Annotated in this window: 44 protein-coding genes and 1 pseudogene (1 of these 45 running past the window's edge); 16 read left to right on the top strand and 29 right to left on the bottom strand. The window is 61.5% G+C overall.

Features of this window, described 5'->3' with window-relative positions:
• Positions 1–139: 139 nt before the first annotated feature.
• Positions 140–1,516 (bottom strand): 2-oxoadipate dioxygenase/decarboxylase HglS, encoded by a 1,377-nt coding sequence (hglS, locus tag AC07S6_RS07340; RefSeq protein ID WP_495111985.1) that lies wholly within the window; start codon positions 1,514–1,516, stop codon positions 140–142.
• A 198-nt stretch (positions 1,517–1,714) separates the two neighbouring features.
• Between hglS and AC07S6_RS07345 the strand changes: the two genes are divergently transcribed.
• Positions 1,715–4,351: an MGH1-like glycoside hydrolase domain-containing protein gene (locus AC07S6_RS07345; protein WP_495111986.1), complete on the top strand. Its 2,637-nt coding sequence runs from the start codon at positions 1,715–1,717 to the stop codon at positions 4,349–4,351.
• A 192-nt stretch (positions 4,352–4,543) separates the two neighbouring features.
• On the opposite strand, the gene AC07S6_RS07350 is transcribed toward AC07S6_RS07345, so the two are convergent.
• Together AC07S6_RS07350 and AC07S6_RS07355 are read right to left on the bottom strand one after the other, a co-directional pair.
• Positions 4,544–4,858, bottom strand: coding sequence for an SCP2 sterol-binding domain-containing protein (locus AC07S6_RS07350; protein ID WP_034125754.1), 315 nt, complete (start codon positions 4,856–4,858; stop codon positions 4,544–4,546).
• Positions 4,859–4,914: 56 nt separating this feature from the next.
• The gene (locus tag AC07S6_RS07355) at positions 4,915–5,625 is read right to left on the bottom strand and encodes a histidine phosphatase family protein (RefSeq protein ID WP_495111987.1); all 711 of its coding nucleotides are present in this window, start codon (positions 5,623–5,625) and stop codon (positions 4,915–4,917) included.
• Between the two features lie 194 nt (positions 5,626–5,819).
• Between AC07S6_RS07355 and sohB the strand changes: the two genes are divergently transcribed.
• Positions 5,820–6,845 carry a protease SohB gene (gene sohB, locus AC07S6_RS07360; protein ID WP_014718187.1) on the top strand — a complete coding sequence of 342 codons (1,026 nt, stop codon included), beginning with the start codon at positions 5,820–5,822 and terminating at the stop codon, positions 6,843–6,845.
• Between the two features lie 148 nt (positions 6,846–6,993).
• Here the strand turns inward: sohB and dhaL are convergent, their stop codons facing one another.
• The 7 genes from dhaL to AC07S6_RS07395 form a co-directional block, all read right to left on the bottom strand.
• The gene (gene dhaL / locus AC07S6_RS07365) at positions 6,994–7,638 is read right to left on the bottom strand and encodes a dihydroxyacetone kinase subunit DhaL (RefSeq protein ID WP_495111988.1); all 645 of its coding nucleotides are present in this window, start codon (positions 7,636–7,638) and stop codon (positions 6,994–6,996) included.
• 3 nt (positions 7,639–7,641) lie between these two features.
• Positions 7,642–8,643 (bottom strand): dihydroxyacetone kinase subunit DhaK, encoded by a 1,002-nt coding sequence (locus tag AC07S6_RS07370; RefSeq protein ID WP_072434463.1) that lies wholly within the window; start codon positions 8,641–8,643, stop codon positions 7,642–7,644.
• 96 nt (positions 8,644–8,739) lie between these two features.
• Positions 8,740–9,855: an MDR/zinc-dependent alcohol dehydrogenase-like family protein gene (locus AC07S6_RS07375; RefSeq protein ID WP_495111989.1), complete on the bottom strand. Its 1,116-nt coding sequence runs from the start codon at positions 9,853–9,855 to the stop codon at positions 8,740–8,742.
• Positions 9,856–9,882: 27 nt separating this feature from the next.
• Positions 9,883–10,638: an SDR family oxidoreductase gene (locus AC07S6_RS07380; RefSeq protein ID WP_495111990.1), complete on the bottom strand. Its 756-nt coding sequence runs from the start codon at positions 10,636–10,638 to the stop codon at positions 9,883–9,885.
• 121 nt (positions 10,639–10,759) lie between these two features.
• Entirely contained in the window at positions 10,760–11,767 is a 1,008-nt protein-coding gene (locus tag AC07S6_RS07385) for a substrate-binding domain-containing protein (protein ID WP_014718192.1), read from the bottom strand.
• A 34-nt stretch (positions 11,768–11,801) separates the two neighbouring features.
• On the bottom strand, positions 11,802–12,779 hold the full coding sequence (locus tag AC07S6_RS07390; RefSeq protein WP_014718193.1) for an ABC transporter permease: 978 nt from the start codon (positions 12,777–12,779) through the stop codon (positions 11,802–11,804).
• Entirely contained in the window at positions 12,776–14,263 is a 1,488-nt protein-coding gene (locus AC07S6_RS07395) for a sugar ABC transporter ATP-binding protein (RefSeq protein WP_054918574.1), read from the bottom strand. The genes AC07S6_RS07390 and AC07S6_RS07395 overlap by 4 nt, the downstream gene beginning before the upstream one ends.
• Positions 14,264–14,525: 262 nt before the next feature.
• Here AC07S6_RS07395 and rpiB point away from each other — a divergent pair, with 262 nt between their 5' ends.
• From rpiB to AC07S6_RS07410, 3 genes are all read left to right on the top strand, one after another.
• Positions 14,526–14,987 (top strand): ribose 5-phosphate isomerase B, encoded by a 462-nt coding sequence (gene rpiB / locus AC07S6_RS07400; protein ID WP_019817614.1) that lies wholly within the window; start codon positions 14,526–14,528, stop codon positions 14,985–14,987.
• 63 nt (positions 14,988–15,050) lie between these two features.
• Positions 15,051–16,031 (top strand): sugar-binding transcriptional regulator, encoded by a 981-nt coding sequence (locus tag AC07S6_RS07405; protein ID WP_054918572.1) that lies wholly within the window; start codon positions 15,051–15,053, stop codon positions 16,029–16,031.
• 435 nt (positions 16,032–16,466) lie between these two features.
• Positions 16,467–18,035 (top strand): TerC family protein, encoded by a 1,569-nt coding sequence (locus tag AC07S6_RS07410; protein ID WP_495111991.1) that lies wholly within the window; start codon positions 16,467–16,469, stop codon positions 18,033–18,035.
• A gap of 22 nt (positions 18,036–18,057) precedes the next feature.
• On the opposite strand, the pseudogene AC07S6_RS07415 reads toward AC07S6_RS07410, so the two are convergent.
• A pseudogene (locus AC07S6_RS07415) lies at positions 18,058–18,345 on the bottom strand (thioredoxin family protein); the annotation flags it as partial.
• 74 nt (positions 18,346–18,419) lie between these two features.
• Positions 18,420–18,668 carry a hypothetical protein gene (locus tag AC07S6_RS07420; RefSeq protein WP_490615584.1) on the bottom strand — a complete coding sequence of 83 codons (249 nt, stop codon included), beginning with the start codon at positions 18,666–18,668 and terminating at the stop codon, positions 18,420–18,422.
• A gap of 281 nt (positions 18,669–18,949) precedes the next feature.
• Here AC07S6_RS07420 and AC07S6_RS07425 point away from each other — a divergent pair, with 281 nt between their 5' ends.
• From AC07S6_RS07425 to AC07S6_RS07460, 8 genes are all read left to right on the top strand, one after another.
• On the top strand, positions 18,950–19,798 hold the full coding sequence (locus AC07S6_RS07425; RefSeq protein WP_034125742.1) for a transporter substrate-binding protein: 849 nt from the start codon (positions 18,950–18,952) through the stop codon (positions 19,796–19,798).
• A 52-nt stretch (positions 19,799–19,850) separates the two neighbouring features.
• Positions 19,851–20,513 (top strand): amino acid ABC transporter permease, encoded by a 663-nt coding sequence (locus AC07S6_RS07430; RefSeq protein ID WP_495111992.1) that lies wholly within the window; start codon positions 19,851–19,853, stop codon positions 20,511–20,513.
• 11 nt (positions 20,514–20,524) lie between these two features.
• On the top strand, positions 20,525–21,187 hold the full coding sequence (locus AC07S6_RS07435) for an amino acid ABC transporter permease (protein ID WP_314544182.1): 663 nt from the start codon (positions 20,525–20,527) through the stop codon (positions 21,185–21,187).
• Complete coding sequence (locus AC07S6_RS07440; RefSeq protein WP_198862791.1) at positions 21,184–21,966, top strand: amino acid ABC transporter ATP-binding protein; 783 nt, start codon at positions 21,184–21,186, stop codon at positions 21,964–21,966. The genes AC07S6_RS07435 and AC07S6_RS07440 overlap by 4 nt, the downstream gene beginning before the upstream one ends.
• Positions 21,967–21,980: 14 nt before the next feature.
• The gene (locus AC07S6_RS07445) at positions 21,981–22,370 is read left to right on the top strand and encodes a RidA family protein (protein WP_003191822.1); all 390 of its coding nucleotides are present in this window, start codon (positions 21,981–21,983) and stop codon (positions 22,368–22,370) included.
• 134 nt (positions 22,371–22,504) lie between these two features.
• The gene (locus tag AC07S6_RS07450) at positions 22,505–23,269 is read left to right on the top strand and encodes an IclR family transcriptional regulator (protein ID WP_495111993.1); all 765 of its coding nucleotides are present in this window, start codon (positions 22,505–22,507) and stop codon (positions 23,267–23,269) included.
• 9 nt (positions 23,270–23,278) lie between these two features.
• Entirely contained in the window at positions 23,279–24,487 is a 1,209-nt protein-coding gene (locus AC07S6_RS07455; RefSeq protein WP_495111994.1) for an amino acid deaminase, read from the top strand.
• Between the two features lie 128 nt (positions 24,488–24,615).
• Positions 24,616–25,521 (top strand): sugar kinase, encoded by a 906-nt coding sequence (locus AC07S6_RS07460; protein ID WP_495111995.1) that lies wholly within the window; start codon positions 24,616–24,618, stop codon positions 25,519–25,521.
• A 159-nt stretch (positions 25,522–25,680) separates the two neighbouring features.
• On the opposite strand, the gene AC07S6_RS07465 is transcribed toward AC07S6_RS07460, so the two are convergent.
• The 14 genes from AC07S6_RS07465 to AC07S6_RS07530 form a co-directional block, all read right to left on the bottom strand.
• The gene (locus AC07S6_RS07465; protein WP_003174397.1) at positions 25,681–25,956 is read right to left on the bottom strand and encodes a peptidylprolyl isomerase; all 276 of its coding nucleotides are present in this window, start codon (positions 25,954–25,956) and stop codon (positions 25,681–25,683) included.
• A 43-nt stretch (positions 25,957–25,999) separates the two neighbouring features.
• Positions 26,000–28,537 carry a PAS domain-containing hybrid sensor histidine kinase/response regulator gene (locus AC07S6_RS07470; protein ID WP_197882014.1) on the bottom strand — a complete coding sequence of 846 codons (2,538 nt, stop codon included), beginning with the start codon at positions 28,535–28,537 and terminating at the stop codon, positions 26,000–26,002.
• Between the two features lie 138 nt (positions 28,538–28,675).
• Positions 28,676–30,631 (bottom strand): acetoacetate--CoA ligase, encoded by a 1,956-nt coding sequence (locus AC07S6_RS07475; protein ID WP_495111996.1) that lies wholly within the window; start codon positions 30,629–30,631, stop codon positions 28,676–28,678.
• 127 nt (positions 30,632–30,758) lie between these two features.
• Entirely contained in the window at positions 30,759–31,532 is a 774-nt protein-coding gene (locus AC07S6_RS07480; protein WP_073454318.1) for a 3-hydroxybutyrate dehydrogenase, read from the bottom strand.
• A 7-nt stretch (positions 31,533–31,539) separates the two neighbouring features.
• Positions 31,540–32,931 carry a GntP family permease gene (locus AC07S6_RS07485; protein WP_197882008.1) on the bottom strand — a complete coding sequence of 464 codons (1,392 nt, stop codon included), beginning with the start codon at positions 32,929–32,931 and terminating at the stop codon, positions 31,540–31,542.
• A 293-nt stretch (positions 32,932–33,224) separates the two neighbouring features.
• On the bottom strand, positions 33,225–34,616 hold the full coding sequence (locus tag AC07S6_RS07490) for a sigma-54 interaction domain-containing protein (protein ID WP_014718208.1): 1,392 nt from the start codon (positions 34,614–34,616) through the stop codon (positions 33,225–33,227).
• Between the two features lie 145 nt (positions 34,617–34,761).
• Entirely contained in the window at positions 34,762–36,333 is a 1,572-nt protein-coding gene (locus AC07S6_RS07495; RefSeq protein ID WP_495111997.1) for an ABC transporter ATP-binding protein, read from the bottom strand.
• A 10-nt stretch (positions 36,334–36,343) separates the two neighbouring features.
• Positions 36,344–37,366 (bottom strand): ABC transporter permease, encoded by a 1,023-nt coding sequence (locus AC07S6_RS07500; RefSeq protein WP_014718210.1) that lies wholly within the window; start codon positions 37,364–37,366, stop codon positions 36,344–36,346.
• Complete coding sequence (locus tag AC07S6_RS07505) at positions 37,366–38,424, bottom strand: microcin C ABC transporter permease YejB (RefSeq protein WP_005788805.1); 1,059 nt, start codon at positions 38,422–38,424, stop codon at positions 37,366–37,368. Before AC07S6_RS07505 ends, AC07S6_RS07500 begins: the two co-directional genes overlap by 1 nt.
• Positions 38,424–40,283, bottom strand: a complete 1,860-nt coding sequence (locus AC07S6_RS07510; RefSeq protein ID WP_495111998.1) for an extracellular solute-binding protein — start codon at positions 40,281–40,283, stop codon at positions 38,424–38,426. Before AC07S6_RS07510 ends, AC07S6_RS07505 begins: the two co-directional genes overlap by 1 nt.
• Positions 40,284–40,413: 130 nt before the next feature.
• Positions 40,414–40,695 carry a peptidylprolyl isomerase gene (locus AC07S6_RS07515; protein WP_034125729.1) on the bottom strand — a complete coding sequence of 94 codons (282 nt, stop codon included), beginning with the start codon at positions 40,693–40,695 and terminating at the stop codon, positions 40,414–40,416.
• A 106-nt stretch (positions 40,696–40,801) separates the two neighbouring features.
• Positions 40,802–41,296 (bottom strand): DUF1543 domain-containing protein, encoded by a 495-nt coding sequence (locus tag AC07S6_RS07520; RefSeq protein ID WP_197882000.1) that lies wholly within the window; start codon positions 41,294–41,296, stop codon positions 40,802–40,804.
• A 144-nt stretch (positions 41,297–41,440) separates the two neighbouring features.
• Positions 41,441–41,923, bottom strand: a complete 483-nt coding sequence (locus AC07S6_RS07525) for a copper chaperone PCu(A)C (RefSeq protein WP_495111999.1) — start codon at positions 41,921–41,923, stop codon at positions 41,441–41,443.
• Positions 41,923–42,531: an SCO family protein gene (locus tag AC07S6_RS07530; protein ID WP_003191741.1), complete on the bottom strand. Its 609-nt coding sequence runs from the start codon at positions 42,529–42,531 to the stop codon at positions 41,923–41,925. Before AC07S6_RS07530 ends, AC07S6_RS07525 begins: the two co-directional genes overlap by 1 nt.
• 181 nt (positions 42,532–42,712) lie before the next feature.
• Here AC07S6_RS07530 and AC07S6_RS07535 point away from each other — a divergent pair, with 181 nt between their 5' ends.
• The 3 genes from AC07S6_RS07535 to AC07S6_RS07545 all read left to right on the top strand — a co-directional run bounded on the left by AC07S6_RS07535 (position 42,713) and on the right by AC07S6_RS07545 (position 46,728).
• Positions 42,713–43,096: a DUF2946 domain-containing protein gene (locus AC07S6_RS07535; protein ID WP_003191740.1), complete on the top strand. Its 384-nt coding sequence runs from the start codon at positions 42,713–42,715 to the stop codon at positions 43,094–43,096.
• A gap of 62 nt (positions 43,097–43,158) precedes the next feature.
• Positions 43,159–43,704, top strand: coding sequence for a putative natural product biosynthesis protein (locus AC07S6_RS07540; RefSeq protein WP_495112000.1), 546 nt, complete (start codon positions 43,159–43,161; stop codon positions 43,702–43,704).
• 129 nt (positions 43,705–43,833) lie between these two features.
• Positions 43,834–46,728: an RHS repeat-associated core domain-containing protein gene (locus tag AC07S6_RS07545; RefSeq protein WP_495112001.1), complete on the top strand. Its 2,895-nt coding sequence runs from the start codon at positions 43,834–43,836 to the stop codon at positions 46,726–46,728.
• A 54-nt stretch (positions 46,729–46,782) separates the two neighbouring features.
• Here AC07S6_RS07545 and AC07S6_RS07550 read toward each other — a convergent pair whose 3' ends face one another.
• The 3 genes in view from AC07S6_RS07550 to AC07S6_RS07560 are tightly spaced (at most 34 nt apart) and all read right to left on the bottom strand, a layout consistent with a single transcriptional unit that may run on beyond the window.
• On the bottom strand, positions 46,783–51,213 hold the full coding sequence (locus AC07S6_RS07550) for a SpvB/TcaC N-terminal domain-containing protein (protein ID WP_495112002.1): 4,431 nt from the start codon (positions 51,211–51,213) through the stop codon (positions 46,783–46,785).
• Positions 51,210–55,889, bottom strand: coding sequence for a Tc toxin subunit A-related protein (locus tag AC07S6_RS07555; RefSeq protein WP_495112003.1), 4,680 nt, complete (start codon positions 55,887–55,889; stop codon positions 51,210–51,212). Before AC07S6_RS07555 ends, AC07S6_RS07550 begins: the two co-directional genes overlap by 4 nt.
• 34 nt (positions 55,890–55,923) lie before the next feature.
• Positions 55,924–57,671 carry the 3' portion of a Tc toxin subunit A gene (locus AC07S6_RS07560; RefSeq protein WP_495112004.1) on the bottom strand. The gene runs 889 nt beyond the window's last position, so the window shows 1,748 of its 2,637 coding nt (coding positions 890–2,637); its start codon lies beyond the right edge, outside the window — the gene reads right to left on this strand; the stop codon is at positions 55,924–55,926.

Raw genomic sequence — 57,671 nt, forward strand, 5'->3', positions numbered from 1 at the left:
CCCAAATCCCTGTCGAATTCCGGCCAGCGTGGTTTAACGGGGCGCCTAAGATCAAAAGCAGATCAAGATCAAGAGCGACTCGCTTCGCATCGTGGTTACCGTCAAGGCCGTGACGCTTGGCGTTCGGTCTTGCATCCAGTCATTTCAACAGCGTTTCAACACATATATCCATGGAACGCTGCTGCGTCTGCTCATACAACTGCAGCTCATCAATCGTGCTGCGCCCCAGCGCCTGCTCGAAGGCTGCCCGGTTGGAGTTGCCCGCGTAGTGACTCTGCGCCCCATCCCCCAGGTTTGATTGGAAGATCCCCGCCGCACTGACCGGCAGAAAATCCTCGTACACCAACGGCTCCACCGCCACATGACCGGCACCGGCCAGCGCCTCCAATGTGCGCGGCTGGTCGGCCTGGCCGCGTGCCGCCAGGCCTTTATCGGTGACGAAGTAGCGAAAATACGCCAAGCCTTGCTCGCGCATCTGCGAGTAGTTATCGGGGAAGGCGTGGAAGTGCTGTTCCATCAATTGCACATAGCGCTCGGCGTTGGCTTCATTGGGGAATGTGCCGAGTTCGTCGCGGGCGGCGTTCAGCAGTTGGTCGTACAGGGCGCGGCCTTTAGGCGTAAGTGCGACGCCGCGTTGTTCGATTTCGCCGAAGCGCGCGCTGTGGCTGCCGTGGGCATCGGTGAAGGCGATGGGTTCGTCCAGGGCCTTGAAGCTGGTCTGGCGCAGCAGGATCGGGCACTGGCGCCGGGGTGGGCCTTCGATCACGGCTTTGGGAGTGATGCCTTTGCCGGGCATCGCCGCCTGCACCTGGTCGATGTCCAGGGTGCGTGGGGTCAGGTGGTTGATGTGCGGGCCTTTGAACGCGACGACGTCGGCGATCAGGCGGTGCTGGTCGCTCAGTTGCTGATATTGGGCGCCGGTGACCGTGGCAGTGTGGTGCCAGCGGAACGTCTCCAGGGCCTGGCGGATAAAGGCCTCGGCATCGCTGGCATTCAAGCCGCCTTGGGTCTCTGCCTGGTCGATCAATGCCAAGGCCTCGCCGGTGAAGATCGAGCGCTTGGCCAGGGCGCTTTCGGCGAAGGCGCGCAGGTCGGGGTTTTCGATCAGTTCCAGGCGCAGCAATGAAGTGAACACGCGAAACGGGCTGGTTTGCAGCGCGTGTTCATGCACGGCGCGAAAGGCGGTGGAGTGAACAGGTACGCCAGCGGGGGTGAGGTCGTAGTACCCCACCGGTTGCATGCCCATCACCGCGAACAAACGGCTGATAGTCGCCAGTTCCGCAGCGGTGCCCAAGCGGATGGCGCCGTGGCGTTCCATGCCCAGGCGCTGGATTTCGCCGGTACGTTTGAGCTGGTGCGCCAGGCCCGGTTCGCTGTCGAGCACATGTGCATTGGTCTCGGCCACCAACTCCAGCAACGCCCCATATAACGGAACTTCATCTCGATACATGTCGGACATGGCCTTTGAAAAGCCCTTGCGGATCTCGTCGGCGCTGACATGTGCAGTGGTGTGCATAGAAAAATTCCTGATGACTGGAACGATGAAAGTGGCCTTTGCCTGATTTTGTTGAGCGGCCGGCCGGCTTGCAAACGAAGATTCCTCTGGACTTCATTCTGCAAATGAATGAGTTGACCCTGCGTCCAAGTCTTCATGTGCAAGCGGGCGTCATTGGGCTCTACACTGCGCTCCACTGTGTAGGTGAAGGAGGACCCAATGACGGCCAAACCCGCAACCAACCTGCTGGATACCCTCGAAGGCCAGCGCCTGGCAACGCCAGGCGCCGAGCAGTGGCGCGACTGGGGCCCGTACCTGAGTGAACGCCAATGGGGCACGGTGCGCGAAGACTACAGCGCCGACGGTGACGCCTGGGCCTACTTCCCTCATGAGCATGCACGCAGCCGCGCCTATCGATGGGGCGAGGATGGATTGGCCGGTTTCAGTGACAAGGCTCAACGCTGGTGCCTGGGCCTGGCGCTGTGGAACGAGCGTGACGCAATCCTCAAGGAACGTCTGTTCGGCCTCGACAACGCCGAAGGCAACCACGGTGAAGACGTCAAGGAACTGTACTTTTTCGTCGATGGCGTGCCGAGCCATGCCTACATGCGCATGCTCTACAAATATCCCCATGCGGCCTTTCCCTACGCTGACCTGATCGCCGAAAACGCCCGTCGTGGGCTGGCGGATGCCGAGTATGAAATCCTTGATACCGGTGTGTTCGCAGACAACCACTACTGCGACGTCAGTGTCGAATACGCTAAGCATCAGCCCGACGATATTTTCATGCGCGTCACCGTGCATAACCGTTCGGACCAACCCACACGCCTGCAGGTGCTGCCCCAGCTCTGGGCGCGCAATGATTGGAGCTGGACCTTCGATGCACCCAAGCCCAGCTTGAGGTTGGACGGCGAGCGGGTTCTGGCGCGTCATCATGAACTCGATGATCGCCACCTCAGTGCCTGGGGCCAGGACGGGTTGCAGTGGCTGTTCTGCGAAAACCAAACCAATCGGCCCAAACTGGACGGGCAACCGGCGCCGGGGCCATTCAAGGATGGCATTAATGATTACGTGGTGGGCGGGGTTGAGTCGGCCGTTCGCCGGGACGCCGGCACCAAGGTGGCCGCGCATTTCACCCTTGAACTGGCGGGCCAGGAAAGCAAAACCCTTTACCTGCGTTTTGCGCCTTTGGACGCGCCCGATGTCAATGCGCGCAAGCTATTCGAACAGCGCCGCCAGGAGGCCGATGACTTCTACGCGGTCTTGCAACAGGGCCTTGCCGATGACGATGCGCGCAATGTGCAACGCCAGGCGCTGGCCGGCCTGCTGTGGTCCAAGCAGCTGTACTATTTCGACGTGAACCAGTGGCTTGACGGCGACCCGGCCCAGCCCGCGCCACCCCCCGAGCGTCTGCTTATCCGCAATACTCATTGGCGGCACCTGAGCAACTTCGACATCTTGTCTATGCCCGACACTTGGGAATACCCCTGGTATGCCTCCTGGGATCAAGGCTTCCAGGCGGTGGCCATCGCGCTGATCGACCCCGGTTACGCCAAGCAACAGCTGTTGCTGCTGGTAAAGGACCGCTTCATGCACCCCAACGGCCAATTGCCGGCCTACGAATGGCGTTTTGACGACGCCAACCCGCCCGTGCATGCCTGGGCCAGCTGGCGCGTATATCAGCAGGACAAGGTGTTGACCGGCGTGGGCGACATGGATTTCCTGGAGCGCATCTTTCACAAGCTGCTGTTGAATTTCTCCTGGTGGGTCAACCGCAAGGACGCCGAGGGCCGCAACCTGTTCCAGGGCGGTTTTCTGGGCCTGGACAATATCGCCTTGTTCGACCGCTCGGCCACGTTGCCGCCGGGTTACCAGTTGGACCAGGCCGATGGCACCGCCTGGGTGGCGGCCTATGCCCTGGACCTGATGCGCATCGGCCTGGAGTTGGCCAAGCGCAATGCGGTGTATGTGGACATTGCGGTGAAGTTTTTCGAGCATTTCCTCTACATCGCCGGCGCTATCAACCGCGTCGATGACAGCGCCGAAGGCTTGTGGGATGAGCAGGACCAGTTTTTCTATGACGTGCTGCACCGCCCTGATGGCCAGAGCGAGCCGGTGCGCCTGCGCTCCATCGTCGGGTTAATGCCGCTGTTCGCGGTGCTGGTGCTGGAGCAGCGCGAGCATGAAGGCTTGGAGGGCTTGCGCGAGCGCCTGCTGGGCTTTATGCATCATCGGCCGGACCTGGCCAGGTTGGTTTCGCGCTGGACCGAACCGGGGCAGGGCAACCGCCTGTTGCTGGCGCTGCTGCGCGGTGAACGCACCAAGGATTTGCTGCGGCGCATGCTGGATGACCAGGAGTTCTTGTCGGCCTTTGGCGTGCGCGCCCTGTCCAAGGCGTTCGCCGAGCAGCCCCTGGCGTTGAAGATGAATGGCGACACCTTGTGTGCCAGTTACCAGCCCGGTGAGTCCGACTCTCGCTTGTACGGCGGCAACTCCAATTGGCGCGGGCCGCTGTGGATGCCGGTCAATTACATGCTGATTGAATCGTTGCGCGAATTTCATCGCTATTACGCGGAGCATTTTTCCGTGGAGTACCCGACGGGCAGTGGGTATCTGGCGTCTCTCGAGGAAGTGGCTGACAGCCTCAGCGAGCGGCTTACGCGGCTGTTTCTCAAAGATGAAAACGGTGTGCGGCCCTCGATGGCGGGGTATGCGCAGTTGCAGGAAGACCCGGCCAGTCGTGACCTGGTGTTGTTCCATGAGTATTTTCATGGTGAGACAGGGCGAGGGCTGGGGGCTTCACACCAGACCGGGTGGAGCGCGTTGGTGGCGTTACTGCTGCAACCCAAAAACTGAGCAACCTTGTGGATTTGCTTTTCTGTGGGAGCTGGCTTGCCTGCGATACAGGCACCGCGTTGCGTCCGGCAAATGGAGTAGATGCCATCGCAGGCAAGCCAGCTCCCACAAGGGATCTTCATTCTTCGCGAGAATGCCGGCAAAAAAATCCCGCCTGGGGAGGCGGGATCAGGATTCAGGGTTACCCGTGAATCAGGAAGGGAACAGCTCGCTCAGCTTCATCGCCAGCATCATGTCGCCTTCGGTGCGCAGCTTGCCGCCCATGAACGCCTGCATGCCGTCGGTGGAACCGTCGACGATGCCTTCCAGGGTCTCGCTGTCCATCACCAGGGTGACCTGAGCGTCAGGGTTTTCGCCTTCTTTGAGTTCGCAGGTCTTGTCCTTGACCACCAGCGAGAAATTCTTGCTGTCGTCGATACGGAAACCGAACACCAGGTCCAAGCCTTCGGCAGCGCTTGGGTTGAATTTGGCTTTCATTGCTTCTACTGCTTTAGCTACGTCAGTCATGGTTTCGATCCTTAAGGGTAGAGTCCAGTGACCTTGGGGTCACGGTTGGCCGCAGTTCATCGGAAAGTGATGAGCTGCGGCGCCTTCAACAGTTGCAAGTGGGCGTGACTGTTGAAGGAAGCCAGTGCCACCTCGCGACCACGGAACTTGAGTTGGTTGAGCGAGGTGTTAACAATTTGCCAGTTCATTTCGAAGGCCTGGGCGGCAGGCATTCGGGTAATCAGGTGGAGCAGGGCGGTGATGGTGCCGCCGGAGGTGAATACGGCGATTTTGTCGGTGTGGTTGGCGGCTTCCAGGATGCGCTGCAAACCACCCTTGACCCGCTCGACAAACCCCAGCCAGCTTTCCAGCCCGGGCGGATCATAGGTGCCGGCCAGCCAGCGTTCGATGATCAGGGCGAAAATGCGTTGGAACTCGCTGCGGTTCTGCGGGCCATTGCGCAGGATGTGCACGGCATCCGGCTCACTGCTGAGCAGGTCGGGTAACAGGCCGCGAATGATTGCCTCGCCGTCGAACTCGTTGAACGCGCTGTCTGTTTCCAATGCCGGAACCGGCAAGCCCAGGGCGCTGTACTGGTCGAACGTGGCGCTGGCAGTGTGCTGCTGGCGACGCAGGTCGCCGGCGATGCAGCGGTCAAACGCAATGCCCAGGTCTGCCAGGTGGCGACCGAGCACTTGCGCTTGTTCCACGCCAATGGGCGAGAGGACGTCATAGTCGTCTGCACCGAAGGAAGCCTGGCCATGTCGAATCAGATAAATGCTGCCCACGTCCGTTTTCCCGGTACGTTGAAAGTCTGGCGAGGTTATGAGGATGCCTGCGAGCTGTCAATGAAAAAACATACGCTTGTTTTAAAAGCGCGTTGGAGCCCGCCTGCTGGCGGTTTGATCACTGGCTCCTTCGCAGTGGCGTCGGTATGCTGGGGCCATCCGCGCCTGGCGCAGTGCATTTTTTAAGGAGACATATGGATTTTTTGGCCGAATACGCGAGCTTTCTGGCGAAGACCGTCACCCTGGTGGTCGCTATTCTGGTGGTACTGATCAGCTTTGCAGCACTGCGCAGCAAAGGTCGTCGTAAATCCGCCGGCCAATTGCAAGTCAGCAAGCTGAATGATTTCTACAAGGGCTTGCGTGAGCGCCTGGAGTCCAGCCTGCTCGACAAGGACCAGCTCAAGGCCCTGCGCAAGTCCGAAAGCAAAGCTGAAAAGAAGAAAGACAAGAAGAAGCCCGAGCCCAAGCCACGGGTATTCGTGCTGGATTTCGACGGTGACATCAAGGCCTCGGCCACCGAAAGCCTGCGCCATGAAATCACCGCACTACTGAGCCTGGCTACGCCCAAGGACGAAGTGGTGCTACGCCTGGAAAGCGGCGGCGGCATGGTGCACAGCTATGGCCTGGCCTCTTCGCAACTGGCGCGTATCCGCCAGGCCGGCGTGCCGTTGACCGTGTGCATCGACAAAGTCGCGGCGAGCGGCGGCTACATGATGGCGTGCATCGGCGAGAAGATCATCAGCGCTCCCTTCGCCATTCTCGGTTCCATTGGCGTGGTGGCGCAGTTGCCCAACGTCAATCGCCTGCTTAAAAAGCACGACATCGACTTTGAAGTGCTGACCGCCGGTGAATACAAGCGCACGCTCACTGTGTTCGGCGAAAACACCGAGAAGGGCCGGGAGAAGTTCCAGGAAGACCTGGACATCACGCATCAGCTGTTCAAGAACTTCGTCTCGCGTTACCGCCCGCAGTTGGCGATTGACGAGGTGGCCACTGGCGAAGTGTGGTTGGGGGTTGCCGCTCTCGACAAACAACTGGTTGATGAGCTGCAAACCAGCGATGAATACCTGGCCACCAAGGCCAAGACCGCCGAAGTGTTCCACCTGCACTATGCCGAGCGTAAGAGCCTGCAGGAGCGCGTGGGCTTGGCGGCCAGCGGTTCGGTGGACCGGGTGCTTTTGACCTGGTGGAGCCGCTTGACCCAGCAGCGGTTCTGGTAAGCCAGTACTGAAAACCAGGTAATCCCTTGTCGATCGTTCCTTCGCTCCGCGTGGGAATGCCACCAGTGACGCTCTGCGTCACCCTGGCGTAGGTGGGACGCGGAGCGTCCAAGGCTGCATTCCCGCGCGGAGCGTGGGAACGATCATGTCAGGTCAAACGGGGTTTAATCGAGTCCGCCAACTGCGTAAGGATCAGGCAGCACGATACGGCCCCGGCATCCAGAACGCCGAGGGAGCGCTCACCCAAACGACTCGCTCGGCCAATCTTGGCCACCAGGTCCTTGGTCGAATCCCGCCCCTGAGAAGCAGCGCTTTTCATCGCGTCGAGTGCATCGCTGAAAGAGCGCGCCGCTGCATGCGCCCGTTCAAAGGCTTCCACCGCCGGGATCAACGTGTCCATCAAGCACTTGTCGCCCACGCCCGCTTCGGTGATGTCCTGCAACGAGGTCAAGCCGCCGCGCAGCAGGTGGGCGAAGGTGGCGGCGTCGATGTCTTCACTGGCGCGCACTTCGTCGGCCATGCCGATAAACAGGCTGCCATACAAGGGGCCCATGGAGCCGCCGATGCCTTCCATCAGGCTCAGGGTCAGTTCATCCAGGGCTTCGGCCAGGGTCAGTTGGCGTCCTTCGATCGTGCGGCCGCAATGGGCAAAGCCCTTGGCCATGTTGATGCCATGATCGCCATCGCCGATGGCGCCGTCGACTTCGCTAAGGTACTCACGGTTTGCCACGATCACGCTGACCAGGTCGGCGACGATGGCGCTACCCTCATGGGTGGAAAAATGCTGGCTCATGGTTCACTCCGCCTGGGTCATGCCGATGGAGCGGCAGGGTTGGTCGATCAGGGTTTTCAGCTCGGCGTCGAGGCCGAGCAGGGTCAAGGTCACGCCCATCATCTCCAGGGAAGTGAAGTAGTTGCCCACGTAGCAACGGTGAATCTTCAAACCTTTGGCCTTGAGCTGTTTTTCCACCTCGGCGTAGAAAATATACAACTCCATCACCGGGGTGGCGCCCAGGCCTGAGACCAGCACCACCACGCTGTCGTCCTGGCTGAAATCGCGGTCGGCGAGGATCGGCGCCAGCATGCGCTTGGCCATGGCGGCGGCCGGTTCAATCGGGATGACTTCGATGCCCGGCTCGCCATGATGGCCAATACCTAATTCCATCTGCCCGTCGGGAATCTGGAAGTTCGGCTTGCCCACCGCGGCGATGGTGCAGGGCGTAAGGCCGATACCAATCGAGCGGCAGTGGTCGACGGTTTTCTGCGCCACCCGAATCACGCCGTCCAGGTCGTAATGCTGGGCAGCGGCGGCACCGCCGATCTTCCACATGAAGATCTCCCCGGCTACACCGCGACGCTTGGCGATGTCGGCCTTGGGCGCGGACGCCACGTCGTCGTTGGCGACCACCGTGCGGATGCGCATGTCTTTGCTGGCGGCCATTTTCATCGCCAGCTTCACGTTCATGTTGTCGCCCGCGTAGTTGCCATACAGGCATGCCACGCCTGCGCCATGGTCGGCGGCGCGGAAGGCGTCGAAAAAGCTTTTGGCGGTGGGCGAGGAAAAAATCTCGCCAACGGCCACCGCATCCACCAGGCCTGGGCCAACATAACCGAGGAACGCCGGCTCATGCCCGGAGCCGCCGCCGGTGACAATGCCGACGCGGCCCTGGGCGGAGGGTTTGGCCTTGACGATGACCCGTGGGTTGCTTTCGTACTGGCGCAGCTCGGGGTGCGCGACCAGGATGCCGCGCAGCATGTCTTCGACCACTTGGTCGGGATCGTTGATGACTCGATTCATAACGCGGGTTCCTGTGTTCTTGTTCTAAGGGGCGACACCCTTCCATTGTGGGAGCAGGCAAGCCAGCTCCCACAGGGTTTTGTGTTGTTACTGAGATCAGGGTTCGAGCACAACCTTCAGCGATTTATCGCCGCGTTCCATCACTGTAAAGGCTTCCTTGAAGTCCGCCAGCGCAAACTTGTGGGTCACCACGTCGCGCATATCGATCTTGCGGTTGCCGATAAAGTCTATGGCCCTTGGGTACATATACGGCCCCAGGTGCGAGCCGAGGATATCCAGCTCCTTGCGGTCACCGATGATCGACCAATCCACCGTGGCCTCGTCATTGAACACGCTGAATTCCACAAAGCGTCCCAGCTTGCGCAGCATCGCCAGGCCTTGGTTCACCGCCTTGTGATGCCCGGTCGCCTCGATATAAATGTCGCAGCCGTAGCCATCGGTGATTTCGCGGATCTTCGCCAACACATCCACCTCGGCCGGGTTCCACACTTCATCGGCGCCCAGGCGCAGGGCGAGGGCGGCGCGTTCGGGTTTCATGTCCAGCACGATGAGTTTTTTCGGGTTGCGCAACCGCACCGCGCCGATGATGCCCAGGCCCAGGGTGCCGGCGCCGGCGACCACCACGATGTCGTCATGGTCGACGTTGGCGCGTTCCGCCGCGTGTAGCGAGCAGGCCAGGGGTTCGATCAGGATCGCTTCATCGGGGGCGATGGATTCCGGTACTTTGTGGATGATGCCTTCCTTGGTGAAGATCATGTATTGGGCCATGGCGCCCTGCACATTGTTCTGGAAGCCATACAGGTCGTGCTTCTGGCACATCCAGTACTGGCCGTGGTTGCAAAAGCGGCAGCCCCAGCACGGCACGATCTGCTCGGAGATCACCCGGTCGCCCACGGCCACGCCGCGCTTCTCGGCGCCTGGGCCAAGGGCGACCACGCGGCACACGAACTCATGCCCGGGGATCATCGGTGGCTTCACGTAGCGCGGTTGTTCGGCATCGCCCCAGAACGACGGCGCGCCGCGATAGGTCTTGATATCGCCCATGCAAATGCCGCACAGCTCGACTTTGGTCAGGATCTCGTCGGGGCCGGGGGTGGGCACGTCGACGGTTTCCAGGCGGTAGTCTTCCGGGCCGTGGCAGACCACAGCCTGCATGGTTTTCGGGATGCTCGGGGCGAGTTGTTCAGGTGTGCGTTCGGTGACAGTGGACATGACAAAACCTCACGACATAACGATGAATTACTGAATGCTGTAACCGCCGTCGATCACCATGTTGGCACCGGTGATCATCTGCGCGGCATCACTGAGCAGGTACAACGCCAGCCCGGCGATTTCTTCCGGCTGGGCAAAGCGACCTGCCGGAATCTGCAATTTGGCCCGCTCACCCACCTCGCCCGCCCAGGCTTTTTTGCCCAGGGCGGTTTCGACGATGGTCGGGGAGATGGCGTTGACGTTGATCTGCGGCGCCCACTCCATGGCCAATACTTTGGTCATGCCGACGATGGCGGCTTTGCTGGCGCAGTAGGCGACGTGACGGTCCAGGCCAATCACGGCGGCCTGGGACGCCAGGTTGACGATGCGCCCGCTGCCCTGGGCGATCATGTGCCTGGCGCAGGCCTGAGCCATGAAAAAACTGGCCTTGAGGTTGATGTCCAAGGTGGTGTCCCAGGCGCTTTCGCTGACGTCGATGGCCTTGTCCAGCAGCACCACGCCTGCGCTGTTGATCAGGTAATCCAGGCGCTGGAAATGTGCGAACACCTTGTCGACGGTCGGTTGTATCTGGTCGATCTTCCTGAGGTCGACGGCAATGCCCAGGTGCCCGGCACCCAGGCTGGCGGCCACCTCGACCACGGCCGGATCGCGGTCCAGCAGCGCCACCCTTGCGCCGCGTTCCGCCAGCAAGGTAGCGCAGGCCAGGCCGATGCCGGCGGCGCCACCGGTGATCACCGCGCAACGGCCGCTGAGGTCGAAGGCTTGGTTCCAGAAACCAGACATGAATGACTCCTCGTTCCCACGCTCTGCGTGGGAATGCCGCGTGGAACGCTCTGCGTCCCGATGTTAGGTGACGCGGAGCGTCACGGGATGCGTTCCCACGCGGAGCGTGGGAACGATCAAACTACTTACCGCCGCTGACTTGCTTGTACAGCGCATCCGCATTGGCATTGGTCACCGGCACCCAGGGCAGGATGTAGTTCTTGGCTGTGCCGTCGGCCCATTTCACGTCCTTGGCGTAGCGCTCCCAGATCACCGATTGCGGCTTGTAGTCCTCGCCTGCCAGGGCGCGCAGGGCCACGTCCAGTGCGCCTTGGGATTGGGCCTGGGCATCCTGGAGGAAGGTGGTGACTTCGTCCTTTTTCGCCGCCTGGATCGCATCCGGCATGCCGTCGATAGAGGTAACGGGCACATCCTTGGCGGTGAGGCCATGGGACTTCAAGGCCTGCACGGCGCCCAGGGCCATGTCGTCGTTCTGGGCGATCACGCCATTGATGCCCTTGGGGTGGGCGTTGAGCCAGTCTTCGGTGAGGGTCATGGCCTGGGCGCGGTCCCAGTTGGCGGTTTTCTTTTCGATGATCTTGATGTCCGGGTGTTTGCCCAGCACTTCCAGCTCGCCTTTTTCCCGGTCGATCTGCGCCGACTGGCCAATCGGGCCCTGGATGATCACCACGTTGCCCTTGCCGTTGAGCTTGTCGACCATGGCCTGGGCCTGCAGGCGGCCGCCTTCCACGTCGTCGTTACCCACATACGGCACGCTGGCATCGGCTACTTTCGTATTGGAGGCGATGACCACCACGTCGTTGCTCATGGCGGCCTTGACGGTGCCGACGCCGGCCTTGGTATCAATCGGCACGAACAGAATCGCGTCGTAGCGTTGGGTCACCATGTTTTCGATCTGGTTGTTCTGGGTCAGAGCGTCGTAGTTGCCGTCGAACACGGTCAACTGCACGGTGCCATCCTTGACGGCCGGATGCTCCTTGAGCTCACGAACCCAGTTCTGCATGAACTGCCCCTTGAGGCCATAGACGGCTGCGCCGATCTTGTAGGTCTTGCCGTCGGCGGCCAGGGCGATACTGCTGGCGAGCAGGGAGAGGGCCGCCGCGGCGGCCAGGGTAGTACCCAGTTTCATAAGTAGAACTCCGGTTATTGTTATGGGTCGTTCTTCAGCGTTTCTTCTTGCGCCACACGTCGATCAGTACTGCGAACACAATGATCAGGCCCTTGGCGACCTGCTGGTAATAGGAGGACACGCCGAGCAGGTTCAGGCCGTTGTTGATCACGCCGATCAACAGGGCCCCGAACAAGGTGCCGACAATGCTGCCGGTACCGCCCGACAGGCTGGTGCCGCCGATCACCACCGCGGCAATCGCGTCCAGCTCATAGGAAACCCCGGCCTGGGGCAGGGCAGAGGTAGTGCGTGCCGACAGCACCACGCCGGCCAACCCGGCGAGCAGGCCCGAGACCACGTACACCGAGAACATCACCTTGCGCACGCCAATGCCCGATGTGCGCGCGCTTTTTTCATTGCCGCCCACCGCGTACACATAACGGCCGTAGGTGGTGTAGCGCAGCACCATCCAGAAAATAAGCGCGACCACGGCGAAGATGATGATCGGCACGCCCACCGGGCCGACCTTGCCGATGCCCAAGGCCAGGTAGGCGTCGGGCAGGTCGGTGATCGGGCTGCCGTCGTTGAGAATAAAGGTCATGCCCCGGGCGATGCTGAGCATGCCAAGGGTGGCCACGAACGGCGGGATCGACAGGTTGGCAATCATGAAACCATTGACCACCCCGAGCATCGCGCCGGCAAACATCCCCGCGCTGACCGCCGCCAACAGGCCATAACCCTGGGTGGCGACCATGGCGCTGCACAACCCGGCGAACGCCAGGATCGACCCCACCGACAGGTCGATGCCCTTGGTCAGGATCACATAGGTCATGCCCACGGCGAGAATGCCGTTGATGGAGGTCTGGCGCAGGATGTCCATCCAGTTGCGCCAGGTCATGAAGTACTCACTGGAAAACGCCATCACCACGCACAGCAGGATAAACACCAGCGGCAGGCCGAAGCGGTCGAGGGACAGGCGCAGGCGGTTGCGCGGCGCGGCGGTAACGGGGGCAACGATGGTTTTGGCATTCATGAGGCAAGACTCAACAAGGCTTCCTGGGAAAGGGCGGTGTCGGTGCTGATAGTGACCAGCCGGCCACCTTTGAAGACGGCGATGCGGTCGCTCAAGTGCAGCAGTTCCGGTGCTTCTGACGACACCACAATGGCTGCGCCACCGGCCCGCACAAACTGGTCGAGCAGGTGGTAGATCTCCTGTTTGGCGCCTTCGTCGATGCCGCGGGTGGGTTCATCGCAGAGCAGGCACACCGGTTCCGTGGACAGGCATTTGGCGAGCACCACCTTTTGCTGGTTTCCGCCGCTCATGGACGCCACCGGCAGCTCCAGGGAGCTGGTCTTGATTTGCAGGCGCTTGACCATGTCTTCGGCCAGTTGCGCTTCTTTGCGTGCGTTGATCAGCGACCAACTCGACAAGCGCTTATAGGCCGACAGTGCAATGTTCGACAGGATGCTGCCGGTCAGCACCAGGCCGCTGTCCTTGCGGTCTTCGGTGACCAGCGACATGCCGGCGTCGATGGTCGCCTTGGGCTGCCCGATGGGCATGGGCTTGCCTTGCAAGGTAACGCTGCCGGCATCCGCCACGGTCAGGCCGTAGATGCAATTGAGGAATTCACTGCGCCCGGAGCCCATCAACCCATAAATGCCGAGGATCTCGCCACGGCGCAGTTGCAGGCTGATGTCGTGGAACTCACCGTTGCGGCTCAGGTTGTCGACCTGCAGGCAGGTGCTGGCCGCGCATTCGCGGCCCACCTTGTGATCGATGCGCGTCAGTTCCTGGCCGACAATGCCGCGCACCAGGTGGTCGCGGTCGATATCGGCCATGCGCCCGCTTTCGACAAAGGCGCCATCACGGAAGATGCTGTAGTCATCGGCGATCTGCGCCAGTTCGCTCAGTCGATGGGACACGTACACGATGCCGGCACCGCGTGCGGTAAGGCGGCGAATCGCCTTGAACAGGGTTTCGGCCTCCCGCTCGCCGATGGCCGAGGTGGGCTCGTCCATGATCATCACCTGGCAGTCATGGCTGAACGCCTTGGCGATTTCCACCAATTGCATCTGCGCCACGCTCAAGCGGTGCATGGGGCTGGTGGCGTCGACGTCGAACTCCAGGCTTTCGAGCAGTTCGCGGGTGCGGCGGTTGAGGGCCTTGCTGTCGACGATGCAACCGGCGCGGCGCGGTTCGCGGCCCAGCCAGATGTTTTCGGCGACGGTCATGTAGGGGATGGGTTCGAGCTCCTGGGTGATCATTGCGATCCCCGCGGCCAGGGCTTCACTCGGGCGATTGAACTGCACCGGTGCGCCGTTGAGCAGAATGCTGCCGGCGTCACGCTGGGTGATGCCCATCAGGATGCTCAGGAAGGTCGACTTGCCGGCACCGTTGCCGCCGCACAGGGCGTGGACGCTGCCGGCGCGCAGAGAAAGGCGCCCGTCGCGCAGGGCTGGCACCCCGGCGTAAGCCTTGGCGACGTGTTCAGCCTGGAGCAGTAATGGCGTGGCCATCGGCGTGTCCTCGTGCTGTGAATTCTTATTAGGTCGCACAGTCATGTTTCGCTGTGATCATATGTGTATCAAATGAAATTCTGATCAGTCAATCTCTTTCACTTAAAAGGTGTGATTCTCATCTTTGACGCAGTTATTGCCTTGGTGTAGGGCTTTGACTGGCAGGTCAGTTAAATCTCGCTTGACAGTAAGGGGTGAATGCTTGCGAAATGAGTGAGAGATATTTCACTAAGTGATCATTTGATCAGTGGAGTTTGGCGCCATGAACACACCTTTCCCGGTGGCTATCGGATGTGATGAAGCGGGTTTTGAGCTCAAAGAGTTGTTGAAGCGCCATATCGAGGCGTTGGGGTACCCGGTCACCGACTTCGGTACGCATTCAACGGCGCCGGTGCTGTACCCGGACATCGCCCTGGCCGTGGCCACCGCCATCAATGCCGGGCAACAGCGCCTCGGCGTGCTGGTATGCGGCACCGGCATAGGCATGGCCATCTCGGCCAACAAGGTGCTGGGCATCCGTGCGGCCCAGGCCCATGACACCTACTCGGCGGAGCGGGCGCGCAAGAGCAACGATGCGCAAATCCTCTCCATCGGTGCGCGGGTCATCGGTGCGGAGTTGGCCAAAAGCATCGTCAGTGCGTTTTTGGCCTCGGAGTTCGAAGCGGCGCGGTCCGGGGCCAAGGTCGAACGCATCAATGCGATCGAGCGCGATGGGCATCAGTAGTGGACGGCGCGGGGCAAGAGTCGGGAGAATGCGCCTTTGACGCCGAAACGGAAGCCCGTCCCCATGAGTGACAGTACCCAGCGCATGGCCAGTGATATCGATCAGATGACCGAAGTGGCGATGCTCTATTACCTTGAGAACGTCACTCAAGAGGCCATTGCCAAGCGCTTTGACCTGTCGCGGGCCAAAGTCAGCCGCCTGCTCAAGCGTGCTCGGGATGAAGGGATCGTCGAGGTGCGTGTGTTGCAGCACCCGGCGATGAACAACGAGCTGGAGCGGGCGCTGGTAGAGCGCTTCAAGCTCGACCGCGCCTTGATCGCGGTCGACCACAGCGACCCCGACACCCAGCGCTCGGCGGTCGCCAGCCTGGTGGCCAACTACCTCAACAAGACCCTGAGTGATGGGATGATCGTTGCCGTGGGCATGGGGCGTAACGTCGGCGCGGTGGCCGATAACGTGTTTCTGCCGGTGACCCGCAACTGCACCTTCGTGTGTGCCATCGGCGGTTCGCTCAAGGCCGGCGAATACATGAACCCTGACCACATCTGCCGACGCCTGGCCCTGCGCTTTGGGGGCGAAAGTGAAAGCCTCTACGCCCCGGCGTTGGTGGCCAACCCGGAACTGCGCGGGGTGCTGATCAACAACGACACGGTGCGTTCGACCCTTGACCGCGCACGCCGCGCTGACATTGCCTTGATCGGCATCGGCGACATGAGCGAGAACAGCAACATGGTGCGCATGGGCTGGTTCTCGCCCCAGGAAATCGCCCAGGCGCGCCTGTCTGGCACTGTGGGCGACATGATGGGCTATGACTTTATCGACATTCACGGCCAGCCGGCGGTCAACGCCATCCAGGGGCGGGTGATCGGGTTGACGGTGCAGGAGCTGTTTCGCATCCCGGACGTGGTGGCGATTGCCAGTGAGAACACCAAGGCGGCGGCGACCTTGGGGGCGTTGCGCTCGGGAGTGATCAATACGCTGGCGACCACCGTCACCAACGCCCACACCATCCTGGCGCTGGACGATGCCACTCGTAAACCCTGATACAGATTGTTCCCACGCTCCAGCGTGGGAACGCATCCTGTGACGCTCCGCGTCATCCTTGCGCGGGTGGGACGCGGAGCGTCAAAGGCGGCATTCCCACGCAGAGCGTGGGAACGATCAACACCGAGGTGCCTGCATCGCAGGCAAGCCAGCTCCCACAAGTATCGCTGTGCTTCTGATAGGGGTTTACAGGTTTTGTAATAGTTTTGCGTTGTGGGAAATTTGTATTTCGAATGTAGGATTCAAGTCCTTTTGTCATTTCAGGACTTGCATGAACACCCTTTCGGAGCCTCCCAGTCGTCTTTCCCCAAGACAACCGCTGTCGCTGTTCCCGCTGAAGCACCCCGTATTCCGTCAACTAACCTTGTCCCGGTCGCATGACCGCACTTTGCCGTGCCCGACGTTCTGAACACTTTAAAGACAGAGAATTTATAAATGGAATGGTTAGCGGATCCTACGGCCTGGCTCGGCCTTGCGACCTTGATTGTGCTGGAACTGGTGCTGGGTATCGACAACCTGGTGTTTATCGCGATCCTGGCGGACAAGCTGCCACCGGAGCAGCGTGACCGTGCACGTTTGATCGGTTTATCCCTGGCGCTGCTGATGCGCCTGGGCCTGTTGGCGAGTATTTCCTGGTTGGTGACCCTCACCCAGCCGCTGTTCGAGGTGTTCGACAAGAGCTTCTCCGGCCGTGACCTGATCATGCTGTTCGGCGGTATATTCCTGCTGTTCAAGGCCACCATGGAATTGCATGAGCGCCTTGAAGGCCATGTGGCGCAGCACAAGGGCAGTGTGGCTTACGCCATGTTCTGGCCGATCGTCGCGCAGATCGTGGTGCTGGATGCGGTGTTCTCCCTCGACGCGGTGATTACCGCCGTGGGCATGGTTGACGAGCTGGCGGTGATGATGATCGCCGTGATCGTGTCCATCGGCCTGATGATCGTGGCGAGCAAGCCGCTGACCCGTTTCGTCAATGCGCACCCCACCGTGATCATGCTGTGCCTGGGCTTCCTGATGATGATCGGTTTCGCCCTGACCGCCGAAGGCCTGGGCTTCCATATTCCCAAGGGCTACTTGTACGCGGCCATTGGCTTCTCGATTCTGATCGAGGTGTTCAACCAGATCGCCCGAGCCCGTCGCAAAAAATCGGCACAGGGTGTGTTGCCGGTGCGTGAGCGTACCGCCCATGCGGTGATGCGCTTGTTGGGCGGCCGCAGCCTGGCGGTGGAAGAGGTGGGTGAAGAGGTAGCCGACCTGCTGGGCGAGCCGGATGCTGCGCAGGGTCCGCTGTTTGACCGGCGCGAACGGGTGATGATCAGCGGTGTGCTGCAACTGGCCGAGCGGCCGATTCGCACCCTGATGACCCCAAGGGCCAAGGTTGATTGCATCGACCTGGCGGACGACCCCGAGACGATCCGTCTGAAACTGATGCACTCGTCCTACTCGCGTCTGCCGTTGATCCGTAACGGTGCGGTGGATGAGCCCCTGGGTTTTGTGCACAAGAAGGAGTTACTCAAGGAGTGCCTGGCGGGCAACGAGCCGAACCTGGAACACCTGGCGCGTCGGGCGATCAACCTGCTGGACAGTTTTTCGATCCTCAATGCCCTCGAGCAGATGCGCCAGGAGTCCACTCACATCGCTTTCGTGATCAACGAATTCGGCGACTTCATGGGCGTATTGAGCATGACGGATATTCTGGAATCCATCGCCGGTGAATTGCCCGATGCCAGCGAAATCGAAGGGCCCGATATTGTCGAGCAAGGCGATGGCTTCCGTGCCAATGGCGCCTTGAACCTCAACCTGGTGCGTCAACGCACGGGCTTCAAGGCGGTGACGACCGAGGATTATCAAACCCTGGCAGGTTTGGTGATGAGCCTGCTTGACCGCCTGCCGGTGGTGGGCGATAGCCTGGAACATGAAGGCTGGCGTTTGACCGTGGCTGAAGTGGAGGAGCGTCGAGTGACGCAAGTGCACTTGCACCCTTGCTCAGGTCATAACGGCTGAAGATGTTCTTCACGTACTGCTCTTGTTCTTCAAGGGGGCCCAAACCTTTGTGTTGTTCCACCAGGGCGCCCTTGCGATAAATCAGCAGCGTCGGGGTGCCTGACACGTCAGGGTGCCTCGGCGTATGGGCGCAATCGAGTACCAGGCTCACGACCCAGGGATGCTGCCAGGCGTGCTGTTCGAACAAGGAGCCTGCCTGCGCGCAAGCGGGGCAGTGCTCTGATACAAACAGGAGGAACACCGGGCGCGGTGTATTCAGTACGCGTTCGAACGCTTTGGCGCTGGAAATGATGCGGGTGGCCATTCCCATGGTGATCTCCCTTCAAGCCGCGTGGGTGTTTGCCAACGCTAAGCCCGTGGCTTGCCACCGTCTACTGTCAACCTTCACAGGTCTGCCTCGCGCTCTATGCGCTCCCTGGCCTTGCGGGCCTGGCTCGCGCACTTCTCGTATTCCTCATTGTCGCGGGAGGCCTTGGCCCGGCGATAGCCATGGTGATTCTGGGCGGTGTAGTCGGTGCTGAAGGCTTCCTTGAGTTTCTGCAGTTCTTCCTTGCATTCACGGCGGTCGCTACTGGCCAGGGCGTTGCCAGTCACCCCGAGCAAAAGCACGGGCAAGATATATCGCAGTTTCATCAGTCAGGTTCCATGTAAGGGCGAGCAAGCACGCTCTTAGAGGGTAGCCCAGGCGTTCGGTATTGGTGCGCAGTAACAGGGTTTGAGGTCTTGCGTAGCAAAGCGTTTGTACTCACGGGCAGGCGCCGCATTCCCATCAGGCCGCTATCTGACTGATCCAAAAGGCATTTGCGGGGCGCATGTCTTTCCATGAGCACCTATGGCACACTTTCTGCTGTCTATTCCGTTGTTACATACCAAGTTCCGGTATAGCGGAATACACCCTCCCTGGAGTGCTTGTCATGCATCACCGACCTTCCGTATTCAAAGCGTGTGTTTTTCTCGTCGCTGCATCGGCTTCCCTCGCCAGCGTTGTGCAGGCGGCGGACAGCAAGCTCGATGATGTGCTCAAGCGTGGGCACTTGATCGTAGGTACAGGCAGTACCAATGCGCCGTGGCACTTCCAGGGAGCGGATGGCAAATTGCAGGGATTTGATATCGACATCGGCCGCATCGTGGCCAAAGGCTTGTTCAATGACCCGAGCAAGGTGGAGTTTGTGGTGCAGTCGTCCGATGCACGTATTCCCAACCTGCTCACCGACAAGGTCGACATGAGCTGCCAGTTCATCACCGTCACCGCCAGCCGTGCGCAGCAGGTGGCCTTCACCCTGCCGTACTACCGGGAAGGCGTCGGCCTGCTGTTGCCCAATAACAGCAAATACAAGGAAATCGAAGACCTGCAGGCGGCGGGCGACGACGTCACCGTGGCAGTGCTGCAAAACGTATACGCCGAAGAGTTGGTGCACCAGGCGCTGCCCAAGGCCAAGGTCGACCAGTACGACAGTGTCGACTTGATGTACCAGGCCGTGAACTCAGGCCGCGCCGATGCCGCCGCCACCGATCAGTCCTCGGTCAAATACCTGATGGTGCAGAACCCTGGCCGCTACCGCAGCCCCACCTACGCCTGGAGCCCGCAAACCTATGCCTGCGCGGTCAAGCGCGGCGACCAGGACTGGCTGAATTTCGTCAACACCGCGCTGCACGAAGCCATGACCGGTGTGGAATTCCCCACCTACAAAGCCTCGTTCAAGCAGTGGTTCGGCGTGGACCTGCCAGAACCGGCGATTGGTTTTCCCGTGGAATTCAAGTGACCCGCAACAACAGGGGCGTGCCTGAACACGCCCCCTTCAGGTGCTGCTGACCATGAACTATCAGTTGAACTTTGCCGCCGTCTGGCGTGATTTCGACACCTTGCTGGCGGGGCTCGGCCTGGGGTTGCAGTTGGCGTTGCTGTCGATCGCCATCGGCTGCGTGATCGGCCTGTTGATGGCGTTTGCCATGCTCTCCAGGCACCGTGCGTTGCGTATTCTTGCCTCGGTGTATGTGACGGTGGTGCGCAACACCCCCATCCTGGTGTTGATCCTGTTGATCTACTTCGCCTTGCCCTCCCTGGGTATTCGGCTGGATAAGATTCCCTCGTTCTTCATCACCCTGTCGTTGTATGCCGGTGCCTATCTCACCGAAGTGTTCCGCGCAGGCCTGGTGAATATTCCCAAGGGTTTGCGCGAAGCCGGCCTGGCCATTGGCCTGGGCGAGTGGCGAATTCGCGCTTACATCACCGTGCCGGTAATGCTGCGCAACGTGCTGCCGGCGCTGTCGAACAACTTTATCTCGCTGTTCAAGGACACCTCCCTGGCCGCTGCGATCGCGGTGCCGGAGCTGACCTATTACGCCCGCAAGATCAACGTCGAAAGCTACCGGGTGATTGAAACCTGGCTGGTCACGACCGCGCTCTACGTGGCTGCCTGTTACCTGATTGCCATGCTGCTCCGTTACCTGGAACAGCGTTTGGCTATCCGTCGTTAAGGAAGGGTCCCATGTACGAATCCCCCAATTGGCTGCATGAATTGTGGATCGCCCGCGAGACTCTTTGGGCTGGCTTCCAGGCCAGCGTGGCGGTCTCGGCGCTGGCGATTGTCTTTGGCACCCTGATCGGCATCGTCGCCGGGTTGATCCTGACCTATGGCAAGTTCTGGATGCGTGCGCCGTTCCGCCTGTATGTCGATTTGATCCGTGGCACGCCGGTGTTTGTGCTGGTATTGGCATGTTTCTACATGCTGCCGGCCCTTGGCTGGCAAATCAGTGCGTTCCAGGCCGGTGCGGTCGGGCTCACCTTGTTCTGTGGCTCCCATGTATCGGAAATCGTGCGCGGCGCGCTGCAAGCCATTCCCCGTGGGCAAATGGAAGCGGGCAAGGCGATTGGCCTGACGTTTTATCAGTCCCTGGGCTACGTGTTGTTGCCCCAGGCGCTGCGGCAGATTTTGCCGACCTGGGTCAATTCCTCCACGGAAATTGTCAAGGCTTCCACCTTGCTGTCGGTGATCGGCGTGGCCGAATTGCTGCTCAGTACTCAGCAGGTGATCGCGCGCACCTTCATGACCCTGGAGTTCTACCTGTTCGCCGGTTTTCTGTTCTTTGTCATCAACTACGCCATCGAATTATTCGGGCGCTACATTGAAAAACGGGTGGCCTTGCCATGAACCAAGCTCAAACCAACCCAGCGCTGCTGGACATTCGTGGCCTGCGTAAACAATACGGCCAGGTGGAAGTGCTCAAGGGCGTCGACCTGTCCATGCAGCGCGGCAATGTGGTGACGTTGATCGGCTCCAGCGGCTCGGGCAAGACCACCTTGCTGCGCTGCGTGAACCTGCTGGAAGAGTTCCAGGGCGGGCAGATCACCCTGGATGGCGAGTCCATCGGCTACAGCGATGTCGGCGGCAAGCGTGTACGCCACCCGGAGCGAGTGATCGCCCAGCACCGCGCAATGACCGGCATGGCGTTCCAGCAATTCAACCTGTTCCCGCACCTGACCGCGCTGCAGAACGTCACCCTCGGCTTGCTCAAGGTCAAGAAAATGGGCAAGGATGAAGCGGTAGCGCTGGCCGAAAAATGGTTGGACCGTGTCGGCCTGCTGGAGCGCCGCAATCACTTTCCCGGCCAATTGTCCGGCGGCCAGCAACAACGTGTGGCCATTGCCCGGGCCATTGCCATGAACCCCAGCCTGATGCTGTTCGATGAAGTCACCTCGGCCCTCGACCCGGAGTTGGTGGGCGAAGTGCTCAGCGTGATCAAGGGGTTGGCGGAGGAGGGCATGACCATGTTGTTGGTCACCCATGAGATGCGCTTTGCCTATGAGGTCTCGGACCAGATCGTGTTCATGAACCAGGGCCGCATTGAAGAGCAGGGCAGTGCGAAGGACATCTTCGAGCGGCCGCGGTCGCCGCGCCTGGCGGAATTTCTCAAGAACATTCGTTTTTAACAAGGAGCAACTTTATGAGCATTACTCGTTACGGCACCGGCAGCACCGCAGGTGGCGGCCAGCCACGTCCGTTCGCCCGCGCTGTGGAAGCCGATGGCTGGCTGTACGTGTCGGGCCAGGTACCTGCGGTGGACGGTGAAATCATCAATGGCGGCATCATCGAGCAAACCCGCCAGACGATGCGCAACGTGGTGGCGATCCTCGAAGAAGCCGGCTACGAGCTCAAGGATGTGGTTCGGGTGGGCGTATGGTTGGAAGACCCACGGGACTTCTGGAGCTTCAACAAGGTGTTCGGCGAGTACTTCACCCCGGAACACGCCCCGGCGCGCGCCTGTGTGCAGGCCAATATGATGGTCGATTGCAAGGTCGAGATTGATTGCGTGGCCTACAAGAAAAAGGCCTAACTGATCATTCCCACGCTCTGCGTGGGAATACCGCCTTGGACGCTCTGCGTCCGCGCTTGTGACGCAAAGCGTCACCGCATGCATTCCCACGCAGAGCGTGGGAACGATCATCTGGAACGGGACCGAGTACTGCCATGACCGAAGACACCATCAAACGCCGCGCCAAAGGCCTGGACCGTGCGTTCGATATCCTCGATTTTCTCAAGGAAATCGGCCAGCCCCTGCGCCCGAATGATATTGCCATTGGCATCGGCAGCCCCAAATCCACGGTCTACGAACTGGTGGCGTCGTTGCTGGAGCGGCGCATCCTGGAGACCGTGGGCAAGGACGGCCACGTGTACCTGGGGCGCCAGCTGTATTTCCTCGGCCAGGCACACTTGCGCCACTTCGACCTGACCCGCGAGGCCGACCACGCCTTGCAGGAGATCGTCAGCCAGACCCACGAAACCGCACAGATGTGCCTGCTCAACGGGCGCAAATACACGGTAGCGCTGATGCGCGAGGGCCAGCGGCATTTCCGTATTTCTTCGGACATCGGTGAAAACGCGCCCATTCCGTGGACTGCCTCGGGGCGCTTGTTGCTGGGGCATTTGAGCGATCAGCAGATCGTCGACCTGATCGATCCCGACGACTTCATCCTGCCGGACGGCCTGCGCCTGCCGCTGGACACTTTCCTGGCGCAGATCCGCCAGGCCAGCCTGGATGGGTTCTTCTCCTTCGACAGTGTGGCCGACACCTTCACCCATTGTTTTGCCGCCCCGGTGCGCGATGCCCAGGGCATCAGCATCGCGACCCTGTGCATCGTCGCCCCCCGGGCTGATGCGAGCAAAAACTACCACGACTATCGCCGGGTACTGATCGACAGTGCCAACAGCCTGGCCCGGCGCATCAACGAATAGGAGTTTTCCATGTCTGCCCTCAACGCCGTTGAAAAAGGTGCCGCTGCCGTCGGTGCCCATTTGGTTCGCGATGTCAGCCTGCCGGCCCTGGTGCTGCACCGTGACGCCCTGGAACATAACATCCGCTGGATGCAGGACTTTGTCCGCAGCAGCGGCGCCGAGCTGGCGCCCCACGGCAAGACCAGCATGATGCCCGCGCTGTTCCAGCGCCAGATCGCCGCCGGTGCCTGGGGCATCACCCTGGCTACCGCCGTGCAGACCCGCGCCGCCTACGCCAGCGGTGTGCGTCGCGTGCTGATGGCCAACCAACTGGTGGGCGCAGCGAACATGGCCTTGATCGCGGACCTGCTGGCCGACAAGGATTTTGACTTTCATTGCATGGTCGATCACCCGGACAACGTTGCCGACCTGGGCCTGTTCTTCGCCGCCCGTGGTCAGCGCCTCAATGTGATGATCGAGTATGGCGTGGTCGGTGGCCGGTGCGGCTGTCGCAGCGAGCAGCAAGTGCGCGACCTGGCCAAGGCGGTCCAGGCCCAGCCGGCCTTGGCCCTCACCGGTATCGAGGGTTACGAAGGCGTGATCCACGGCGAGCACGCCATCAGTGGTATCCGCGCCTTCGCCGCCAGCCTGGTGAGCCTGGCGGTCGAGCTGCAAGACAGCGGCCTGTTCGACCTGCCCACGCCGATCATCACCGCATCGGGCTCTGCCTGGTACGACCTGATCGCCGAGTCGTTCGAAACGCAGAACGCCGCCGGCCGTTTCCTCAGCGTGTTGCGCCCTGGCAGTTACGTGGCCCACGACCATGGCATCTATAAAGAGGCGCAGTGCTGCGTACTCGAACGCCGCAGCGACCTCAACGAGGGCCTGCGCCCGGCAATGGAAGTCTGGGCGCATGTGCAGTCGTTGCCGGAGCCTGGTTTTGCGGTGGTTGCCCTGGGCAAGCGCGACGTGGCCTACGACGCCGGTTTGCCGGTGCCACTCAAACGCTACAGGGCCGGGATCGTGCCGGCGCAAGGTGATGATGTGAGCGGGTGCAAGGTCACGGCGGTAATGGACCAGCATGCGTTCATGACCGTGGCGCCCGGGGTTGAATTGCGTATTGGCGACATCATTTCCTTTGGTACGTCCCACCCTTGCCTGACCTTTGATAAATGGCAGGTGGGGTGCCTGGTGAATGAGCAGTTGCAGGTGGTCGAGTCTCTGCGTACCTGCTTCTAGACCGAGTCGCGGCTATCGCAGGCAAGCCAGCTCCCACAGTGACCGCGTTTTAACTGAAGGAATGCAGTCGAATGTGGGAGTCGGGCTTGCCCGCGATGGGGTCCTCCAGCACACCTGAGAACTTTGCCATGAACACCCACCCCCGCATCGCCCTCATCGGCGAATGCATGATCGAACTGCAACACCGCGCCGACGGCAGCCTGCACCAGAGCTTCGGCGGCGACACCCTGAACACTGCGGTGTACCTGCGTCGCGAGCTGGGCGATGCCGACAGCGTTGACTACGTCACCGCCCTGGGCGATGACAGCTTCAGCGATGCCATGTGTGAGCATTGGCACGCCGAAGGCCTTGGCCTGGGCAGGGTCCAGCGTCTGCCTGGGCGCCTGCCGGGCTTGTATTGCATCCAGACTGATGCCCAGGGCGAACGTAAATTCCTCTACTGGCGCAACGAAGCGGCCGTGCGTGACTGCTTCACCACGCCTGCCGCCGAGCCGGTCCTGGCGGCATTGCCGGGCTATGACGTGGTGTATTTCAGTGGCATTACCCTGGCGGTGCTGGGAGACATCGGGCGTGAGCGCTTACTGCAGGCGCTGATCGAAGCCCGCCAGCGTGGCGCCAAGGTGGTGTTCGATAACAACTACCGGCCCCGGCTGTGGGCCGATGTGCAAACGGCCCGTGAGGCGTATCGCAGGGTGTTGGCCGCAGTGGACATTGCCTTGCTCACCGAGGATGACGAATGCGCGTTGTTCGGCTATGAGGATAGCGAGCAGGTGTTTGCGGCGTATCCCTCGATTGCAGAAGTGGTGCTCAAGCGGGGAGCGGATGCGTGCCTGATTCGTTGCGCGGGCGAGCGCTTTGCGGTGCCGGCGTTGAAAGTGGAGAAGGTGGTGGACACCACGGCGGCGGGGGATTCGTTCAGTGCGGCGTATCTGGCCAGTCGGCTCAACGGTGGTTCGCCCCAAGACGCCGCACTGGCGGGGCATCGGTTGGCGAGCCGGGTGATTCAGGTGCCGGGGGCGCTGATACCGAGATGATCACTGATCGTTCCCACGCTCTGCGTGGGAGCGCAGCCCGGGACGCTCCGCGTCCCAGAAACGGACGCAGAGCGTCCAGTGAGGCATTCCCACGCAGAGCGTGGGAACGATCGGATGTGGGAGCTGGCTTGCCTGCGATAGCGGACTGAAGCCATCCACTCAATCGCGGTAAAACACCTGCACCAGGTGATAGCCAAACTTGCTCTTGATCGGCCCGTGCACCACCTTCACCGGTTTCTTGAAGATCACCGCATCAATCGCCCCCACCATCTGCCCGGGCCGCACTTCGCCCAGGTCACCACCGCGTTTGCCCGACGGGCAGGTGGAGTACTTCTTGGCCAGCACATCAAAGGCTTCGCCTTTGGCAATACGCTGCTTGAGTTGTTCGGCTTCTTCGCTGGTTTTCACCAGGATATGACGGGCTTGGGCTTTCATGGGGCTCTACCAGCTGTGCGACGGCGCGCGATTATGCCTGAACTCAGGCCTCGACGCCGATCATGCTACGGATTTTGTTGGCCAACAGGTCAATGGAAAAAGGCTTGGCGACCATGTCCATGCCGTCCTCCAGGAACCCCTGGCGTTCGGCGGCTTTCTCGGCATAACCGGTCATGAACAGCACGCGCAGGCCGGGGCGATGCTGGCGGGCGATTTCCGCCAGTTGCCGGCCGTTCATGCCGGGCAAGCCAACGTCGGTCACCAGCAAGTCCACGCGCAAATCCGATTCCAGCAACGGCAGCGCCGCACGCGCATCCGCCGCCTGGTGCGCGGTATAGCCCAGTTCGTCGAGTACATTGACCACCAGCATGCGCACCGCCGGGTCGTCCTCGACCACCACCACCGCTTCACCGGCCAGGGCCACGGGGGCTTCGGTCAGGCTGGTAGGCAGGCTGCTTTCCAGTGCGGTGCCATACAAACGCGGCAGGTACAGGCGCACGCAGGTGCCCTGGCCCGGTTCGCTCTGGATGGTCACGTGGCCGCCGGATTGCTGGGCAAAACCGTAGATCATCGACAACCCAAGGCCAGTGCCTTGGCCGATGGGTTTGGTGGTGAAGAACGGGTCGAACGCCTTGGCGAGGATTTTCGGCGCCATGCCGCTGCCGTTGTCGCTCACGCCAAGCATCACATAGTCGCCGGCCTTGACCGGTTCCAGGGTGGTGATGTCGGTGCCGTCCAGGTAACTGTTGGCGGTTTCGATCAGCAGCTCGCCGCCGTCGGGCATGGCGTCGCGGGCGTTGATCACCAGATTGAGCAGCGCGTTTTCCAATTGGCTGGCGTCGGTGTTCACCGGCCAGATGTCCTTGCCCAGTTGTACCTTGAGTTCGATATGCGCGCCCTTGGTGCGCCGGAACAGGTCTTCCAGGGACGCCACCAGTTGGTTGGGGTCGGTGGGGCGACGGTCCAGCGACTGGCGTCGCGAGAACGCCAGCAGCCGGTGGGTGAGGGCGGCGGCGCGATGGGCGGAGGACACGGCGGCATCGGCAAAACGGCCGATATCGTCGCTGCGTCCGGCGGCAATGTAACGCTGCATCAGGTCGAGGCTGCCGATGATGCCGGTGAGCATGTTGTTGAAGTCATGGGCGATACCGCCGGTGAGCTGGCCGACCGCTTCCATCTTCTGCGCATGGCGCAGGGCATCTTCGGCACGCTCGCGCTCGAACATCTCGTTTTGCAGGCGCTGGTTGGCTTCGGCCAGCGCCTGGGTGCGCTGGGCCACGCGTTCTTCAAGGTTCTCGTTGAGGTGGCGCAGGGCTTCTTCGGTGAGCTTGCGTTCGGTCTCGTCGATCACAAAGATGTAGAAACCATTCACCGAGCCGTCACTGCTAAAGCGCGGCAGGTACTTCATCAGTGCATGGCGCGGGCGGCCATCGCGATGAGGCGTCACCGTCATGAAGCTGCACGCTTTGCCCTTGAGCGCGGCGGCGATCTTGTCTGCGCGCCCGGCATACACCTCGTCGCCAAGTACTTCGCGGATGGTTTTGCCGTACAGCTCCTGGGGCGTCTTGCCGTACCAGTCCAGGTAAGCGCTGTTATTGAGGCGAAAGCGCTGGTCGTGGTCAACGTAGCCGATCAACACCGGCATGGCGTTGATGATCAGTTGCAGCTCGGTCTGGCTCTGGCGCAGGGCTTGCTCGGTGTTTTTACGCTCGGTGAGGTCCAGCGCGGCGCCGAGGAAACGCGCCGGCCGGCCCTGTTGATCCTTGTAGCAGCGGCCACGGGCGAACACCCAGCGCACCTGGCCGTCGGCTTGCAGCAAGCGATACTCCTCGGCGTATTCGGTGCCATGGGTAATGCAATGCTTGATGCTGCGCGTCACCGTTCCCCGGTCCTCAGGGTGCACACCATGCAGGTAGGCGCTGATGGGCAGCAGGCTCGAATCGTTGGGGTCGACGCCATGCAGGTAGGCGAAATGGGCGTCGGCGATGAAACGGTCTTCGCCGATATCCCAGTCCCAGGTGCCTACCGCGTCGGTGGCCGCCAGTGCCAGTTGCAGGCGCTGCTCGGTGTTGTGCTGGGCCTTGAGGCTGGCTTCGGAGCGCTGTTGCAGTTCGAGGGTTTTGCTGCGCCGCTCATTGGTTTCAATGGCCGTGACCAGGATGCCGGCCACCCGGCAGCTTTCATCGCGCACCGGGCTGTAGGTCAGGTCGAGCCATATCTCGGTGTCGCGGCCCTCGCGTTGCAGCACAAAGCGTTGCTCGCTGAAGGTACGCACCTGGCCGCCGAGCACGGCGTCGTAGACCGGTGCGGCGAAGCTTTCCAGTTCGGGCCAAGTGTGGTGCGCCGGCTGGCCCAGAGCGCCGGGGTGCTTGCCGCCTATCAGGTGGGCAAAGCCATCGTTATAGAGTTGTATGAGGTGTGGGCCCCACAGCAGCACCATTGGCATGGGTGAATGCACGACGATATCGACAGCAGTGCGCAGGCTTTGCGGCCACTCACTGGCCTCACCGAGGGGGCTTTGCGCCCAGTCCAGCCGCCTGATCAATGCAGCGGCTTCGCTACCGGTGGATGTTCCATTCATAAAAAGCCCTGAGCCTGACGCTTTGAAAAATGACAACACCCATTGTCCCAAGGAACGACAACGGGTGGCTACCCCGGAAAAATAGCATGCCTTGAGGGTTTTTCTTCAAAACGCTGCGTCAGCGCTGAAACCTTTCATCTAATCGGCCAGTTCAGCTCTGTGGCGAAATTGCTCCAGTGCCTGGGGGTTGGCCAGGGCATCGGTGTTTTTCACCGGCTCGCCATGCACCACATTGCGCACCGCCAATTCGACGATTTTGCCGCTGATGGTGCGGGGGATATCCGTGACAGCGAGGATCTTCGCCGGCACGTGCCGCGGTGTGGTGTTGGCGCGAATCACCTGGCGAATCTGCTGTTGCAGCGCCTCGTCCAGTTCAATTCCATCATCCAGGCGCACAAACAGCACCACGCGCACGTCGTCCTGCCAGCGTTGACCGATGGCGAGGCTTTCCAGCACCTGCGGGATCTTTTCCACCTGGCGATAAATCTCGGCGGTGCCAATGCGCACGCCGCCGGGGTTGAGCACCGCATCGGAACGCCCGTGGATCAACAGGCTGCCGTTGGCGCGTTGCTCGGCATAGTCACCCTGTGCCCACACGCCGGGGAACTGGCTGAAATACGAGGCGCGCAATTTTTGCTGTTGCGGGTCATTCCACAGCCCGATGGGCATGGCAGGGAAGTGCCGGGTGCACACCAGTTCGCCTTTCTCCCCGATCAGGGGCCGGCCCTGGTCGTCCCACACTTCGATGGCCATGGCCAGGCTCTTGCACTGCATTTCACCGCGCCGTACCGGCAGCACCGGGTTGCCGATCACAAAGCAGGAGACAATGTCGGTGCCACCGGACATCGAGGACAGGCACAGCTCAGCCTTGATCTCGCGGTACACGTAGTCGTAACTCTGGGGCGACAGCGGCGAGCCGGTCGAAATCAGACCCTTGAGGCTGCCCAGGTCGTGGCTCAAGCGCGGCTGCAACCCGGATTTTTCCAGGGTGGCGAGAAATTTGGGGCTGGTGCCGAACACGCTGATTTTTTCCGCATCGATCAGGTCGATCAAGCGTTCGGGGCCGGGATGGAACGGCGAGCCGTCGTACAGCACCGCGGTGGCGCCGATCGCCAGCACCGACACCAGCCAGTTCCACATCATCCAGCCGCAGGTGGTGTAGTAGAACAGGCAGTCCTCGCGGTTCAGGTCGGCATGCAGGCCATGTTCCTTGAGGTGCGTCAGCAATACGCCGCCCGTCCCGTGGATGATGCACTTGGGGATGCCGGTGGTGCCGCTGGAATAAAGGATATACAGCGGGTGGTCGAACGGCACCGCGACAAATTCGGGTTCGCCGCAGGCTTGGTAGAAGTCGTCCCACAGCGCGACATGGGCGTGGGTGGCGTAGTCCCCAGCCTGCGCCTCGGGCTTGGCGTAAGGCACGATGATCAGCTGTTGCAGGGAGGGCAGGCGTTCGAGGATTTCATTGAGCTTGGCGCTCTGGTCGATGCGCTTGCCGGCATAGCGGTAGCCTGCGCAGGTGATCAGCACCTTGGGCTCGATCTGGCCGAAGCGGTCGATGACGCCTTGGGTGCCGAAGTCTGGCGAGGAGCAAGACCAGATCGCACCGAGGCTGGTGGTGGCGAGCATGCCGACCAGGGTTTGCCAGGTGTTGGGCATACACGCGGCCACCCGGTCACCTATGCCGACCCCGGCCGCCCGCAGGCCTTTTTGCAGGCCGGCCACGTGTTCCGCCAGCTGCGCATAGCTCAATTGTTCACGTTGGCCGTCTTCGCTGACAGCCACCACAGCAGGATGATCGTCGCGGCGGCGCAACAGGTGTTCGGCGAAGTTCAGGGTGGCGCCGGGAAACCATTGGGCGCTGGGCATCTCGATGTCTTCGATCAGGGTCACCGTGGGCGGGCTGCGAAACTGCACGTCAAAGAACGCGACAATCGCCTGCCAGAAGTCCGGGCGTTGGTCGATGCTCCATTGGTGCAGGGCGGGGTAGTCGTGGAGCTGCACGCCGTGGCGTTGGTTGATGAAGCGGCGGAACTGATCCATGCGCGTGTTGGCGATGCGTTCCGGGGAGGGTTGCCAGAGGATGTCGGACATAAGCTGCCTCTTCTCGTTCCCACGCTTCGCGTGGGAATGCCTGACTGGACGCTCTGCGTCCGCTTTTGGGGCGTGGAGCGCCCCGGTCTGCGTGCCCACGCAGAGCGTGGGAACGATCATCACGGGTTTACTGGGCCAGCCAGCCACCATCGATGTTCCAGGCCGCGCCGCGCACCTGGGCACCGGCTTCACTGCACAAGAACAACACCAGCTCCCCGAGCTGCGACGGCGTCACGAATTCCAGCGACGGCTGTTTCTCCGCCAGGAGATCCTGCTGCGCTTGCTGTGGGTCGACCCCGGTAGCCACGCGATCATCAATCTGCTTCTGCACCAGCGGCGTCAGCACCCAGCCCGGGCAGATGGCGTTGCAGGTGACATTGCTGGTGGCGGTTTCCAGGCCCACCACCTTGGTGAGGCCGATCACCCCATGTTTGGCCGCCACATACGCCGCCTTGCCCACTGAGCCGACTTGCCCATGCACCGAGGCGATATTGACGATGCGCCCCCAGCCCTTGGTCTTCATGCCCGGCAAGCTCAGGCGTGTGCTGTGGAACACCGAGGACAGGTTGATGGCGATGATCGAATCCCAGCGCTCCACAGGGAAGTCTTCCACCGCCGCCACATGCTGGATACCGGCATTGTTGACCAGGATGTCCACGCCACCGAACTCGTGCTCGGCGTAGGCGAGCATGTCGGCGATCTGCGCCGGGTCGCTGACGTCTGCCGGGTGATGCCCGACCTTGCCGCCAAACGCCTGTACCTGGGCGATCACCGCGCTGGCGTCGCCGAAGCCATTGAGAATCAGATTGGCGCCGGCCTTGGCCAGGCTCAGGGCAATCCCTAAGCCGATGCCGCTGGTGGAGCCGGTGACGAGGGCGGTCTTGCCATTCAAAGTTGTCATGAAAACCTCACACAATGCCGGTGGCGTAGAAAGTGCCGATCACCACGAACACCGCAAGGGTCTTGATGATCGTGATGCCAAAAATGTCCTTGTAGGCTTCGCGGTGGGTCAGCCCGGTGACGGCCAGCAGGGTGATCACTGCGCCGTTGTGGGGCAGGGTGTCCATGCCGCCGCTGGCCATGGCCGCGACCCGGTGCAGCACCTCAAGGGGGATATTGGCCGCGTGGGCGGCTGCAATGAAGCTCTCGGACATCGCGGCGAGGGCGATGCTCATGCCGCCGGAAGCGGAGCCGGTGATACCGGCCAGCAAGGTCACGGTGATCGCTTCGTTGACCAGCGGGTTGGGGATGCCCTTGAGCCAGTCCGCCAGTACCAGAAAGCCTGGCAGCGAGGCGATCACGGCGCCAAATCCATATTCCGATGCGGTGTTCATCGCCGCAAGCAATGCACCGCTTACCGCGCTTTTACTGCCTTCGGCCAGCTTGCTCTTGATCGCCGAAAAGCCGAATACCAGCACCACGATAATCCCCACCAGCAACGCCGCCTGCACCGCCCAGATCGCGGTGAGCTTGGCGATTTCGGTGGTCACCGGCGTGCTCATGCCCGGCAGGCTGAGGCTGTGGGTCTTGCCGTACCACTGCGGGATCCAGTGGGTGAACAACAGGTTCATCACCCCCACCAGGATCAGCGGCGACAACGCGAGCCACGGGTTGGGCAAGGCAAGGTTGTCGGCGGTTTCCGGCTCATTGCGCAACTCGGTGCCATAGCCTTCACCGGCACGCTGGGCCTTGTTGCGCTGGCGTGCGAGGTAGAGCATGCCGGCGCAAAACACGAAGATCGTGCCGATCAGCCCCAGCCATGGCGCCGCCCAGGCGGTGGTGTTGAAGAAGGTGCTGGGGATGATGTTCTGGATCTGCGGTGTGCCGGGCAGGGCGTCCATGGTGAACGAGAAGGCGCCGAGGGCGATGGTCGCCGGGATCAGGCGCTTGGGGATATTGCTCTGGCGGAACATCTCGGCGGCGAACGGGTACACCGCAAACACCACCACGAACAGCGACACGCCACCGTAGGTGAGCAGGGCGCAGACCAGCACAATCACCAGCATTGCCTGGCGCGTGCCGAGCAAGCGGATCGCAGCGGCCACGATCGAGCGCGAAAACCCCGACAGCTCAATGAGCTTGCCGAACACCGCACCGAGCAGGAATACCGGGAAATACAGCTTGATAAAACCGACCATCTTTTCCATGAACACCCCGGTAAAGGCAGGGGCGACGGCGGACGGGTCAGTGAGCAGCACCGCGCCAAGGGCGGCGATGGGGGCGAACAGGATAACGCTATAGCCACGGTAGGCGGCCAGCATCAGCAGCGCAAGCGCGGCCAGGGCAATGATCACACTCATGGTGTGTCTCCATCGGATTGTTATTGTTGTGGGTGAGGCTGTGGGAGGAAGCTATAGCGAGATGTGTGCCAGATTTATAACTTGTTGATATGTATGGATTTATTGTGGATTCAGAGTGATTTTCGAGACGGCAGTCTCAATCTGGAGACGGGTGGAGATCCTTGTGGGAGCTGGCTTGCCTGCGATAGTGGTGGTTCAGCTGGCTTGTAGGGCACTGTTAGAGCGCTATCGCAGGCAAGCCAGCTCCCACATAAGAAAGTCTTGATATTGGGAATTGCGTCTCTTGTTTGAGACTAAGTTAGTCCAAGCGCCAGCATTTTTTTATACAATGTCGACCGCCCAAGCCCCAACCGCTTGGCCGCCTCTACAACATTTCCGTCACTGGCCTTGAGCGCGCCCGCAATCACCTGCCGATCAAACCGCTGCCGCGCCGCCGCAAAGGTTTCACCCTCGACCGCCGCCACCGCGCCTCGCTGTACCGGGCTGAACGTGCCAATCGCTGCGCGAAGGTCGCTGGCATTGAGCATCAGGTCATCACTCAACAGCGCCGCACGCTCCAGCACATTGCGCAGCTCGCGGATATTGCCCGGCCAGGCATGTTGGGCCAACAGCGCCAGGGCATCGCGGTCCAGTTCGTGCTGGCTGCGCAACTCCTCAAGGATCGCCTCGCTCAGCGCCGGAATATCCTCCAGCCGTTCACGCAGCGGCGGCACCTGGATCGGCAGCACGTTGAGGCGGTAATACAGATCGGCGCGAAACTCGCCACGCTTGATCGCTGCCTCCAGGTCCATGGACGTGGCGGCAATTACCCGCACATCGCTGTGCAGCATCTCGTTGGAGCCCACCGGCTCGAATTCCTTTTCCTGCAACACCCGCAGCAATTTGCTTTGCAGTGGCAGCGGCATGTCGCCGATTTCATCGAGAAACAGCGTGCCGCCCTGGGCGATCTGGAATTTGCCGGGGCGACCCTTGCGGTCGGCACCGGTAAAGGCGCCGGGCGCAGTGCCGAAGAACTCGGCTTCAAGCAGGTCATGGGGAATCGCCGCGCTATTGATGCTCACAAAAGCTTTGTGCGCCCGGGGCGATGCGCCGTGGATGGCCTGGGCGAGCAACTCCTTGCCGGTGCCGGTTTCCCCGAGCAGCAATACCGGCGACTCGGCACTCGCACTGCGCCGCGCCCGGCGCTTGACCTCAAGGCTGGCGGCGCTGGTGCCGATAAAGTGCGCAAAGTTGTATTTGCTTTGCCGCGAACGCAGCAGCGAGCGCGTGGAGGCCAGCTCCTGCTGCATGCTCAGGTAACGCTCGATCAACGGCGACAGGTTGCGCAGTTCATCGAACAGCGCAAACCCAATCGCGCCGATCACCGCCCCGGCCTCGTCGTGGATCGGCAGGCGCATCACCACCAGTGGGCCTTTGGGAGTGTCCTGGATATCCAGCAGGATCGGCCGGTCGTTGCGCACCACCTGGCGCAGCAGGCTGTTGGAAATCACCTGCTCGCAAGGCTGGCCGATGGCTTGGTCGGCGCTCTTGAGGCCAAAACGCTTGGCGTAACGCTCGTTCATCCACACGATATTTGCATCGCGGTCGACGATGACCGTGCCCTCGCTGGACTGCTCGATGATCTCGAACAGTGACTGGATGGCCAGGCCGCGAACCTGTTGGTAGTCCTTGAGGCTGGTACTCATGGGTACAGAATCCTGTTAATGATCGTTCCCACGCTCTGCGTGGGAATGCCTACCGTGACGCTCTGCGTCACTTGGCGTAGGGCCAAGACACGACGCGGAGCGTCTCGGGTTGTGTTCCCACGCAGAGCGTGGGAACAATCTCACCTCACAAAGGGATGTGCGCTGCTGCCAGCAGTTCTTTGGTGTACGGGTGTTGGGGCGATTCGAACACCTCATGGCTCGCGCCACGCTCCACCACCTTGCCATCCTTGACCACGATCATGTCATGGGCCATGGCGCGCACCACCGCCAGGTCATGGCTGATAAACAGGTAGGTCAGGCCGTATTTGTCCTGCAGTTCGCGCAGCAGCGCCACCACTTGTTTCTGCACCGTACGGTCCAGGGCCGAGGTGGGTTCGTCGAGCAGCATCAGCGCTGGCTTGAGTACCAGGGCGCGGGCAATGGCGATGCGTTGGCGCTGGCCACCGGAAAACTCATGGGGGTAGCGATGTCGGCTGGCAGGGTCGAGGCCCACGTCCTTGAGCACCTGGACCACTTGCGCATCGCGGTCGGCCAGGCTGCACGGGGCATGCACTTCCAGGCCCTCGCTGATGATCTGCTGCACCGACATGCGCGGACTGAGGCTGCCATAGGGGTCCTGGAACACCACCTGCATCTGCTTGCGCCATGGGCGCATCTGCTGATGGTTGAGCGGGTCCAGGGCCTCACCCTGAAAGCGGATGCTGCCGCTGGAGTCGAGCAAGCGCAGGATCGCCTGGCCCAGGGTGGACTTGCCGGAGCCGGACTCGCCGACGATCCCCAGGGTCTTGCCGCGCTGCACGCTGAGGCTGATGCCGTCCACTGCGCGCAGGTAGGTCTTGGCCCGGAACAGCCCGCCTCCCAGGGGAAACTGCACGCTCAGGTGATCCACTTCCAGTACCGTGTCACGCGGCTCGCTGCACAGCACGTCGCCCGAGGGCTCGGCATCCAGCAGCAGGCGGCTGTAGGGATGCTGCGGTGCGGTGAACAGGGCCTGGCAGTCAGCCTGCTCGACGATTTCGCCGGCACGCATCACACAGACCCGCTGGGCGATACTGCGCACCAGGTTGAGGTCATGGCTGATCAGCAGCAGCGACATGCCCAGGCGTTGTTGCAAGGACTTGAGCAGCAGCAGGATCTTGCGCTGCACCGTCACGTCCAGCGCCGTGGTGGGCTCGTCGGCAATCAGCAGTTCGGGCTCGCAGGCCAGGGCCATGGCGATCATCACCCGCTGGCGCTGGCCGCCGGACAATTGATGGGGGTAGGCCTTGAGCCGTTCCTGGGGTTTCTGGATGCCCACCAGTTCCAGCAGTTCGAGGATGCGCGCCTGCGCCGCCTTGCCGCCCAGGCCCTTGTGCAGCAGCAGGGTTTCGCCGATCTGCTTTTCGATGCTGTGCAGCGGGTTGAGGGAGGTCATCGGCTCCTGGAAGATCATGGCAATGCGGTTGCCGCGCAATTTTTGCAAGGTACTCGGTGAGGCGCCGATCAGTTCCTGGCCGCGATACTTGATCGAACCCAGGGTTTGGGTGCCGGCTTGCGGCAGCAGTTGCAGGATCGAATGGGCCGTCACCGACTTGCCCGAGCCCGACTCGCCCACCAGCGCCAGGCACTCGCCAGGGCGCACGTCCAGGCTCAGGTTGCGCACGACGGTCTGGCCGTTGAAGGCGACGCACAGGTCGCGGATTTCGATCAGGTTCATACGCGGTCACTCATGAGCGGGGGTCGAAGGCATCACGCAATGCCTCGCCGATAAACACCAGCAACGACAGAATCAGCGCCAGGGTGAAAAACGCCGTCAAGCCCAGCCACGGCGCTTGCAGGTTCTGCTTGCCCTGGCCGATCAGCTCGCCCAGGGACGCGCTGCCGGCGGGCATGCCGAAGCCAAGGAAATCCAGGGCGCTCAAGGTGGATATCGCCCCGGTCAAAATGAACGGCAAATAGCTGAGGGTCGCGGTCATGGCGTTGGGCAGGATGTGCCGACGAATGATCTTGCCGTCGCCCAGGCCCAGGGCACGCGCGGCCTTGACGTATTCCAGGTTGCGCCCGCGCAGGAACTCGGCGCGCACCACGTCCACCAGGGCCAGCCAGGAAAACAGCGCCATGATCCCCAACAACCACCAGAAGTTCGGCTCCACAAACCCCGACAGGATAATCAGCAGGTACAGCACCGGCAGGCCGGACCACACCTCGAGGATGCGCTGGCCGAGCAAGTCTACCCAGCCACCGTAGTACCCCTGCAACGCCCCGGCGGCAATGCCAATGACGGCGCTGATGGCGGTCAGGGCCAGGGCAAACAGGATCGACACCCGTGCACCAAAGATCACCCGGGCCAACACATCGCGGGACTGGTCATCGGTGCCCAGCCAGTTCACCGCCGACGGCGGGCTCGGGGCAGGGCGGGTGAGTTCGTAGTTGGGCGTGTCATCGCTGAACGGAATCGGCGGGAACAGCATCCAGCCGCCCTCCTGCTTGATCAGCTTTTGCACGTAGTCACTGCGGTAGTCCGCCTGGAACGGCAACTGCCCACCGAACTGCTGCTCGGTGTAGCGTTTGAACACCGGAAAATACAGCTCGTTCTTGAAACTGAGCACCAGCGGCTTGTCATTGGCGATCAACTCGCCGCCCAGGGTCAGGATAAACAGGCCGATAAACAGCCACAGCGACCACCAGCCACGGCGGTTTTTCTTGAAGCGCTCGAAGCGTCGGCGGGCCACGGGGGAGAGGTTGAGCATCAGGCGTTCCTCGCGGCGAAGTCGATACGCGGGTCCACCAGGGTGTAGCAGAGGTCACCGATGAGTTTTATCAAGAGGCCGAACAGGGTGAAGATAAACAGCGAGCCGAACACCACCGGGTAGTCGCGGGACACGGCCGCCTCGTAGCTCATGCGGCCCAGGCCATCGAGGGAGAAGATCACCTCGATCAGCAGCGAGCCGGCAAAAAAAACACTGATAAACGCCTGGGGAATCCCCGAGATCACCAGCAACATCGCATTGCGGAACACGTGACCGTACAGCACCCGGCGTTCGCTCAAACCCTTGGCGCGGGCGGTGACCACGTACTGGCGGGTAATTTCGTTGAGGAACGAGTTCTTGGTGAGGATGGTCAAGGTGGCAAAGCCGCCGATCACCAGCGCCGTTACTGGCAGTACCAGGTGCCAGAAATAGTCGGCGATTTTGCCCACGGTGCTCAGTTCGGCGAAGTTTTCCGAGACCAGCCCGCGTACCGGGAACCAGTTCAGCGAGGTACCGCCAGCGAACACCACGATCAGGAACATCGCAAACAGGAACGCCGGCATCGCGTAACCGATGACGATGGCCGTGCTGCTCCACATATCAAAGCTGCTGCCATGGCGCACGGCCTTGCGTATGCCCAGCGGGATCGACACCAGGTAGGTGATCAGCGTGGCCCACAGGCCGAGGGAAATGGTGACGGGCATCTTTTCCAGGATCAGGTCAGTCACCGTCGCGCCGCGAAAGAAGCTGTTGCCGAAGTCCAGTTGGGCGTAATTCTTGAGCATCAACCACAGGCGTTCCGGCGCGGATTTGTCGAAGCCGTATTGTTTTTCGATGTCCTTGATCAGCTTGGGGTCCAGGCCGCGGCTGGCCCGCGAGCCGCTGATGCCTTCGCCGGATGCGCCGGCTACACCACCGCCGCCAATGCCTTGCAAGTGGGCGATAGCTTGCTCCACTGGCCCGCCGGGCGCGGCCTGCACGATCACGAAGTTCACCAACAGGATGATCACCAGCGTCGGGATGATCAGCAGCAGGCGCCGTACGATATAGGCAAACATCAGTGGGCCTCTCCGCGTTTTTTCAACTCAGCCTGCATTTGTTCGTTCGTCAGCGGGGTGGGGCTGACTTCCCACCAGGTTTCCAGGGCTTCGTCGTTCTTCGCCTCGATGGCCGGGCGCCCGAAACGGTTCCACCATGCGGCGGAGGTGCCCGGTGGGTAATAGTTGGGGATCCACAGGTAATTCCATTGCAGCACGCGGTCCAGGGCGTGGGCATAGGTGAGCATCTTCGCCTGGGTGTCAGCCTTGACCAGGCCATGGATCAGGGTATCGACGGCCGGGTCCTTGAGCACGATGTAGTTGTTGGCGCCCGAATCGAACGCGGCGGCAGAGCCGAAATAGTTGTACAGCTCCATGCCGGGCGAAGTGGTGACCGGGAAACCCGTGACGATCATGTCGTAGTCGCGGGCCATCAGTCGGTTGACGTATTGCGAGGAGTCGATGCGGCGGATATTCAGGGTGATGCCGATCTGCGCCAGGTTGCGTTTGTAGGGCAGCAACAGGCGCTCAAGGCCGTTCTGGACGTTGAGGAAGGTGAATTCCAGTGGCTCGCCCTGGGCATTGACGAGTTTGTCGCCCACAGGTTTCCAGCCGGCGTCTTCCAGCAGGGCCAAGGCTTGCAGCTGTTTGTCGCGGATCATGCCATTGCCATCGGTGACCGGGGCCTTGAACACCTGGGTAAACACCTCGTCGGGAACCTGACCGCGCAGGGGTTCGAGGATCGCCAGTTCTTCCGGGGTCGGTAACTGGCTGGCGGCCAGCGGGCTATTGGAGAAATAGCTCTGCTGGCGGATGTACAGGTTGCGCATCATTTGGCGGTTGGCCCATTCAAAGTCCCACAGCATCGCCAGGGCCTGGCGCACGCGGCGATCCTTGAACATCGGTTTTTGCACATTGAACACATAGCCCTGGGCCGGCTGCGGCATCTCCTTGGCCAGGTGCGCGCGCTGCAGGCGGCCATCGTCCAGGGCCGGGCCGTTGTAGCCGATGGAGTAACCGGTGGCGGAGAATTCACGGTTGAAATCATAGGCGCCGCCGCGTAGCACTTGGCGCGCTACTTCGGTGTCGCCGAAGTACTCCAGGCTCAGGTGATCGAAGTTGTACAGGCCGCGGCTGACCGGCAAGTCCTTGCCCCACCAGTCGGGGTCGCGGGTGAAGGTGATGGTACTGCCGGAGTCGATCTTGCTGACCTTGTAAGGGCCGCTGCCCAGTGGCGCTTCGTAGCCACCGCCGTTGGCAAAGTCGCGGGTCTTCCACCAGTGCTCGGGGAACACCGGCAAGGTGGCGATATCCAGGGGTAGGGTACGGTTTTCGTTGCTGGAAAAGTCAAAGCGCACCTGGCGCTCACCTTCGATTTCGACGTGTTTGACGTCTGCAAATAACGTGCGATAGCGCAGGCTGCCTTGGGTCATCAACACGTCAAAGCTGTAGCGCACGTCTTGCGCGGTAATGGGCGTGCCATCGGCAAAGCGCGCCTTGGGGTTCAGGTAGAAGCGCAGCGACAGGCCGTCGTCGGCGCGTTCCATCTTTTGCGCCACCAGACCATAGACGGTGTAAGGCTCATCCAGCGAGCGCAACGCCAAGGGTGCATACACCCAGCCGTCGACCTGGGACACGCCGATGCCTTTGTCGATATAGGGCAGCACATGGTCAAACCGCCCCACCTCCAGCGCTGAACGCCGCAGGCTGCCGCCCTTGGGGGCGTTGGGGTTGGCATAGTCGAAATGGCTGAAACCTTCGGCGTACTTGGCGGGCTCGCCGTACACCGTCAGGTAGGTTTGCGGGGCTGCGATCACCGCAGTGCTGGCCATTAGAAAGGCCAGGGTGGAACAGAGCAGAGATGAAAAAGCCAATCGCATTATCAGCCTTGAGCGCCGGGTAAAGAATAATAAGGATTTGTACGCTAACGGCCTGGGCATCGCCAGTCATCAGATGCACAACGGCCCACCAAAGGGCGGGCCGTTGTTTATAGCATCAGCGCAGATTGAATCAATCCTGGCGGCTGGTGACTTCCAGCAGGTGATAGCCGAACTGGGTCTTCACCGGGCCTTGCACGGTGTTGACCGGGGCACTGAAGACCACGGTGTCGAATTCCTTGACCATCTGGCCTGGGCCGAACGAACCGAGGTCACCGCCCTGGCGGCTGGATGGGCAGCTGGAGTTGGCTTTAGCGATTTCTGCGAAATCAGCGCCGCCTTCGATTTGGGCCTTGAGTTCGTTGCACTTGTCTTCAGAGGCAACGAGGATGTGACGGGCGGTGGCTTTGGCCATGGTGAGTAACTCCTAGAGTAAAAAACGGTGAGCGTACCGGATTCAGGCGGTTATTTCTCGGCAAAGTTCCACTGGGTTTCAGCCGGCACTATTTGGCCGTGAGGATTCAAGGCAGCACAAGGTAGTCGTTGCGCTGCACGATCGGTCGGTGCGCCGCTTGCACCAGGTGGATATAGCGGCCGTCCACCAGGTCGATGGGCAGGCAGTCGTCGATATCCAGCACCGCGTCGGTGTGGGCCTGGGACCAGTGGCTGAGCATCTGCTGCTTGCCTTTGCTCATGGCCTCCTGTTTGTTACGGGCGACCACCAGCAGGTAGTGATGGGCCTCGCCAAAGCTATTGGCTTCGTAACCGCCCAGGTTGATGAAGTACAGGCGGTGTGCATCGCCGTGGGGCGCCAGGTGGCTCAGTTCAACCTTCCAGCCGTCGACGCCATCGACGGCCATCCATGAATCAATGTGTACGCCTTTGGGGCTGCCGAACCAGGCGTCGCGTAATTGCGGGTAGGTGGCTTGCAGGGTGTCCGCCACGGCGAACACCACATCGTGTACTTCGATCCTGGCCCGCGGGTGCTTGCCCCCGAGCATGACGACAAACAGCATTACCGATGATTCCTGGGGAGGGCGGCCTGACAGCCTATCTGATCACTCCCGGCAATCAAGCTGTGGGAGATTCTATGGTTGAGGGGCAACCCTCAACCAACGTTACCGGGGAGCAGAGCAAGAGCTGCAGGCTTGTTTGCACGATCAATGCATCTTGCTATGGTCCATCTTGCTGTGGTCCATGCCATCCAACCCACGCGCCGTTGCCTTTACTTCGACGGCCTGCTTTTCACCCTTGGCATTTTCCACCGTAAGGGTCAGTGGCACCTGGTCTCCCTCCTTGATCTGGCCGGTCAGGCCCATCAGCATGACGTGGTAGCCGTTGGGGTCGAGCTTGACGGCTTTGCCGGCAGGCAGGGCCACCGAGTCCACCGGGCCCATGCGCATGACGTCATCCTTCATGCTCATCTCATGAATCTGCACGTCCTTGGCTGCTGGCGATGCCACGCTCAACAGTTTGCTGTCGCTGTCGGCGGTGAGGGTCATGAAGGCGCCACTGGAAGGTTGGCCCACTACGGAGGCGCGCACCCAGGCGTCGGTCACTTGTACTTGGGCGCTGGCGTGAGCGGCGAGGCCCAGCAGGGTGAGGCCGAGGGTGAGACGCTTGAGGTGTTGAACGGCAGTCATTAGCAGACCTCCATGACGGTGAGCAGATCTTCTGCGCACTCTTGAGCGGTAAGGGATGCCTGCAAGCCAAGGCGCAGGTTGCCACGGGTGTCGAACACGAAACTGGTGGCGGTGTGGGAGAGGGTATAGGTGTCGCCGGCGGGGATCTTTTCATAAAAGATCCCGAACTCCTTGGCGGCCACGGCGATTTCTTCCGGGGTGCCGTAGAGCGCTTCGAAGCTGGGGTCGAAGGCCTTGACGTAATTGTTGAGAATCTCGGGGGTGTCGCGCTCGGGGTCAAGGGTGATAAACACCACCTGCATGATCTTGCCATCGCGGCCCATCAGTTTCTTGGCTTGGGCGGCGCGGGCCAGGGCGGTCGGGCAGACGGCCGGGCACTGGGTGAAGCCGAAGAACACCACCGGCATCAGGCCGCGGTACGAGCTCAGGGTGACGGTTTCGCCGTCGGTGTTCTTGAGCTTGAAGGTACGGCCCATGATCTTGTCACTGAGGTCCTTGCCGTACTTGAAGTTCAGCTTGGGGCTGTAGTCACAGCCGCCCAGCAGGCTGCCCAGGCCCAATAGGCCCATGCCGGTCAGCACTTTGCGGCGGGTGAATAACGTACTCATCAACTGTGCATCCTGTGAAACGCCTGTAGGGCCGTGGAGCTGCTCCGCCAGGCTTTGAAAAGGAGTAACGAGAAGGGTGCAGAGTCTAGCAACCCTGGCCGGTGCGCGTAATCTGCGACGTTCTGCCACAGGGGCGCGGCGCATTTCGTCCTTTTATGGCTTCGGTGGTAGAGTCGCCGCCATGAAATTGCGCCACTCTGACCGCTCACTGATCGCCTGGGCCCTGTACTTCTGCGTGCTGATGAACCTGTTCGCCTGCGGTTTGGGGCATGGCCAGATGATGGGGCAGCAGCTCAACGGCATCGGCGGGCTGTTCTGTTCGGTGGACGGCGGGCAGTCGCCCATTTCCGACAAAGGGTTGGCAAACCCGTCTTCCAGCAACATCTCGAACTACTTTGCCTGCCCGGTGTGCAACGCGGTTACCGTCGCCCTGGTGTTCCTGATCGGCCTGGCCTGGCTGCTCGGTCTTACGCAAACCCCACGTGTCGCCCATGAGCGGCGCAACAAGGCGCCTCCGCGCTATTCCTGGCCCTCGGCCAACCCCCGCGCTTCTCCCGCATCCTGACGTGTGCCTTGGGCTTCCTGTGACCAGGAGGCATTCTCTCGTCACGATTGTGAGAACACTCTATGAACCCTCAATTGCCTGCCGGCGCCAGCCGCCTGGTCAGTAAGGCGTCGCGGCGCCTGTGTGCGCAACCGGCGCTGCCTGATTACCCGAGTAATTCGCGCTGCTTCGTGCACCTGGATGCACGCCTGCTGCCTCACTGGCATACCTTGTTCGACATCTGCCCGGCGTTGCTCAAGCTCGACCCACCGGAGGGCTTGAACCTGTTTCGCGCCTTCATGACCTGGGCCTATCGCAACCAGCCGCCGCTGGACTGGACCTACCATCTGAACGTATGCCGCTGGTTGCTGAGTTCGGCGTACCGCACGCAGATCGATGAGGAACCGATCGAGGCCTTCATGGCCGCCGCGGCCGCGCGATGGGTGCTGACGGACGACAGCCCGGCGGCAGGCATTGTCCTGAGCTGGCGCGATTGCACCCTGTTCGACTGGAAGGGCTACCCTTCGATTGCCGCGCAGCAAGCGCCATTACCACCTCCCGCCGGGGATTTCGCCTGGTGCCCGTTGAGTGCCCAAGGCGCCTTCAGCGGCTGGCGGCCAGTGCCCTGAGGCGCCGCGCTCGGTAAGCCTCACGACACCCTCGGAAGCGCCGCACACGGCGCAGCGTGCGGGGCCCGCAGGCTGGCACCGACTTGATGACTAGGCTCTAGGCTTCTTTGGTTTTCAGGTCATCAGGTTATGTCTTCTTTGCATCACAACACGCCCACGCTGACGGTGGTCGACCCGCGAGGGTTGACCGTGCGCAGCGTGGCGTACCCTCGCAATACCGCGCAGCAATCACCCAGCGCGCAGGTCACGCGGCAGGTGTTCGACGCTCGCGGCCTGTTGCAGCAACAGTGGGACCCCAGGTTGTTTGAGTTGCACGCTGCCGACCCCGACGTGCCGCCCAATCTGTCTCATCGTTATAGTTTGGGCGGGCAAGTGCTGAGCACCGACAGCGTGGATGCGGGCCGTCAGACGCGCTTGCTCGGCAGTGGCGGCCAGGTCGTGCAACAGTGGGACAGTCGAGGCACGCGCCAGCGGTTCGAATACGACCCGTTGCTGCGCCCCGTGGCGGTATTCGAGCGCACGGAGGAGGTGGCGGTTGAACGCTGTGTCGAGCGCATGACCTACGCAGGCATGACGTCTACGGAGGCGGCGCGCAATCGTTGTGGGCGCATGATTCGTCACGATGACCCGGCAGGCACTTTGCTCGTTGAGCGCTACGACGTGCAAGGCAACATCACCGAGCAAACCCGGCGCCTTTGCACGTCGCACACCGCGCCCGACTGGCCGCTGCCCATGAGTGAGCGGGATGCACAGTTGCAAGCCCAGACCTTCACCACCACTTGGCAGCACGATGCGCTGGGGCAACGTCTGGAGCAGGTCGACGCGCGCGGCAATCGCCAGCAATCTCAATACGGTGTCGACGGCCAATTGACGAAAAGCGAGATCCTCTTCAAAAGCGGAGTGCGCAAGACCCTGGTGGATCAACGCAGCGTCAACGCCTCGGGCCAGGTGTTGAGCGAACGCCTGGGTAATGGCGTGGTCAGCGTTGCCGAGTATTCGGACACCGATGGACGTTTGACACGCTTGAGCGCCCACCTCAAGGATTCGGCAGGCAAGCGCCTGCAAGACCTCTTCTATAGCTACGACCGGGTCGGCAATGTGTTGCGCATCCGCGATGCGGCGCAGCCGACCCGCTGGGCCAGCAACGTGCAGGTGGAGGCAGTAAGCACATTCGAATACGACAGCCTGTCGCGATTGATCAAGGCCACTGGCCGTGAAAACGCGCGCAATACTGGCGCATCCGCACTGCCGGGCCGAATCACGTTCGGCGCCACAGACGACAACCTCTGGGGCAACTACACCCGCCACTATGTCTACGATTCGGCCAGTAACCTGACGCAGATGCGCCATGTGCCCAGCACCGGCAGCGGTTATACCCAACGGATGCAGGTGGGCGAACACAGCAATCACAGCGTGATTGCCCGCGAGGGCGCAAAGGCGCCGGGCCTGGGTAACGGCTTCGACCAAAGTGGCAATCTCCAGGCACTGGCGCCTGGTCAGGCGTTGACCTGGAATGGGCGCAACCAGTTGGTTCGCGTCGCGCAGGTGCTGCGTGACAATGGCGAACATGACGATGAGGTGTATCTGTACGACGGCGCCGGCCAGCGAGTCATCAAGCGTCGCGTGGCACATGGCAAGACGCAGACTCACACCCATGAAGTGCTTTATCTGCCAGGGCTGGAGCTGCATCGCCACGGGCCGGATGGCGAATGGTTGAACGTGGTGCTCGCTCCGGGCGGGCGCCATTCGGTCAGAGGTCTGCAGTGGGAGCAGCAGCGCCCCGAGGAGATGCAGGACGAGCAACTGCGGTTCAGCCTCGACGATCATTTGGGCAGCGGCACTCTGGAGCTGGACGAGGCAGCCGGCCTGTTGAGCCAGGAAAGTTATTATCCCTTCGGCGCAACTGCCTGGTGGGCGGCAAAAAGTGCCTTGGAGGCGAACTATAAAACCCGACGTTATTCGGGCAAGGAGCGCGACGCCAGTGGATTGTATTACTACGGATTCAGGTACTACGCGCCGTGGTTGTTACGCTGGATCAGCGCAGACCCGGCTGGGGCAGTGGATGGATTGAACCTCTATGCGATGGTAGGGAACAACCCTATGGGGTATGTAGACGATGACGGTCTGCAGCGCCGTTCGATGCTTGAGGTGGTGACGGTGTTGATCCTGGTGTTGTTGATCGGGCATGGGATCGGTGTAGAGGTTGGATACAGGGTTGAGCTGGCTTACTTTGGGCTGATTTCAGGGGTGGTGGGTGTCGCCTTTTACGCGCATCAACGGCTCAGCACTACTGAAGTTCGGCGCAGAGCGTTTTATGAGCAGTCCGCATTGGCCGGTGCACAAGAGCTGGGCCAGCGGCATGGCGCTACCGAACATGAAGTCAGCGAGTTGGCGGACTTTTTCCTGGAACACCGACTGGCCACTGCAGACATTAAGCGCCTGTCCTACGGACTGACGCCGGCAGCGCGGGGCGGGCTCTATGGGTACATTGGGCCCACCGAGCACCGGGAGCAGGCTGAAATAGCCTCACAAACGGAGCGTAACCCTAGCTTTACGCTTGCGAGGCTGGGGTTTGTCGGGATAGAACTTCGTGCCCCGGCACGCAAGGTGGGCGCCGGCCCGCTTCCAGCGGCTGGGCTGACCCACACCGAAGTACAACCGCAAACCAGGGTCACGAGCGTGGGGCGCCGAGGCTCCGCTTCTGAAGAGCCCGTCGCGGAACCGGTAAGCTCAGGACCTTCCTCCGGGCTGGAGCCTGAGCGACTCGTGATTGACGTTGAGCCTGTTCTCAATGAGTTGCGTGGCGTAGGGGGAGGGATTATCAGGAATGTGATCAACCGCCTGGAAGCGCGCACCCTGGACTTTCATACCGGGCATGCCATGGCGGGCGGGCAGAATGTCCGTAGTTTTGACTTGCCGGGCTATCGCGGGCAGCGCGGTCGTGGCGCCTATCGGGTGATGATCCAGCACGTCAGTGGGCTTAACTATCGGGCGGTCAGGGTGATGAACCCTCACCGCCGTTAATACGCGCAACGTCAGGCCAAAGAGCACGGGCCGTGTAGCGGCCCGGCTCTGTTGTCAGGCCGGCGCGTGCGTGTCGTTTTCGTCTTCGGTGATGCTGTACCAGGTGTGGTAGGTCTGGCGCCGCGTGTCGCCGTTGGCATTGACCACGCGCACCAAGCGTCCCAACGCGTCATGAAAATGTTGCTCACTGGGGCGCAAGGTGTTGAAGGCCGCGTCGTCGATATAGCCGGCACGGTCGGCAAAGTAAGGTCGCCAGGTGCGCGCCAGGCAACCCTGATTGTCATACTCCACACGGCCGCTGATCCGCCAACGGCGAGTGGCGTCGATTGGCTCGACACCCGCGCTCAACATACCGGCGTCATCGACTGCAAAGGCCGGGCCCGGTTGCGCCTGTTCCTGGGTTTGCCGCACGCGGCCAAAGCCGTCGCTGAAGGCGAGGGCTACCTGGATCTGCGGGGGTTGCGACGTGCCTTGCCAACGGTCGGCGTGCAGTACCACGACGTGCACCGGCACTTGCCTGGCCGCCTGAATCAGGCGTTTGAGGGTTTGATGATGGGGGAGCGGAGCGCTCAGACTGTTCAGGCGTGCCAACGCCGAGGCACGAATATGCCCGCTGGGCAGCAGGTAACCGTTGCTTACCCATTGCGCCTGGATGCTGGCGGGTGGAATGTGCCCCATCCAACTGAGCACGTCGTAGAAGCACGCGCTTTGAGCGTTGAGCAACGCCGCCCTCGGATCAGCCAGGGCCTGCGCCGGGCCTGTATCGGGCGTGCGGATGAAGGGCGTTGGGGCGTCACGGCCGACGGGCTTTCCTTGCTCCTCTCCCTTGAGGCCGGTCGCCAGCAGCTGCCCGTGGGCGTCGTAGTGCGCATAGCGTTGCGTACGCTGTGCGTCAGTCACCGTCACCGGCAGGCCAAGACGGTAGTCGTACTGCGCCTGGGTCGTGCAGCCGTCCGCCAATTGCACCTTGATGATGTACAGCCCATAGCGGTCGTACTCGGACTGCGTGAACCCATGGCTCAGGCTCGCCTGATGCCGACGAGGCCGATAGAACATTTCAGCCTGGCCGTAACGGGTGTACCCCTGGCCGAGCGACCACAGGGTGATGGCCTCGTCCTGCCCGGGGGCCGGTGACAGGAACGCGGCCATGGCCCGATAGTGCTGTGCACTCAGCGTGGCAGTGACAGGGCGGCCCTCATACACCTCCAGCGCTTTCTGATCGAGTTCGGCTGTCTCGATATAGGCGGGCAGCGCCTGAAAACTCGCGGTGCCGGCCGGCAAGGGTTCGGTGTGCTCCGCCACGCAGTAGTGCTGCACCGACATCCCCCCCAGCCTGCGTTGGGCAGCTGTTCCCAGTGGAGCGGACGGGCCCTGCGCAATGAAGTGTTCATAGCTTATTTTTTCAATTGCTAACGCCTCCTTGCTCAGTACCAGCACGTTGCGTCGTTGCTGGTAGGGCAAGTGCAAGCGCCAGCGCTGCGCGGCGTCCAGGTGAATGAAGTGGGCACGGGTTTCGTTGAGGTAATACACCTGCTGCGCCGAATCGTGTGCGTCACGCCACCACTGCTGCTCGTGGGCTGGCCCCGGCGGTGGGGCGTCGCTGACCGTCTTGCGACGGGCATAGTCGACCACCACGCTGTGCAAATTGCCGGCGTAGCGGTCCCAGCGCAGATTGAGGATGTGCCGACAGCACGGGTCGTCCGGTTGGCGCTCGTAGCGGCAGGTCAGCGACTCCAGCAACAGTGGCAGCAGTACCGCCGGCTCGCCGGCCTTGGCCGAAGGGCTTAATTGGCGTATGAAATAGCGCTGTTGCTGCACCGAATACGGCACTGCCTGTGGTGGCGCATCGGCGGCGGCATACACCTCTTCACGCAGCAGGCTACCCGCCAATGCACGCTGCATCGCGCGGCGGGTGGTTGCGCCGGGCTTAGCGATCAGCGTATCTCCTGTGCGCCCGGCCTCCAACTGGCCCAGCAGGGTTGGCCCCAGCGCGGGCGCCTGCGGGTCGCCCGGGTAAAAAGCCTCCTGAGAGGGCTCAAAGGTGTGGAACCAGCGTTTGGTCAACACCCCAGGCGGCGCATCGGCCGTAGGAGGTTGTTCGGTGTGCAACACCAGGCCAAAGCCGATGAACTGGCGTTCCTCACGGTCGTAGCAGGCTTGCCGGTAACGAAAATACTGGGTGGAGCGGTTGCCGCTGACCAGGTCCTTTTGCTGTTGCCGCTTGACCACCTGTACCGGGAACGCAAGGCTACTGCCTCGGGGCACTCCCAGGGGTTGCCCGTGCTGTTTTTCGTCGAGCCATTCCTGGGCGCTGCTGCGGTAGCTCAGTTGGGTGATGGCCCCCCGGTTGTTGAGCGTGGCGGTTAACAAATACGGTTTGAGACTGACGAAGTCATACCGCCAGTGCTGGGGCGTCATGTGCGGCACGCTCAGAATCAGGCTGGAACAGCCCAGGCCTTGAAGGTCAGCAAAGCTGACCTGGCATGTCGCATCATGGTGCACACCCTCGGGCCAACGCAGTGTCAGTGGCTCCGATGCCAGCCCGCTGCCGGCGCTGTTCATATAGATCTGTATGTGTTCAGGCGCCAGGTAAATCAAGTCCACCGCGCCTGAACCGTCCAGGTCGGCGAGGCGAATATGATCGGCATCGAAGCTGGCGTGGTCGAACGCCAGTGTGGCGAAGACAAACCCTTTGCCGAAGCGCCCACGGCCGAGGTTGGGCCAGCATTTGATTTCGTTATGGCGGATGCGCACCAGGTGTTGTTGGCCGCTGCCCAGGGGGTCGCAAAAGGCGATCAATTCGGCCGGCGAATGGCTGAGGGTGGGCAGCCCCTCATCGTCGGGCGCATGGCGCACCTGCTGGCCAGGATCAAACCCGCCGTCCTGGCGCTGAGCGTACAGGCGCACGCTGCGGCTGCCGATCAGAACCAGGTCCAGCCTTCCGCTGCCCATCAGGTCGGCCAGTTGCCCGTGGGGATGGAAAAACTCCTGGGGCATCGCCGCAAAAGGCACGAAACCCGACCATTGCCGCTGCGAGTCGAGGCTGAAAAAACCACTCAGCCCCGGTTGCGCCACCACCCATTCCAGATGCCCATCGCCGTCAAGATCCGCCAGTGCCTGGCGCGTGGCTTGGGCGGTATCGGCGAGGGGGATGCGTGGCAGGGCCTGCCATGGACCATAGATCAGCGCATTGCTGCTGGCCCGGCCGGGGGCCCTGAGCGGCTCGCGGTAGTACCAGCTTTTATCGGTGCGGTGCAGGATGCCCGGCAAACCGTCGCGGTACAGGTCGACCAGTTGATAATGCTGCCCGTCGTTGATGCCCGCCATGGCGTCGAACGCTTGGTAGCGCGCGGCGTCCAGCGTCGGCATGAAGGCGCTGTAGGCCAGTTCCAGGGGCGGCCAGGCACTGGCGTTCCCTTGGGCGTCAAAGGCCTGGTTGTGCAAGGCGTTCAGGCAACTGCCGATGGCGTGGCGATGGGTGTACTCCAGCAACAGGCGCCGCGTCAGCACCGGCTCGACGCCCAGGCTCGGCTCGTCGGGGAAGTAATGAAACATCAGCACTTGCTGACACCGCCGCAGGGTGCCGAGCTCAAAGCCATAGGCATAGCTGCTGATCGGGTCGTTGCGGACCGGCCAGGCGTGTTGTTCGGCATAGGTCGGCACTTGGCTCAGGCCGGTGTGGCGTTCGCCATAATCCAGCAGCAGTTCGAAGTGCCACTGCTTGTCAGCGAGGGCGTCCGCGCGCCACAGCGCCAGATGCTCAAGGGGCTTGAGGTTGCCGTAGCACACCCGTGCCAGATAACGCTGGGCGCGATAGTCCCTGGCGGCGCTTGGCGGCTGGTCGTCTGGTTTGTAGTGGTAATAGATCTGCTCACCCAAAGGGTTGAGGCTTTCCTGCAACAGCCATTGGGCAACACGTAGGCCGTCGTTCGGGTCTGCACAGCGTGCGATCAGGGTCTTGCCGAACAGGTGCACGCAGCCGTCGGCCCCCTGAACCAGCCAGAACCCGGCCTTGTCGCTGTCACAAGACCAATGCTCGATACGGTCGAAGCGCGCTTCTATCACCGGAAAATAGCGCACCACTCGGTGGGGTTCATCCAGGGCCAGGCCGTTATAGTGGTCCCAGGTGGTGGCCTGAATTGCGCCGTCGGCATCACGCTCAGGGATCATGTCGATGCCTTGGGGGCTGATGAAACGGTCGTCATCACCGTAGGCCGGTACGCCTTTGCGGGTATCACGGCTGATGGCGCCTGCCGACATCGCCCAGCCGAGGCCGAAGGGCCCGTTGCCTAGGGCGCTGCGATAACCCAGGCTCAGGGCCGGCGTGAAGCCACGGCCCGGCGAAATGGGCAAGGGCACCTCCAGGCACGCCTCACCCCGTGTGCCCACGGCACCCCATTGCGCGCCGGGGCCCTGGATGGCGCCACCGCCCTTGGGCAGCGCAGGAAGCTTCGGTTCCAAGAGTTCGGGCGGCCGCACGCTCATCGTTGACCTCCGGTGTTTTTAGCGGTGTAGCGCAGGTGCACGATGATATCGGTGAGGGATTCGAGCAGGGCGTTTTGCCGGGCATGGTTGGGAAAGGTCAGTTGCCAGGTGGAGATCGCTCCTGTGTATTCGAACGGCAGGTAACGCTCGTCGCTGTCGAAGTTCAAGGTGAACAATCCGCTGTCGTTGAGCCCGCTGGACAGGGCGATTTGCTGTTTGGCGCGCAGGTCTTTTTTTACCGCGGCTTCGGTGTGTCTGGTCGCGGGGCTGAGGTGCGTGGTATTGGCGGTTTGGGTCAGGATGGCCTTGATGTCTTCATAGGGCCCCAGCGTGGCGGGCAGGGACACACTGACGTGCTTGATACGCCGCAGGTAATGGCCTGGGTAGTCGTCGTCAAACAGCTTGAGGGTCAGTTCAAAGGTCAAGGTGCCGGTTTTTACCAGCTCGGCTTTAAGCGCGGCCCAGGGCATGTCGCGCGTGGCCATCGGGTCTTGGCTGTGCAGATGGCGCAGCGACACGGTTTTAGTGATCTCCAGCAAACGTTCGTTGTGGGTGAGGTAGGCGTTACTCATGCTCAGTAGATTTTGCTTGAGCGCTTCGCCGGCGCTGAAGCCGCGATATTGATGGGTCCAATGCTGGGTTTGAATGAAGTGCTTGTCCCACTGAGCCCGTTCTTCCTGCCAGCAGGCCTCGGCCGCCAGGCACAGCGACAGGGTCGAGTCATAGGCTTGGTAGTAGAAAGTGGAAAGTTGGCCATTGAGCCATTGATACAGTTGGGCGTTGGTAAAGCGTTTGCCGAGCTGGTCGTACAGGCTTCGTGCCTGGGTCAGGCTGGTCTGGGCCAGGCCCAGTTGCAAGCGGGTATGGGCTTGCTGTTCGGTGTAAGCCTGCAGCTGGGCGTCGACCTGGGCCAGCTCAAGGCGCGCCTGTTCCAACGAATGGGCCCACTCGGCGGCGCGTCGGGCAAACAGGTCGGTGCGGTCCAGGTGGGCAGCATTGGCGCGCTTGTCATTGGCAATGCCTTGGGCCGTCGCGTGCAGGGCGTGAAAAGCGCCCTCGTAGCGCACGCCGCCGTTGGAGGTGCCAAAAATATTCGGTATCAGCATCGCCAGCCCCGCGCCGGCTTGTGCCACGGCGGCGGCGGTGTCCCAGCGCGCACTGTCTTGGTACTCCTGGGTGGCCTGGGCCTCGGCCGGGCTGATGCCTCGCTTGAGCTGCTGTTCGAAGAACGCCACCCGCGCTTCGACCATGCGGCGTCCTGCCAGCAGCGCCTCCTGGTTCCTCGCATCGAACTGTACGGCCTGGGCCTGTTGCTCGACGGCCAGCCTGGCCAAGTCCCAGGCTTGCTGCTGCTGGGTTTCCAGGTACTGGGCCTGCTCTTTGCGTTCGAACAACGATAGTAAGGTCGTCCCCAACTGGATCAGGTTGTCGACCGCTTGCAAGGCGTGTCCCAGCAGCACCTGGAAGCGATAGTGCGCGGCCTGGGCGGTGCGCAGCGACGGGCGCAGGCTGGCGCCGACCGAACCTTGCTGGTACGCGGCAAGCAGCGTTTGAGGCGTCAGGGTCGCGGCGTACAGCGGCAGACTCAAGGGTTTGCCGGTCAGGTCCAGGTGATGGCGCAGGTTGTGCAGGCGAGATTCGATCTTGTCCCAACGCAGCAGCAAGTCAGGGCTCAGGGACCGACACAGCCGCGAGGTGTTCGCAGGCACTGTCGTGCTGTCGAGGGTGGAAGGGTTTTGCAGTTTGTCCAGGGTCGTGGTTGCCCAGGGATCGACCGGGTTGAGCGGCGGTCTTGGACCGAGCAAACCCTTGGCGCGGATGTACCACAACTTGGCGTCGGCAAGGCTGTCACGGGTCATTTGCCGGTACGCCGCATCCCCGCGATTGAGCAGGATGTCGACGTACAACAGGTACAGCGCCTGACGAAAATGTACCGCGCTGCTTGTCGCCAATGGGTGGGGCAGGGAAGAGGCGTTGTGGCGCTGTGGTGCGCTGGTAAGCAGCGCAGGCAGGCGCCAGAACCCGGATGGGTGTACGGGATCGAACACGTAGCGTATCCACGTTTCGGCGTCGGCGTATTGCTGCTCCTGGTTCAGGCGTTGTGCCAACAGCCAGGGCAGGTAAAGAAACAACTCCCAGTAATAGGTGCCATGGGGGCCGTGGAAGTCCAGTGGACTGGGCTTTTCCTCGCCTGGCAATGGCGGCTCGCGCCAGGCATCCGGGGCCAAGGCAAACAGCTCATGCAAACCTGCGCCCGCGGTTTTTGCCAGCAGCCCGGCCACGCAGGTGTTGGTGCGTATGGGCGCTCGTTTGTTTTCAGGCTTATCGATCGACTCGATCGTGGACCCGTCGAAGTCAATGAATTCTGCCGTGCCATAGGGCGGGGTAGAGAGGCGCCGGATAAACGGAGCCAGTGGAATGATGGGGGTGCTGTTATCGGGCGGCAGGGTGAAGGTCGCGGTTTTCAGCGCGTAGCCCAGGATGATGGGGTCGGGGTAATGCACATCGCTTTCCAGCAGCAACACGCCGTGAATCAGCGTCAATGTGGAAGCCGTCGTGTCAGTGGAGTCCTCGTCGTAGGGGTGCAAGGTCGTGGGGGAGAGTTCGATCTGCGCCTCAAGCGTGTGCGTTTCGGAGAGTTCAGTGAACGTGTCGCGCAGGGTGCGCCGAGAAGCGTCTGCCAGGCCGACGAGTACCGTGTTATTGCGGTGAGGGCTTTCCGGTAAAGCGCTGTGTCCCTGTTTGGGATACATCAACACGGGTTTGTACAGACGTTGTTTCTGCTGGACCTGAACCTTGTCCAATACTAAGTCGTAGGCATGGCTGCTGGTCTGCGCCTGATTGTTGTAGAACGACAGGGTGACGGTATAGGTGGCGTCTGGCGTATTGAAAAAATAGTCGAAGGCTTCTTGGCTAATGCGTTGGTCGCGCAGATTGAATGTCGTGCTTTTCGGGTTTTCTTCATCTTTTTCAATCTGCGGCAGGGTAAAGGTCGTCGGCTGATTCGCAGCATTTTTTATAAGTTGGGCATAGCTGACGCCGGTCTCATTGCACTTGAGGGCCAAGTCGATGCGCACGTTGGAGAAGGTTGCCAGCTTGGCGCCCTCCAGGAAAATCTCGGCGGTGGGGCCTAACGCCAGCGTCTCGTTCTGGGCAGGACCGCTGCTGCTGAGGGTGATGGTCAAATTGACCAGTGCGTCTGACTTGCTGAACCTGACAGTGCGGTGCGGTTCGAAGCGTTTCGCCAGGCGGGTGGTGACCTCCAGTACTGACGTTGTTCGGTTGAACCGAATATCGCTCTCAGCCGAAAGACTGCGGATATGCTGTTGATTGTCTTCGTAGTTCCAGCCATGGGTGGTGCCATGGGGCGCGTCGTTGGTCAGGGAGTGGACTTTGACCTGGACCGTGTCGGGCGCCCTGAATTGAAATCTGGCCCTGTTGTGGTGCCCGAACAGGGCCAGGTAGCGCCCAGCCAGTTCAGCCTCTTTATGCCAGTAGAACATCCGCCGAGTGCTGCCCTGGGTTTCAAGCCAATGGACGTTGAAGTGCTGATCCAGCCGTACCGCTTGAAAGAAATGCCTATGCATGCCGTTGTGCGAGGAAGCCGTTTGATGGTTCGGCTGTGCGCTCAGGCCCAGGAACAGTGACGGCGGTTGGCTTTTTGAATCGAGTACGGCGATGGACGCAGTGGCGCTCATCAGGTCTTCCGAGCTCAAGTCATCCAGGCCCTGTGCCAGGCTGTATTCCTGAATGCAGGCCTGCGGCACGCTCCAACTGTCATCCAGTTTTTTATAGGAAAAGTACAAGCGCAACTGTAGATAGGTGGTCTTTATCCGGGTTTCCAGCCGTTGCTGGTATTCCTTCTCCGATTCAACATCACCGCGCCCGATCGGGGTGATGTCCCTCGACGACGACGTCGGGTTGATGCATTGGGCCCACACCACGAAGAGGCGCCCGTTGAACACCACCGGGCGAATCGTCTGTTCGGGGACGTTATCGTCAATCGACAGCGGGATCTTTTGCCAGGAGGACCAGACTGGCGGAGTGGTCGCGTCGCCCGAGGCCATTTTCAGCGTGCGCCAGTAATAGGTGTTTTCCGGACTGGACTTGCCGGTGAAGTAATAAGTGCTGCTGGCAAAGCTGTCTTTATCACCATCGATATAACCATTGAGGGTCTTGATGTTGGCAAGTGCTTCGAAGCGGCTGAGGTAACTGTGGACGGCTGTCTGCAGCGGCGCAGGCTCGATACGAAATTGGTTGAGCTGGTTCTCCAGTTGCCTGAAGTTGTCGCTTTTGCCATGGCGCAATGTAGGGCTCAGGTAGGTGGCCGGGTAGTGCTGAAGTTGCTGGTGAGCACGCCACAGTGAATAGGACAGCAACTGGTCTCGCCACTCGATCTGCTCGTCAGCGCTCATGCCCTGTTCGTCGTAGCCGGGCTCCAGGCCCAGGTAAATACCTGTGATGTACTGCTGCAGGCTGGCAATGGCGCTGGCGACACGGGTGGTGGGCACCGTATGGCGGACCTGGGGGTCGAGCAGCCAATAGGTATAGACATCGTCGACGGTCTTGACGGTATCGGCCACTGCCGTGTCTTCAGGCAGCACGCTGTTGAGGTAGAACCCCAGCATCGCGTCGCGCAGGTGTTCGTTGAGGTGTTGGGTGAGGGTGTCAGACATGGTCATTCCTTGAACCAGGCGAAATACAACGGGGTTAGGGGGCTGTGGCGATCAATGCAGAGCCAACGTGTTGCCAGTCTTCATTCATCAAGGTGGCATGCAGGTCGGCAGCCTTGAGCAAGGCGTTGGCGGAGAGGCCGGTGAGCCTGACGGCTTCATGGCAACGCAGGAGCCAGTCCAGGTCGGCCAGGGTCTTCACCTGTTTGGCAGGCAGGGATTCAACGAGCAGGTTGATTTCATCGACATCCCACTTGAGCAATGCGGCCAGTTGCGAAGTGCAAGCCCCATCGTGAGATACGGCGGAGCCTTCAACGGAGGGTGAATTGGCGCGCTGCAAATAAGCGAGCACGCTGTCCTGGGCCAGTCCGTAGGTGCTGAGGCAATGGGCAAAGCGTTGCAGCAGGTACAGCGTGCTCAGCGTCAGCTTGAGCAGCGAGGCCGCGGTGTGGTCCGGGCTCAGCCAGTGCGGATGTAGCACGAAGGCCTGCAAGGCCTCACGGCTCACTGCCAGCCCCAAGGACACTTCGGCATCCGGCAGGCTCAGCAATACATTATTGTGCAACTCCGTGGTGGATTCGGCAGTGGCGGTTCGGGCAATTTGCCGAACCACGAGTTTGCGCCATTGCAGGTACGCGGCGGGGTCACTGGCAAGGTGTGAGGGGGCGTTGAGCAGCGTGTCGATTTTTGCTTTCAGCGGCTGCATTTGTTGGTAGAACGCGTCGAGCTTCTTGGTCACTGCCTGTTTGGCATCGCTGTGCAGAGCCGTGTTGCGTTCTGGGTTGAGGCTCAGCGTCTGGGCTTCGATAAGCTGCACCAGCCCATTGGGCAGTTCTTTGGGCGGCGCGGGCTTGAGCAGCGGTTGGCTGTGCAGCAGCCCTTGTACGATGAGGGCATGCCAGGCAATGGGCGCCGCTTTGGTGTCAGGCTCGGGCTGGGGCAATGACAGGTCAGCGAGGTCTTCTTGCGCCAACAGGCCATGCCGAGTCAGTTCGACCACCTCATCGAGTTGGGTGATGTACGTCTGCACGTGGGGCGGTGGGGATTGGGCATCCAATAGCAGTTGACGACGAAGCTGATCAACCGTTTGACCCGTGTCGTTGAGCCAGCGGACCAGCCAGTCCATTTGCATCAGCACATCGAGCAGGTCGGCAGGGGCATTGACGCCCGAGCGACGCAGGCTCGGGTTGACCAGTTGGGTGGTGTAATCCTTACCGCCCAGCAGCGCCGCCATATGGTAGCTGTCGAGCACTGACAGCCCGAACATCCGCGCGATCCGGGTTTGGCGATACAGCGCGCTATAAAACGTAAGCGTCGGGCAAGCAGCGGGTAGATGCAGGCGGGCCTGCTTGATCAGCCAGTGCAACGAGGCCGGGGTGTCGCTCAGGTGCAGGCCGGTGCAGAGCTGGTGGCGCAGGGTTGTCGGGATTTCCTCCCTCAACGCCAGGGTCGGCCTGTCCAGCGTCAATGCCTGGCCTGGCAACGGGCCGGGGTTGAACAACTGGTCGTACAGCGACAGGCGAGTACCGGGTGCCCACACCGGTATTTCATCCAGCACGGCGGCAAAGGCTTGCAATGACAGGCTGTAGCGGCGTTCCAGATAGCGATAGACGCCCAGTGCGCGCAGGGTATTGTCGTTGGCGGGCCGCGCCGGGTCGCCCTCGTGTTCACGCCGCACGACGCTCGTTGACAGGGCGTCGAGTGCGTCGAAGGGCAATTGCGTCCAGCGTTGCAGGCGGATCATTCGGTGCAGGCGCTGGTAACGTTCCCATGAGGTATTGCGCA

This window comes from Pseudomonas sp. GW821-FHT07B01 (genome assembly GCF_059419065.1).

Bases quoted from the DNA above. Each gene is read 5' to 3' on its own strand.
- hglS (WP_495111985.1), bottom strand. From the start codon at position 1,516: ATGCACACCACTGCACATGTCAGCGCCGACGAGATCCGCAAGGGCTTT.
- AC07S6_RS07345 (WP_495111986.1), top strand. From the start codon at position 1,715: ATGACGGCCAAACCCGCAACCAACCTGCTGGATACCCTCGAAGGCCAG.
- AC07S6_RS07350 (WP_034125754.1), bottom strand. From the start codon at position 4,858: ATGACTGACGTAGCTAAAGCAGTAGAAGCAATGAAAGCCAAATTCAAC.
- sohB (WP_014718187.1), top strand. From the start codon at position 5,820: ATGGATTTTTTGGCCGAATACGCGAGCTTTCTGGCGAAGACCGTCACC.
- dhaL (WP_495111988.1), bottom strand. From the start codon at position 7,638: ATGAGCCAGCATTTTTCCACCCATGAGGGTAGCGCCATCGTCGCCGAC.
- AC07S6_RS07370 (WP_072434463.1), bottom strand. From the start codon at position 8,643: ATGAATCGAGTCATCAACGATCCCGACCAAGTGGTCGAAGACATGCTG.
- AC07S6_RS07375 (WP_495111989.1), bottom strand. From the start codon at position 9,855: ATGTCCACTGTCACCGAACGCACACCTGAACAACTCGCCCCGAGCATC.
- AC07S6_RS07380 (WP_495111990.1), bottom strand. From the start codon at position 10,638: ATGTCTGGTTTCTGGAACCAAGCCTTCGACCTCAGCGGCCGTTGCGCG.
- AC07S6_RS07385 (WP_014718192.1), bottom strand. From the start codon at position 11,767: ATGAAACTGGGTACTACCCTGGCCGCCGCGGCGGCCCTCTCCCTGCTC.
- AC07S6_RS07390 (WP_014718193.1), bottom strand. From the start codon at position 12,779: ATGAATGCCAAAACCATCGTTGCCCCCGTTACCGCCGCGCCGCGCAAC.
- AC07S6_RS07395 (WP_054918574.1), bottom strand. From the start codon at position 14,263: ATGGCCACGCCATTACTGCTCCAGGCTGAACACGTCGCCAAGGCTTAC.
- rpiB (WP_019817614.1), top strand. From the start codon at position 14,526: ATGAACACACCTTTCCCGGTGGCTATCGGATGTGATGAAGCGGGTTTT.
- AC07S6_RS07405 (WP_054918572.1), top strand. From the start codon at position 15,051: ATGAGTGACAGTACCCAGCGCATGGCCAGTGATATCGATCAGATGACC.
- AC07S6_RS07410 (WP_495111991.1), top strand. From the start codon at position 16,467: ATGGAATGGTTAGCGGATCCTACGGCCTGGCTCGGCCTTGCGACCTTG.
- AC07S6_RS07420 (WP_490615584.1), bottom strand. From the start codon at position 18,668: ATGAAACTGCGATATATCTTGCCCGTGCTTTTGCTCGGGGTGACTGGC.
- AC07S6_RS07425 (WP_034125742.1), top strand. From the start codon at position 18,950: ATGCATCACCGACCTTCCGTATTCAAAGCGTGTGTTTTTCTCGTCGCT.
- AC07S6_RS07430 (WP_495111992.1), top strand. From the start codon at position 19,851: ATGAACTATCAGTTGAACTTTGCCGCCGTCTGGCGTGATTTCGACACC.
- AC07S6_RS07435 (WP_314544182.1), top strand. From the start codon at position 20,525: ATGTACGAATCCCCCAATTGGCTGCATGAATTGTGGATCGCCCGCGAG.
- AC07S6_RS07440 (WP_198862791.1), top strand. From the start codon at position 21,184: ATGAACCAAGCTCAAACCAACCCAGCGCTGCTGGACATTCGTGGCCTG.
- AC07S6_RS07445 (WP_003191822.1), top strand. From the start codon at position 21,981: ATGAGCATTACTCGTTACGGCACCGGCAGCACCGCAGGTGGCGGCCAG.
- AC07S6_RS07450 (WP_495111993.1), top strand. From the start codon at position 22,505: ATGACCGAAGACACCATCAAACGCCGCGCCAAAGGCCTGGACCGTGCG.
- AC07S6_RS07455 (WP_495111994.1), top strand. From the start codon at position 23,279: ATGTCTGCCCTCAACGCCGTTGAAAAAGGTGCCGCTGCCGTCGGTGCC.
- AC07S6_RS07460 (WP_495111995.1), top strand. From the start codon at position 24,616: ATGAACACCCACCCCCGCATCGCCCTCATCGGCGAATGCATGATCGAA.
- AC07S6_RS07465 (WP_003174397.1), bottom strand. From the start codon at position 25,956: ATGAAAGCCCAAGCCCGTCATATCCTGGTGAAAACCAGCGAAGAAGCC.
- AC07S6_RS07470 (WP_197882014.1), bottom strand. From the start codon at position 28,537: ATGAATGGAACATCCACCGGTAGCGAAGCCGCTGCATTGATCAGGCGG.
- AC07S6_RS07475 (WP_495111996.1), bottom strand. From the start codon at position 30,631: ATGTCCGACATCCTCTGGCAACCCTCCCCGGAACGCATCGCCAACACG.
- AC07S6_RS07480 (WP_073454318.1), bottom strand. From the start codon at position 31,532: ATGACAACTTTGAATGGCAAGACCGCCCTCGTCACCGGCTCCACCAGC.
- AC07S6_RS07485 (WP_197882008.1), bottom strand. From the start codon at position 32,931: ATGAGTGTGATCATTGCCCTGGCCGCGCTTGCGCTGCTGATGCTGGCC.
- AC07S6_RS07490 (WP_014718208.1), bottom strand. From the start codon at position 34,616: ATGAGTACCAGCCTCAAGGACTACCAACAGGTTCGCGGCCTGGCCATC.
- AC07S6_RS07495 (WP_495111997.1), bottom strand. From the start codon at position 36,333: ATGAACCTGATCGAAATCCGCGACCTGTGCGTCGCCTTCAACGGCCAG.
- AC07S6_RS07500 (WP_014718210.1), bottom strand. From the start codon at position 37,366: ATGCTCAACCTCTCCCCCGTGGCCCGCCGACGCTTCGAGCGCTTCAAG.
- AC07S6_RS07505 (WP_005788805.1), bottom strand. From the start codon at position 38,424: ATGTTTGCCTATATCGTACGGCGCCTGCTGCTGATCATCCCGACGCTG.
- AC07S6_RS07510 (WP_495111998.1), bottom strand. From the start codon at position 40,283: ATGCGATTGGCTTTTTCATCTCTGCTCTGTTCCACCCTGGCCTTTCTA.
- AC07S6_RS07515 (WP_034125729.1), bottom strand. From the start codon at position 40,695: ATGGCCAAAGCCACCGCCCGTCACATCCTCGTTGCCTCTGAAGACAAG.
- AC07S6_RS07520 (WP_197882000.1), bottom strand. From the start codon at position 41,296: ATGCTGTTTGTCGTCATGCTCGGGGGCAAGCACCCGCGGGCCAGGATC.
- AC07S6_RS07525 (WP_495111999.1), bottom strand. From the start codon at position 41,923: ATGACTGCCGTTCAACACCTCAAGCGTCTCACCCTCGGCCTCACCCTG.
- AC07S6_RS07530 (WP_003191741.1), bottom strand. From the start codon at position 42,531: ATGAGTACGTTATTCACCCGCCGCAAAGTGCTGACCGGCATGGGCCTA.
- AC07S6_RS07535 (WP_003191740.1), top strand. From the start codon at position 42,713: ATGAAATTGCGCCACTCTGACCGCTCACTGATCGCCTGGGCCCTGTAC.
- AC07S6_RS07540 (WP_495112000.1), top strand. From the start codon at position 43,159: ATGAACCCTCAATTGCCTGCCGGCGCCAGCCGCCTGGTCAGTAAGGCG.
- AC07S6_RS07545 (WP_495112001.1), top strand. From the start codon at position 43,834: ATGTCTTCTTTGCATCACAACACGCCCACGCTGACGGTGGTCGACCCG.
- AC07S6_RS07550 (WP_495112002.1), bottom strand. From the start codon at position 51,213: ATGAGCGTGCGGCCGCCCGAACTCTTGGAACCGAAGCTTCCTGCGCTG.
- AC07S6_RS07555 (WP_495112003.1), bottom strand. From the start codon at position 55,889: ATGTCTGACACCCTCACCCAACACCTCAACGAACACCTGCGCGACGCG.